Origin of the sequence: Nostoc sphaeroides (genome assembly GCF_003443655.1) — a bacterium.
GTDB classification, from domain to species: Bacteria; Cyanobacteriota; Cyanobacteriia; order Cyanobacteriales; family Nostocaceae; genus Nostoc; species Nostoc sphaeroides.
In genome coordinates this window covers 1,499,285-1,556,955 of record NZ_CP031941.1, presented here as the reverse complement: position 1 = coordinate 1,556,955, position 57,671 = coordinate 1,499,285, and the positions used below count along the sequence as shown (strand labels likewise).

47 protein-coding genes and 2 pseudogenes (2 of these 49 running past the window's edge) are annotated in these 57,671 nt (G+C 41.0%); 28 read left to right on the top strand and 21 right to left on the bottom strand.

The features are described from left to right. Window positions 1–1,467, bottom strand: partial view of an alpha-amylase family glycosyl hydrolase gene (locus D1367_RS07190; protein ID WP_118165185.1) — the 5' portion only. The gene continues 192 nt to the left of window position 1, outside the view; 1,467 of the gene's 1,659 nt are visible here — the first part of the coding sequence; it begins with the start codon at window positions 1,465–1,467; the stop codon falls past the left edge of the window. A 464-nt stretch (window positions 1,468–1,931) separates the two neighbouring features. Further along, window positions 1,932–2,309, bottom strand: a complete 378-nt coding sequence (locus D1367_RS07185; RefSeq protein ID WP_118165183.1) for a DUF1823 family protein — start codon at window positions 2,307–2,309, stop codon at window positions 1,932–1,934. 220 nt (window positions 2,310–2,529) lie between these two features. Between D1367_RS07185 and D1367_RS32700 the strand changes: the two genes are divergently transcribed. After that, on the top strand, window positions 2,530–2,652 hold the full coding sequence (locus D1367_RS32700) for a hypothetical protein (protein ID WP_267255544.1): 123 nt from the start codon (window positions 2,530–2,532) through the stop codon (window positions 2,650–2,652). 839 nt (window positions 2,653–3,491) lie between these two features. Here the strand turns inward: D1367_RS32700 and D1367_RS07180 are convergent. From D1367_RS07180 to D1367_RS07170, 3 genes are all read right to left on the bottom strand, one after another. Further along, window positions 3,492–5,096 carry a serine/threonine-protein kinase gene (locus D1367_RS07180; protein ID WP_118165181.1) on the bottom strand — a complete coding sequence of 535 codons (1,605 nt, stop codon included), beginning with the start codon at window positions 5,094–5,096 and terminating at the stop codon, window positions 3,492–3,494. A 491-nt stretch (window positions 5,097–5,587) separates the two neighbouring features. Beyond that, entirely contained in the window at window positions 5,588–6,418 is an 831-nt protein-coding gene (locus D1367_RS07175) for a squalene/phytoene synthase family protein (protein WP_118165178.1), read from the bottom strand. A 661-nt stretch (window positions 6,419–7,079) separates the two neighbouring features. Further along, on the bottom strand, window positions 7,080–7,280 hold the full coding sequence (locus D1367_RS07170) for a Rieske (2Fe-2S) protein (protein ID WP_147337340.1): 201 nt from the start codon (window positions 7,278–7,280) through the stop codon (window positions 7,080–7,082). A gap of 230 nt (window positions 7,281–7,510) precedes the next feature. Here D1367_RS07170 and D1367_RS07165 point away from each other — a divergent pair, with 230 nt between their 5' ends. Both D1367_RS07165 and D1367_RS07160 read left to right on the top strand, forming a co-directional pair. Beyond that, window positions 7,511–9,949 carry a glycoside hydrolase family 31 protein gene (locus D1367_RS07165; protein ID WP_118165173.1) on the top strand — a complete coding sequence of 813 codons (2,439 nt, stop codon included), beginning with the start codon at window positions 7,511–7,513 and terminating at the stop codon, window positions 9,947–9,949. Between the two features lie 316 nt (window positions 9,950–10,265). Further along, window positions 10,266–14,633 carry a PAS domain S-box protein gene (locus D1367_RS07160; RefSeq protein WP_118165171.1) on the top strand — a complete coding sequence of 1,456 codons (4,368 nt, stop codon included), beginning with the start codon at window positions 10,266–10,268 and terminating at the stop codon, window positions 14,631–14,633. A gap of 536 nt (window positions 14,634–15,169) precedes the next feature. Here D1367_RS07160 and D1367_RS07155 read toward each other — a convergent pair. Both D1367_RS07155 and holA read right to left on the bottom strand, forming a co-directional pair. Continuing rightward, window positions 15,170–15,652, bottom strand: a complete 483-nt coding sequence (locus D1367_RS07155; RefSeq protein ID WP_118165168.1) for a DUF4168 domain-containing protein — start codon at window positions 15,650–15,652, stop codon at window positions 15,170–15,172. A 109-nt stretch (window positions 15,653–15,761) separates the two neighbouring features. Next, the gene (gene holA / locus D1367_RS07150; RefSeq protein ID WP_118165165.1) at window positions 15,762–16,751 is read right to left on the bottom strand and encodes a DNA polymerase III subunit delta; all 990 of its coding nucleotides are present in this window, start codon (window positions 16,749–16,751) and stop codon (window positions 15,762–15,764) included. 359 nt (window positions 16,752–17,110) lie between these two features. Here holA and D1367_RS07145 point away from each other — a divergent pair, with 359 nt between their 5' ends. The 3 genes from D1367_RS07145 (at window position 17,111) to D1367_RS07135 (ending at window position 19,069) form a co-directional block, all read left to right on the top strand. Then, the gene (locus D1367_RS07145; protein WP_118165162.1) at window positions 17,111–17,899 is read left to right on the top strand and encodes a DUF1868 domain-containing protein; all 789 of its coding nucleotides are present in this window, start codon (window positions 17,111–17,113) and stop codon (window positions 17,897–17,899) included. Window positions 17,900–18,371: 472 nt separating this feature from the next. Continuing rightward, window positions 18,372–18,623: a hypothetical protein gene (locus D1367_RS07140; RefSeq protein ID WP_118165159.1), complete on the top strand. Its 252-nt coding sequence runs from the start codon at window positions 18,372–18,374 to the stop codon at window positions 18,621–18,623. Next, a complete protein-coding gene (locus D1367_RS07135) occupies window positions 18,620–19,069 on the top strand; it encodes a type II toxin-antitoxin system VapC family toxin (RefSeq protein ID WP_118165157.1) in 450 nt (149 codons plus the stop codon). Before D1367_RS07140 ends, D1367_RS07135 begins: the two co-directional genes overlap by 4 nt. 106 nt (window positions 19,070–19,175) lie before the next feature. Here the strand turns inward: D1367_RS07135 and D1367_RS07130 are convergent, their stop codons facing one another. After that, the gene (locus D1367_RS07130) at window positions 19,176–19,955 is read right to left on the bottom strand and encodes an RDD family protein (RefSeq protein WP_118165155.1); all 780 of its coding nucleotides are present in this window, start codon (window positions 19,953–19,955) and stop codon (window positions 19,176–19,178) included. Between the two features lie 20 nt (window positions 19,956–19,975). Further along, complete coding sequence (locus D1367_RS07125) at window positions 19,976–20,824, bottom strand: DUF975 domain-containing protein (protein ID WP_118165152.1); 849 nt, start codon at window positions 20,822–20,824, stop codon at window positions 19,976–19,978. Window positions 20,825–20,904: 80 nt separating this feature from the next. On the opposite strand from D1367_RS07125, the gene D1367_RS07120 reads away from it, so the two are divergent. The 10 genes from D1367_RS07120 to D1367_RS07075 all read left to right on the top strand — a co-directional run bounded on the left by D1367_RS07120 (window position 20,905) and on the right by D1367_RS07075 (window position 31,854). Further along, window positions 20,905–21,858 (top strand): stage II sporulation protein M, encoded by a 954-nt coding sequence (locus D1367_RS07120; RefSeq protein ID WP_118165150.1) that lies wholly within the window; start codon window positions 20,905–20,907, stop codon window positions 21,856–21,858. A 201-nt stretch (window positions 21,859–22,059) separates the two neighbouring features. Then, the gene (pstS, locus tag D1367_RS07115) at window positions 22,060–23,103 is read left to right on the top strand and encodes a phosphate ABC transporter substrate-binding protein PstS (RefSeq protein WP_118165148.1); all 1,044 of its coding nucleotides are present in this window, start codon (window positions 22,060–22,062) and stop codon (window positions 23,101–23,103) included. A 156-nt stretch (window positions 23,104–23,259) separates the two neighbouring features. Continuing rightward, window positions 23,260–24,261: a phosphate ABC transporter permease subunit PstC gene (gene pstC, locus D1367_RS07110; protein ID WP_118165145.1), complete on the top strand. Its 1,002-nt coding sequence runs from the start codon at window positions 23,260–23,262 to the stop codon at window positions 24,259–24,261. Between the two features lie 63 nt (window positions 24,262–24,324). Beyond that, on the top strand, window positions 24,325–25,206 hold the full coding sequence (gene pstA / locus D1367_RS07105) for a phosphate ABC transporter permease PstA (RefSeq protein WP_118165143.1): 882 nt from the start codon (window positions 24,325–24,327) through the stop codon (window positions 25,204–25,206). A 156-nt stretch (window positions 25,207–25,362) separates the two neighbouring features. Then, the gene (pstB, locus tag D1367_RS07100; protein ID WP_118165140.1) at window positions 25,363–26,142 is read left to right on the top strand and encodes a phosphate ABC transporter ATP-binding protein PstB; all 780 of its coding nucleotides are present in this window, start codon (window positions 25,363–25,365) and stop codon (window positions 26,140–26,142) included. Window positions 26,143–26,582: 440 nt separating this feature from the next. Next, window positions 26,583–27,362: a phosphate ABC transporter ATP-binding protein gene (locus D1367_RS07095; protein ID WP_118165138.1), complete on the top strand. Its 780-nt coding sequence runs from the start codon at window positions 26,583–26,585 to the stop codon at window positions 27,360–27,362. Between the two features lie 185 nt (window positions 27,363–27,547). Continuing rightward, window positions 27,548–28,825 carry an IS1/IS1595 family N-terminal zinc-binding domain-containing protein gene (locus D1367_RS07090; protein ID WP_118165136.1) on the top strand — a complete coding sequence of 426 codons (1,278 nt, stop codon included), beginning with the start codon at window positions 27,548–27,550 and terminating at the stop codon, window positions 28,823–28,825. 81 nt (window positions 28,826–28,906) lie between these two features. Next, entirely contained in the window at window positions 28,907–29,611 is a 705-nt protein-coding gene (locus D1367_RS07085) for an SDR family oxidoreductase (protein WP_118165134.1), read from the top strand. A gap of 106 nt (window positions 29,612–29,717) precedes the next feature. Beyond that, on the top strand, window positions 29,718–30,803 hold the full coding sequence (hppD, locus tag D1367_RS07080) for a 4-hydroxyphenylpyruvate dioxygenase (protein ID WP_118165131.1): 1,086 nt from the start codon (window positions 29,718–29,720) through the stop codon (window positions 30,801–30,803). Window positions 30,804–31,161: 358 nt separating this feature from the next. Further along, complete coding sequence (locus D1367_RS07075) at window positions 31,162–31,854, top strand: HAD family hydrolase (protein ID WP_118165129.1); 693 nt, start codon at window positions 31,162–31,164, stop codon at window positions 31,852–31,854. Between the two features lie 134 nt (window positions 31,855–31,988). On the opposite strand, the gene D1367_RS07070 is transcribed toward D1367_RS07075, so the two are convergent. Then, window positions 31,989–32,615, bottom strand: coding sequence for a CPP1-like family protein (locus tag D1367_RS07070; protein ID WP_118165127.1), 627 nt, complete (start codon window positions 32,613–32,615; stop codon window positions 31,989–31,991). Between the two features lie 643 nt (window positions 32,616–33,258). On the opposite strand from D1367_RS07070, the gene D1367_RS07065 reads away from it, so the two are divergent. Then, entirely contained in the window at window positions 33,259–33,978 is a 720-nt protein-coding gene (locus D1367_RS07065) for a response regulator transcription factor (RefSeq protein ID WP_094348795.1), read from the top strand. 1,115 nt (window positions 33,979–35,093) lie between these two features. Here D1367_RS07065 and D1367_RS07060 read toward each other — a convergent pair. Then, window positions 35,094–35,285, bottom strand: a pseudogene (locus D1367_RS07060) (DUF2811 domain-containing protein); the annotation flags it as partial. A 492-nt stretch (window positions 35,286–35,777) separates the two neighbouring features. On the opposite strand from D1367_RS07060, the gene D1367_RS07055 reads away from it, so the two are divergent. Next, window positions 35,778–37,034: an MDR family MFS transporter gene (locus D1367_RS07055; RefSeq protein ID WP_228674607.1), complete on the top strand. Its 1,257-nt coding sequence runs from the start codon at window positions 35,778–35,780 to the stop codon at window positions 37,032–37,034. 30 nt (window positions 37,035–37,064) lie between these two features. Here D1367_RS07055 and hisIE read toward each other — a convergent pair whose 3' ends face one another. Together hisIE and D1367_RS07045 are read right to left on the bottom strand one after the other, a co-directional pair. Then, window positions 37,065–37,715 carry a bifunctional phosphoribosyl-AMP cyclohydrolase/phosphoribosyl-ATP diphosphatase HisIE gene (hisIE, locus tag D1367_RS07050; RefSeq protein WP_118165121.1) on the bottom strand — a complete coding sequence of 217 codons (651 nt, stop codon included), beginning with the start codon at window positions 37,713–37,715 and terminating at the stop codon, window positions 37,065–37,067. Window positions 37,716–37,816: 101 nt separating this feature from the next. After that, window positions 37,817–38,005, bottom strand: coding sequence for a ChaB family protein (locus D1367_RS07045; RefSeq protein ID WP_100899632.1), 189 nt, complete (start codon window positions 38,003–38,005; stop codon window positions 37,817–37,819). A 217-nt stretch (window positions 38,006–38,222) separates the two neighbouring features. On the opposite strand from D1367_RS07045, the gene hemL reads away from it, so the two are divergent. Next, window positions 38,223–39,521 carry a glutamate-1-semialdehyde 2,1-aminomutase gene (hemL, locus tag D1367_RS07040; RefSeq protein WP_118165119.1) on the top strand — a complete coding sequence of 433 codons (1,299 nt, stop codon included), beginning with the start codon at window positions 38,223–38,225 and terminating at the stop codon, window positions 39,519–39,521. A 289-nt stretch (window positions 39,522–39,810) separates the two neighbouring features. Here the strand turns inward: hemL and D1367_RS07035 are convergent, their stop codons facing one another. Next, the gene (locus D1367_RS07035) at window positions 39,811–40,629 is read right to left on the bottom strand and encodes a fasciclin domain-containing protein (protein WP_118165117.1); all 819 of its coding nucleotides are present in this window, start codon (window positions 40,627–40,629) and stop codon (window positions 39,811–39,813) included. A 636-nt stretch (window positions 40,630–41,265) separates the two neighbouring features. Between D1367_RS07035 and D1367_RS07030 the strand changes: the two genes are divergently transcribed. Further along, entirely contained in the window at window positions 41,266–41,796 is a 531-nt protein-coding gene (locus D1367_RS07030) for a pentapeptide repeat-containing protein (RefSeq protein WP_118165114.1), read from the top strand. A gap of 306 nt (window positions 41,797–42,102) precedes the next feature. On the opposite strand, the gene D1367_RS30570 is transcribed toward D1367_RS07030, so the two are convergent. Then, the gene (locus tag D1367_RS30570) at window positions 42,103–42,273 is read right to left on the bottom strand and encodes a hypothetical protein (protein ID WP_181985093.1); all 171 of its coding nucleotides are present in this window, start codon (window positions 42,271–42,273) and stop codon (window positions 42,103–42,105) included. Between the two features lie 355 nt (window positions 42,274–42,628). On the opposite strand from D1367_RS30570, the gene D1367_RS07025 reads away from it, so the two are divergent. After that, window positions 42,629–43,393: a hypothetical protein gene (locus tag D1367_RS07025; RefSeq protein ID WP_118165111.1), complete on the top strand. Its 765-nt coding sequence runs from the start codon at window positions 42,629–42,631 to the stop codon at window positions 43,391–43,393. Between the two features lie 99 nt (window positions 43,394–43,492). On the opposite strand, the gene D1367_RS07020 is transcribed toward D1367_RS07025, so the two are convergent. Then, complete coding sequence (locus D1367_RS07020; RefSeq protein ID WP_118171188.1) at window positions 43,493–45,616, bottom strand: tetratricopeptide repeat protein; 2,124 nt, start codon at window positions 45,614–45,616, stop codon at window positions 43,493–43,495. Window positions 45,617–46,054: 438 nt separating this feature from the next. Here D1367_RS07020 and D1367_RS07015 point away from each other — a divergent pair, with 438 nt between their 5' ends. Next, window positions 46,055–46,315: a hypothetical protein gene (locus tag D1367_RS07015; RefSeq protein ID WP_118165108.1), complete on the top strand. Its 261-nt coding sequence runs from the start codon at window positions 46,055–46,057 to the stop codon at window positions 46,313–46,315. Window positions 46,316–46,416: 101 nt separating this feature from the next. Here D1367_RS07015 and D1367_RS07010 read toward each other — a convergent pair whose 3' ends face one another. Together D1367_RS07010 and D1367_RS07005 are read right to left on the bottom strand one after the other, a co-directional pair. Further along, window positions 46,417–48,204: a GmrSD restriction endonuclease domain-containing protein gene (locus D1367_RS07010; RefSeq protein ID WP_118165105.1), complete on the bottom strand. Its 1,788-nt coding sequence runs from the start codon at window positions 48,202–48,204 to the stop codon at window positions 46,417–46,419. A 108-nt stretch (window positions 48,205–48,312) separates the two neighbouring features. Continuing rightward, window positions 48,313–49,296, bottom strand: coding sequence for a 1-aminocyclopropane-1-carboxylate deaminase/D-cysteine desulfhydrase (locus D1367_RS07005; protein WP_118165102.1), 984 nt, complete (start codon window positions 49,294–49,296; stop codon window positions 48,313–48,315). 220 nt (window positions 49,297–49,516) lie between these two features. Between D1367_RS07005 and D1367_RS07000 the strand changes: the two genes are divergently transcribed. Continuing rightward, on the top strand, window positions 49,517–51,247 hold the full coding sequence (locus D1367_RS07000) for a diflavin flavoprotein (RefSeq protein ID WP_118165099.1): 1,731 nt from the start codon (window positions 49,517–49,519) through the stop codon (window positions 51,245–51,247). Between the two features lie 73 nt (window positions 51,248–51,320). Continuing rightward, window positions 51,321–51,833 (top strand): phosphate-starvation-inducible PsiE family protein, encoded by a 513-nt coding sequence (locus D1367_RS06995; RefSeq protein ID WP_118165096.1) that lies wholly within the window; start codon window positions 51,321–51,323, stop codon window positions 51,831–51,833. Between the two features lie 45 nt (window positions 51,834–51,878). Here the strand turns inward: D1367_RS06995 and D1367_RS30565 are convergent, their stop codons facing one another. After that, entirely contained in the window at window positions 51,879–52,031 is a 153-nt protein-coding gene (locus D1367_RS30565) for a hypothetical protein (protein ID WP_181985092.1), read from the bottom strand. Window positions 52,032–52,049: 18 nt separating this feature from the next. Here D1367_RS30565 and D1367_RS06990 point away from each other — a divergent pair, with 18 nt between their 5' ends. Both D1367_RS06990 and D1367_RS32695 read left to right on the top strand, forming a co-directional pair. Then, a complete protein-coding gene (locus D1367_RS06990; protein ID WP_118165092.1) occupies window positions 52,050–53,783 on the top strand; it encodes a diflavin flavoprotein in 1,734 nt (577 codons plus the stop codon). A gap of 137 nt (window positions 53,784–53,920) precedes the next feature. Next, complete coding sequence (locus D1367_RS32695; RefSeq protein WP_267255545.1) at window positions 53,921–54,043, top strand: hypothetical protein; 123 nt, start codon at window positions 53,921–53,923, stop codon at window positions 54,041–54,043. 120 nt (window positions 54,044–54,163) lie between these two features. On the opposite strand, the gene D1367_RS06985 is transcribed toward D1367_RS32695, so the two are convergent. Then, entirely contained in the window at window positions 54,164–55,036 is an 873-nt protein-coding gene (locus D1367_RS06985; protein ID WP_118165089.1) for a DUF4397 domain-containing protein, read from the bottom strand. A gap of 735 nt (window positions 55,037–55,771) precedes the next feature. Between D1367_RS06985 and D1367_RS06980 the strand changes: the two genes are divergently transcribed. Both D1367_RS06980 and D1367_RS06975 read left to right on the top strand, forming a co-directional pair. Beyond that, complete coding sequence (locus tag D1367_RS06980) at window positions 55,772–56,779, top strand: ABC transporter ATP-binding protein (RefSeq protein ID WP_118165086.1); 1,008 nt, start codon at window positions 55,772–55,774, stop codon at window positions 56,777–56,779. After that, entirely contained in the window at window positions 56,780–57,592 is an 813-nt protein-coding gene (locus tag D1367_RS06975; RefSeq protein ID WP_118165082.1) for an ABC transporter permease, read from the top strand. Window positions 57,593–57,641: 49 nt separating this feature from the next. Here D1367_RS06975 and D1367_RS06970 read toward each other — a convergent pair. Beyond that, window positions 57,642–57,671, bottom strand: a pseudogene (locus D1367_RS06970) (four helix bundle protein); it runs 345 nt beyond the window's last position.

The window sequence follows — 57,671 nt, the reverse complement described above, 5'->3', positions numbered from 1 at the left end:
CCAACGAGTATAAGCTAATACTTTTGCTTCGGGATTTTCGTGGATAAAATCAATATTTTCTGTGTAAAGGGCATGATTGCTTTTACGCAGGTTGGTTAAGCCTTTGTATGATTCAAATAAACTACGATTTAAATCATTACCTAACAGCGTCCAATCGATTTTCGATGATTCAGGTTGTTTAGGTTTGTACTCACCAAATTCCTCTCCCATCCAAATCAAAGGTACGCCAACAGCAGTCATTAGGATGGCTACTCCTAATTTAGCCCGCCTAAAGGCTTCTTCGTTAAAAATCTCACGGTTCCCCAGTTCTACCATGATATGGTTATGGTCGTGGTTGGTGAGGTAATTTACTACATTGGTAGCACCTAAGAAGCCTTGGCGCTTGCAGTCAATGACATCTTTTAGACGCTCTAAATCAAATGTATCACCGCAGATATGTTCTAGAATGCAGTGATAGAAACTGTCATGCCAGCAACCGTCCATTGGCCCATCTACATTGGTAATGCTGGTAGTTTCAGGAATGTGTTCGGCAACGTTGTAAAAAGGCTTCATGCTAGCAGTTTTTTTGGCTTCCTGAACAATCCAATGCATGAAATCGTAGTTAGCAATTTGCCGCGCCGCATCATAGCGAATCCCATCAAGATGATATTCTGATATCCAAAAACGGATTGCCTCACCAGTAAATTTCCACGCTGGATGAATATCTAATTTTTCGTCATAATGTTCATAATTAAACTCAGGCCCCCAGTTATTATCAGGGTCACGAGGTTCGTGATGATACCAATAATCGTGGTCAATTTGTGTTAACGGAGCAGATGCTTCTGAGTGGTTATAAATTCCGTCTAGAATTACACGAATACCTCTACCATGACACTCATCAATCAAATTTTTTAACTCAGCAGTAGAACCATAACTAGATTCTGTTGCAAAGAAGTGGCGCGGGTTGTAACCCCAACTATAATCACCAGGATATTCTTTAAGTGGCATCAACTCAATAGCGTTGATTCCCAGTTCGCATAGATAATCTAACTTTTCAATGACGTGTTTGTACTTGCCTCGTGCATAAGGGTCATCCTCACCACCAGAAAAGTCACCAACATGCAATTCATAAATTACCAATTCGTGGTCAGCAGGTAAAGGTTTATCATCATGTTGCCAAACGTATGTATCGGTAATTCTTTCACCATCTTTGACCCTGATAACACCATCATCTTTTCCACTCTGTTCATCTATATCAGTTGCCTGAGGGTCTGTAACATCAACCCATTGTTCTGGTTCAAAAAACCATGAATTTGACTGGACGCGAAATTTATATTTATAAACTCCGTCTTCTAGTTCAACACTTGTACGAAAATAACCATCATCACCTTTCTCCATTGGAATTTCTTGCCAATCAGAAAAAGAACCAATTAATGCAGCTCCTTTGTTGTAAGGTGCAAATAAATTAAATTCAATTGGCTTTGCCATAGAACTGTTTGTAATATCAAGGGTTGATATAAGTATTCTCGGATACTCAATTGAATTTACAAATCGCTCTAAAGAAATAATTATATAACTAGCGCTTCTATCTTGAGGATGAATTGATAAATACTTTATAAAAATAACTACTTTTTGATTATTTATGACTTTTTTGAGAATTTATTTTTTCATTAATATCCAGATTATATTTAGTACACTTACTGCCTATAATACTAAAATTTAAAGGTTTTTATTAAGTTCTTAATTAGCAGATATTAAGTAAAACTAAAATAGCTATTGCTAAATATCTGCTGTATTCAATACTGCGTAGGTTTTAGCTAAAAAATAAAAATGTGTAGGTTGGGTTGAGGAACGAAACCCAACATTTCCAGGGCTTTGTTGGGTTTCACTAAAGTTCAACCCAACCTACAAATCTTCTTAACCGAACCGAGCAGTATTGCTGCTGTATTAGATTACTCAATTTTGCCGTTAGTTTGTTGCAGATAACTTAACAACCAACCTACTGCTGTCGCCCTGCGAGTTTGTCGAGGCCCAAATTCCCCAATTTTGTAACCTTTGAAACCCAATTTTTCTTTGAGCAATTGTTTATTTTCAACAGGAATGGAACGAGTCAACTTGACTGTTGCGGGGCGAGATTCAATGAAATTTGGTGGTTGTGGGTACTCACCCTGCCATTCTGGCGCAACTAGGCTAGTGTCCCATTGTGCAGTTGAGAAATCATAGCGATAGCCTAAATAATGCCATAGCAACTGGTTGACTGTGGCATCATCAAGTTTATCGTCAAGAATTGCCCAAATTGTTTCTGTATTGAGTGGTGGCAGGTTAGACATAAGCGATTCAAAATTCCAAGTTGAAAAACTGACTACTGATTAATTAAATTCACAGTTAGTAGGTATTGAAAAATACTTTATCACTACTCTGCGACACTCCCAAAGATCGGGATAATTTTATTTTTATTTACATCTGCTGCAAGATTTATCCGCCACAAGCATTAGACAAACTACTAAAGTGACCCTGAATAAGGAGATTTGCTAAGTCTGGAGGAAAATTATGGAAATAGGGGATATGTTCAGAAATATAGTCGGTGGCAAGCAGAAAAAACGTCATGAAGAATGGGATAATCGCCAGTACAAACATCGTGGCGATGATGATGACGACCGAGCGAGAGTATAGACATCGCAACAATAGACGTGTCCGTAAATTTATAACCCAGTTTGTACAAGGGTTTTAAAGCTTGCTTATGTGTCTTCGCTCAACGTAAGTAAGTCGGTGAGAATAAATCAAACTAGATTAAGTAATGTAAAAAATCTTGAAACTAGTTCGTAGTGAGGACTTTAGTCCTATTATGAGGACTAAAGTCCTCTCTACGAGACGCACTCGCGTTCACTACAAACCTTGAATTATTCACGCCGCTCTACTTAGCAATCAGTTTTTGAGATAGTTTGAACCAAGAGCTAGAACAAACAGAAATTGCACTGCATAGCCAGCAGCAAGAGCAAACGCTCTATGAAATCTACAGCGATGCACCTACTTACCCTATTGTTTATTGTAAATAATCATTTGTTATTTGTAACATATAAAAGTTCTTAATATTTTATTAAGAATTGCCACCTATCTGCGTATTTTTGCTAGAGAATAGAATATTTATTAACATTTGTAAGAGCGATTACTATTGTTCAACCCAACTATAATAACAATCCTGAATTATTCGTGAAAAAAAAGATCCCCGACAACTTTTATGAAGTCGGGGATCTGCGGGTTGGGTTGCAATTCTCACAAATTAAATAGAATTGTTATATCATATCTATTTAGTCAATTCTGAATAAATCTGAGTTTTATCGATAAGAATAAGCGCTGATTTATCTAAGTTAATGAGAAAATAGAAGCCTTGTGAGCTTTATAAAACAATACATTTGAGTTTAAGACTTGATCCTGCCTAAGGCTCCTTAAAAAAGAGAGAACTAGTCTGGGAGGCAGAGCAAGCGAGTAACTCTCAAATTTCAACTTTCAACTCACAACAAGCCTCGTTTACCATTGGGGCGGATAGTCATCCAATTTGTTTTTGCTAGTGCAAGCTGCTCATCAGAAATTTTGGCACTGGTGAGATTAGCACCACACAGATTAGCTCCTCGGAGGTTAGCATTACTGAGATAAGCATTGCTGAGGTCTGCGCCTCGCAGGTCTGCCCCTTCTAAATCAGCATGGTTAAAGTATGCTTTGCTCAAATTAGCATCCTTGAGATTTGCTCGAGTGAGACTGGCTCTGCCGAAGTCACTATTGTGAAGATTAGCCCCCTGGAGATTGGTTTTTTGCAATTGAGTGGAATTGAAATTTGTTTGGGATAAGTCAGCACCTTGCAGATTCAGCAAACTTAAATTGTGTAGAGCAAAATCTCGTCTTCCCTTCTGATAGGCAGTTAATAAACTTTGGGTATCTAATTTACGCTCAACTTTAGAAGTTTTAACTTGTGAACCATTACTGTTGCTGTTAGCTAAAGTCGCTGATTTGGCTATCCCAGAACCCTGGTGTAATCCACCGGCTTCTGCTGCTGCTTTGGCTCGTCTAGCGCGAATTGCTGCCGCTACCTGTGCCACTCCTGTACTGGTAGCAGCAGAAGAGTTATTAGATAAAACAGCAGAATTTTCCAGGTGGTTGTGTGTTCGCCCTTTAGACCCAGTATCTGATTTAATTAGTAAACCCTTTGCTAAACTTTCTAAGTATGGTTCTATTTCCAATGCTCTGAGAACTTCTGTCGCTGACTGATAGCGATTACGTACAGACACCTCTAACATTTTTCGTAATACATTGCTCAAGTGATCACTCACTTGCACAAGTTGCTCCCACATCATCTCGCCAGTGTTGGGATTGTAATCTAAATCTTTAGGAGTTTTGCTAGTCAGTAAATAAATGCATGTCACCCCCACTGCATAGATATCACTGGCGTAGACTGGACGCATAGCCATTTGCTCTGGAGGTGCAAAACCAGGAGTACCAATGGCATAAGCAGTTAATGCTGTCTGTCCTGATTGATTTACCCCACCTTGGCTGATTTGGTTTTTGACGGCACCAAAGTCGATGAGTACCATTCTGGCATCTTGAGTGCGGCGAATTAAGTTGGCTGGCTTAATATCACGGTGGATCACCTTTTGATCGTGGATGTATTGCAGTAGTGGCAGAATCTCGCTCAAAAATTGCTTGACTCCAGTTTCGCTTAAGATGCCGTTAAGTTTGATCTCTTCCTGCAAGGTATCACCACTGATGTATTCTTGAACTAAGTAGAATTGTTCATGATCTTCAAAGTAGTCTAGCAATCTTGGTATTTGGGGATGATTGCCAATCTTACCTAAAGTTTTGGCTTCTCGTTCAAAGAGTTCTCTGGCCATCTGTAAAACGTGTGGGGCGCTTCCTGATGGGCGTAATTGTTTGATTACACAACTCGGTTCTCCTGGTAAGCCTTGATCGTTGGCTAAGAAGGTTGCTCCAAAGCCACCCTGACCTAACGGTTTGATTACTTGATAGCGATCGCGCAACAGTAGTTGCGAGCCACAAGAGCGGCACCTTTGGCTATATACCAAATTTTCTGGATTAGGACAGATGGGATTTAAGCAGTAGCTCATGCACTGTCAACTCGCTGCACGAATAATCACGGTGAGTTGTTATACTCTCTTTCAATTATTTAGATATTAATCAACTCTTGCCAGGTAATTTTTGCTGGAAATGCTTTGAAGATTTTCTAAAGTTTAGCTAATATTACGTAAATTACTTACTAAAATAGATATTTATTATACTTAATATATTAAATACTGCTTAAATTACTTTATACCATATACTCATTGGTTATTACACGTAGCGTGATGCTCTACCGACTCACTAACGTAATTCAAAATTGTGAAAGTCAGCTTTAATCTCGGTTTTTGCATGATTGTATCTGTAGTCTTATTTTCGAGAACTGGTATTTAAAGCTATTGGAGGGCAGTGTCTAATGCCAGTTAATCTACTTGGAGCGATAGCGCGGCGCTAATGCTGCGCTATCGGCCTACAGCCCTTCTCTTAAAGGAGACGCTTTTCGCGTTCGGGCATCCTACAGTGTGCAGTCGTTAAGAGACTATTAGCTGGCTTTCATATTCACACTAATCAGTTGTTCGATAAGTGCAAAAACATCACTGCGGCTGAGTTTCTCTTTACCATTAGCAAGAGCGTCAAGAGTGCCATTAGCTAAGGTTAAGGGAATTTGACAAAAATCTAAGGCGGGGCCCGTAGGAAGTTCTTTGGTGTAAGCTTCTGCCAGAATTAAATTGCGCCGCGCATACTCTTGCATATTTGCTGCACTCCAACCCTCTGGGAAAAAGTCTACTCCACGCCCTAAATCATCAGTATGGTTACGCAGGATATTAACTGCTTGTAAACCCCGGCCAAACGCGATCGCTTGGGTACGGTTAGTTTGCGTTCCATCGTACCAAGTCCATAAGTCCGATAGTAACAATCCCACTGCACCTGCAACCCCAAAGGTATAACGATCCAAATCAGATTCTGTATAAATTTTCCAGTTTCTTTCTGCCCAGTAAGCCATCCGGTCTGCCATTGCAGCAGTGGCATCCCAAATTCGAGGTGCAATAGTCTCTGGTGCTAGCAGCGACCATTCTCTAACCCTCACAGTGACTTCTTCTAAGGTATTCTCATACCCACTAAATCCTGCAAAGAAAGCATCTACCGCGAAGCCATCAACCCCTGCCTGTAATGTCAGGCTAATCGTTCTTAACAGCTTTGCTTTAGTAGCGTTATCTAATTCGGGATGATCTTCAATTTCATCAATAGCACGCATACACAAATATGCTGATGCTACTGCTTCTTGCAATCCTGGCGGTAAAAGACTAATTGGTATATAAAAAGTTCGGCTAGTTTCTTTGAGGATTTGCAATGCATCTCTACGTAAATTCATGTTTTCACTCCCCGATTGATTTTTGCACCACATGAAGTTTGCAGTTTTTTGATGATACTGGATATAGTTTTGACTAAACTTTAAAAACTATAGACTATAAGATACGCTAGTATTTCATCTAAAAATTAATAGTTTTTGGTGTTGCAATTAACAAAACTCTCAAATTTATCAAAGTCTAATTTAGTATATAGGGTTTTGGTCGCAAAAATCTGTAATGTGCCGTTTGATATAGCTATCATCAAGTTTTAGTATAAATATAAAGAATTATGCTAATATTTAGTTGATTAACGCGAAATTTTTCCATGAGCAAACATCCATTATCTGGATTTAAAAGTGTTTTAAGTCTGCGTTAATTTGACTAACAAATTATAACTATTGTATATATAAAGACAATCTTAGGAGAACCTGGTAATGGATGACAGTAAGTGTACGCACCTTTAGATGCGAACGGCGGCTTGTCGGAGGCTTAGGGTAAGTTAAATTACACATAAAGGCTTGCGATCGCTGGGTTGGGCTACGTCCACGCTTGATCGATTAGAGTGGGAACCTGCTTACTGTTTAAGGTGACATAAAGTGACCATAACGGAGAACAATAAGTTCCCGTATATTTACGAGATTGACAATAAAAAAGTGGGCAATCCCAGGTCTTTTCTGAGGAATTCTAAGCGACGATACAGTTGAGGTGAGTACAGATTGCCGAATGTTCGTGCAGTGTGCCGTTTTCATCTCGGTAAGCTGCGACTTTTGTCAAACCACGTAGCACCACTGCACCTGTACCGGGAGCAACTTTTTCAACGGAATCAATATCGCCTCCTCCTGTGCTATCGGCATCATCGCACGAATTCCAGGGGGGCGATTTCAATTGATGATTGCAACACATCCTTGGGTAAAGACGCGATGAATCGCGTCTCTACAAATGGTCTATTTGTCGCATTCTTATTTTCAAATTGGTATTACTGCATTACGAAAACTACTCTATGCTAAAAAATATCTGCTAATCTTTCACTCAACCTCTAGCGAAAGAAAGAGTTTGAGCCTGAGTATCTCTGTAATCATGAATGCGGACAAGTGTTTACCTGCTGAATAACTGATATGCCGCAATATTTCGGAAAACTACCCACTACTAACCAACCTTGGACAACTCTTAGCAATGTAAAAGCTGTAACGTGGGACAATAATATTATTAATTTTGACTGTGGCGACTCACGCTTTACTATCAGCGTCCTTGCGCCCAATTTAATCCGTGTGCGTTTTGCACCAACTGGAGAATTTATGCCCCGGCGTTCTTGGGCAGTAACGCTGGATGATGCAGAATGGGCAATAATACCTTTTACGGTGCAGGAAACTGAAGCAACGGTAGAAATTGAAACAGCGCAGATTCGTGTGTGCGTCCAGCGAGAAAAGTGCCGCATTGCTTGTTTTGACAAAGATAATCGCCCTTTTGCTCAAGATGCAGAGATGGGTATAGGTTGGCGGATGGGCGCAGTTGCAGGATGGAAGGAAATTGCAGCCGATGAACATTTCTATGGTTTTGGTGAACGCACAGGCTTTCTGGATAAACTCAGCGAAGTAAAAACCAACTGGACAACGGATGCTTTAGATTATGATGCCCTGACTGATGAAATGTACCAAGCAATTCCATTTTTTATGGCTTTGCGCCCAGAGTTAGGCTATGGCATCTTTTTCAATACCTCTTTTTGGAGTCAGTTCGATATCGGTGCTGAACAACCAGGTATTTGGAAGATGGAAACTCGTGGTGGGGAATTGGATTATTACATTATCTATGGCCCCGAACCTGCCCAAATCCTGGAGACTTACACTCAATTAACTGGAAGAATGCCATTACCGCCGAAATGGGCGCTAGGTTATCATCAATGTCGCTGGAGTTACGAATCAGAAACCGTTGTGCGGGAACTGGCGCAAGAATTTCGTCAGCGTCGCATTCCCTGTGATGTTATTCACTTGGATATTGACTATATGCGGGGTTATCGGGTGTTTACCTGGAGTCCCCAGCGCTTCCCCAACCCGGCAAAACTCATTAGTGATTTAGCACAGGATGGTTTCAAAACAGTTACAATCATTGACCCTGGTGTGAAGTATGAACCAGAAGGAAATTATCATGTTTTTGACCAAGGATTAAAAAACGACTATTTTGTGCGGAAAGCAAATGGCGAGTTATTCCACGGCTACGTTTGGCCTGAGAAAGCTGTTTTTCCTGACTTTTTACGTCCTGATGTGTCTAACTGGTGGGCTGATTTACACAAAAGCTTAACTGATGTTGGTGTGGCAGGAATTTGGAATGATATGAACGAACCCGCCATAAACGATCGCCCTTTCGGCGATGATGGGGAAAAGATTTGGTTTCCGTTAGATGCACCGCAGGGGGGAGATGAGGGAGCAGGGGGAGCAGGGGGAGCAGGGGAAGCAGGGGGAGAGGAGAAACAATCCAAAATCGTCCGACTGAGCGAAGTCGAAGTCCAAAATTCAGAATCTAAAATTGATGTGACTCATACAGAAGTGCATAATTTGTATGGGCTGATGATGGCTAAAGCTTGTTATGAAGGGTTGGAACGGCATCGAAGTTCACAGCGATCATTTGTGTTGACGCGATCGGGTTACGCTGGTGTGCAACGCTGGTCTTCTGTGTGGATGGGGGATAACCAATCGTTGTGGGAGCATTTAGAAATGTCTCTGCCGATGCTTTGCAATATGGGACTTTCGGGTGTGGGGTTTGTGGGTTGCGATATTGGCGGGTTTGCTGGTAACGCTACAGCTGAATTATTCGCTCGGTGGATGCAGGTAGGAATGCTCTACCCATTGATGCGCGGTCACTCGGCAATGTCTACTGCTCGTCATGAACCTTGGGTATTTGGCGATCGCGTTGAAAATATCTGTCGAGAATATATTAATCTACGCTACCAGCTACTTCCCTACATTTATAGTCTTTTCTGGGAAGCGGCAACAACAGGCGCACCGATTTTAAGACCATTATTGTACCACTTCCCTAACGATCCGAAAACCTATAGCCTCTACGATCAAGTATTGCTAGGCGCGTCGCTGATGGCTGCACCAATTTACCGCCCTGGAGTTGAGCATCGATCTGTCTATTTGCCCCTTGGCACTTGGTATGATTGGTGGAGTGGCGATCGCTATGAAGGCCCGATTCACATTCTTGCTCATGCACCACTTGAAAGAATGCCACTGTATGTCCGTGGCGGTGCGATCGTTCCTATGCAACCTGTCAGGCAATACGTTGATCAAGCGCCACTCGATGAAATCCGATTACGGATTTGGCCTGGTAATAACGAATATCAGCTATTTGAAGATGATGGACAGACAAACGAGTATCAAGATCAAAAGTTTTCACAATCAAGTATCAGCGTATTTACTGAATCTAATCAAACAGTAGTTGAAATTGGAGCGAGAGTGGGAGAATGGACACCTCCAGCGCGCGAAGTGATTGTAGAACTTGTTGGTGTTGGAGAGCAACGTTTCCCAGATGATGGTAAGCGACATACTCTGCAATTTTGAAATACGAATTGGGGATTGGGCATTGGGCATTGGGCATTGGGCATTGGGATTAGATATTAAAAATTAGCGATTAGGTATTAGGAAGGATTTTTTCTATCTAGTTCCCAGTCCCCAGTCCCCAGTCCCCAGTCCCCAGTCCCCAGCCCCCAGTTCAACCACCTTTATTTCCTACTCTAAATTTTGCAAGAAAAAATATGCATAGAGGTAGATGAAAACCAAGTTAATGGGTAACCTAAAATACAAAGGATATAAATGGTTAAACCCTAAGAAATACGTAAATTTACTACGTTAGATAGATGCGGTTAGAGAACTATCAATGTTAAATGTTAACCGCTTGCGGCTGCAAGATATATTTAAAATCCCGACAAATTCACTTGTGGCAAAAGTCGCAAGTGCGATCGCTGTTTTTGTTGGCAGCTTGGTACTAGTTGGTTGGTGTCTTGGCATTGAAGTTCTCAAGCGCGGCTTTGCTGGTAGTCCTGCCACAATGAAAGCCAATACAGCGCTGTGTTTTGTGCTGTGTGGTATGTCGCTATGGCTATTTTTAACAGCAGGGGAACAGGGTGTAGAGGAAAACAATTCAAAATTATTTCCCCACTTCCCTACTCTTCTAATTTCTAGAGTCTGTGCAATAACTGTCACCACAATAGCTGCGCTTACACTCTGTGAATATGTGTTTGGCTGGAATCTCCACATTGACGAGCTACTGTTTCGTGATTTGTCTACTGGTATAGCGACATTGCATCCGGGGCGAATGGGCGTGAACACAGGACTGAACTTTATGCTCCTTAGCGTCGCCCTACAGATTTTGATTCATCCAAAAAACCACCGCAGTTATTGGTATGCTCAGATTATCACTCTGATCGCTACTTTAATTTCCTTTCAGGCCCTCATGGGCTATGCCTATAAAGTGAAAGTTCTCTACGGACTTGCCCCTTATACAACATCAATGGCGTTACATACTGCGGTGTTGTTCAGCTTACTAAGTATAGGCATTCTGTGGGCGCGGTCAGAACAGGGGTTAATGAGAGTAGTTACAAGTGATAGTTACGGCGGATTACTTGCACGTCGTTTATTAATTGCTGCGATCGCAGTCCCTTCTATATTGGGGTGGGTAATTGTTGAAGGCCAACGGGCAGGACAATACGATCCGGCTTTTGCAGTATCGGTATTTGCGATCGTCGTGATTGTGATTTTTACTATTTTGATTTGGGAAAGTGCCAGGGTTGTAGAACGCCTCAGCCATCAACGCGATTTTGCACAGCTTGCACTCAGAACCTACGAAGCTAAACTGGGAAGTTTTGTAGATTCTAACGTCATCGGCATTCTATTTGGCGATGTGTATGGGGGTATCCAACAGGCAAACGATGAATTCTTGAGGATGATTGGTTACACACAGGAGGATTTGTTAGCAGGGAGGTTAAGTTGGCACAATATCACACCACCAGAATATTTATACTTAGATGAGCGAGGTGTCGCAGAAGCCAAGGCAAATACAAACGCTGCTTGTACGCCTTACGAGAAAGAATATATTCGCAAAGATGGTAGCCGCATCCCGGTTTTAGTTGGTTACGTGCTGCTAGGAGAAAACCGCGACGAGTCAGTAGCATTTATCCTTGACTTGACCGAACGCAAGCAAGCAGAAGCAGAGCAACAAAAATTAGTATCGCTGGTAGAAAATAGCTCTGACTTTATCGGCATCGCTACCCTTGAGGGTCAATTACTCTACATAAATGATGCAGGTCAAAAGCTGGTAGGGGTTTCCAGCCTTGATGAAGTTAGGCAAAAGGTAGTATTAGATTACTTCATGCCCAAAGACAAAGCCTATTTTCAACAATATATACTGCCGACTGTGCTATTAGAAGGGCGCTGGCAAGGAGAATTCTGCTTTTGCCATCTCCAAACAGGTCAACCAATACCAGTTGATTACAATATCTTCACTGTTACAGACAACAAGACAGGTCAGCCAATTGCTTTAGCAACTGTGACTCGCAACATCAGCGAACAAAAAGTCGCTAAGGAAAAAATATTACAACTAAACAAGGATCTACAGCGTCGTATTACTGAATTACAAACTCTGTTAGAAGTAATTCCCATTGGAATTGGCATTGCCGAAGATCCAGAATGCCAAAATATCAAGGTTAACCCTGCTTTTGGCAATCAGTTGGGAATATCGTCAGATATAAATGCCTCACTCAGCGCTCCTTTAGACGAAAAACCGACAAGCTTTAAAGTTTACCGCGAGGGAAAGGAAGTGGCAGCAGAGGAACTCCCGATGCAATACTCTGCAACTCATGGTGTCGAAGTTCTGGGTTGTGAACTCGATGTTGTCCATGAAAATGGAAAAATTGTCAACCTGTTGGAGTACGTTGCACCTTTGTTTGACGAAGAAGGTAAAACTAGAGGAAGCGTTGGTGCATTTTTAGATATTACGGAGCGCAAGCAGGCAGAGGAAGCACTTCTAAATCAGCAAAAATGGCTAGAGAATGTCTTAAATCTGATGCCAAGACCCTTGCTGTTTATCGAACCAGGAACAGCGCGGGTAACTTTTGCCAATCGCTCTGCTAACGAATTAGCTGGGGGCGAATTTCCCAAAGGTGTACCAGCCGCAGAGTATCACACAGTCTACCACTATACAGATGCGGCTGGCGATCGCATCCCCAATGAACAAATGCCAGGAGTGCGGGTTGCCCTTGGCGAACGCCTAAATGGATTGGAGGTAGACTGGCACACTCCCGGCGGTGTACGCTCTCTATTGGTATTTGCTGATACCTTGCCAGCAATGCACGGTCATCCGGCTACTTGTATCTTGGTGTTCCAAGAGATTAGCAACCTCAAGCAGGCAGAAAAGGCCCTCTCGCTAGGTTACAAAAGGCTAAACCTACTATTTGACACAGCCAACGATTTACTATCAAGTCAAGAACCAGTACTACTAATCGATAGCGTCTACCGAAAACTAAGAGAGCAAATTGGAATAGAAGTTTATTTGAACTATTTGGTTGAGGATAACTCTCAAGTAATGCGGTTGGGGTCTTACAGTGGTATTTCCCAAGAGATGGCAAAGAAAATGGAGTGGTTGGCAGTTGGTGAAGGGGTTTCTGGTGGTGTCGCGCAGAAACGCCATCCCGATTCTATAGAGAATGTCCAACAATCCACTGACCCGCACACAGAATTGATTCGCTCTTTAGGCATTACTGCCTATTATGCATACCCATTGATCGCCCAAGGACGCTTGTTAGGTACTCTTTCTTTTGGCAGCCGCACTCGGTTAGGCTTCACCGACAATCAAAAGGGGATGATGCAAGCAGTGTGCGACCAAATAGCGATCGCAATGGAACGAGCTAGTTTAATTGCTTCTTTGCAACAACAAACTGAGCAGTTGCAAGAGGCTAACCGCATGAAGGATGAGTTTCTAGGAATATTATCCCACGAATTGCGATCGCCTCTCAATGCCATCCTTGGCTGGGCGCAATTACTGCAACGAAGCAAGCTTAATGAAACCCTAATTGCTAGGGCTACGGAGACAATTGAACGCAATGCAAAGGCGCAAACCCAGCTAATTGAAGACCTGCTGGATATATCGCGGATGATGAGAGGCAAGTTACGCCTTAATGTGCATACTTGTAATTTGGTTCCAATTATTGATTCTGCCATCGAGGCTGTTAGCCTAGCCGCCCAATCCAAGGAAATAGATTTAAAATTTTCCCTTATTCCTTCAAAAGAAACGCGAAATGCGCCACCGGGGATACTCCCCGTGGTCACTTTCGCGCCAAATTCAGATTTGGCATTAGGAATTAATCACGAAAATCTAGAATCAAGAGAAGCAGAATCCCAAAGCATGTTGGGCGAAAATTCTCAATTCTTAGTATCCGGTGATTTCGAGCGCTTGCAGCAAATAATTTGGAATCTGCTATCCAATGCCATCAAATTCACACCCACAGGAGGACGGGTAGAGGTGCAATTGTCTGTAGTCACTGGTCAAGAAAAACAACAGACAACGGATAAATATGCCCAGATTCAGGTAATTGACACAGGTATTGGTATCAGCCCTGATTTTCTTCCTTGCGTTTTTGATCGCTTTCGTCAAGCTGATAGTTCTAACACTAGAACCTATGGTGGATTAGGGTTAGGATTAGCGATCGCGCGTAATTTAGTAGAATTACATGGCGGTACTATTCACGCAAATAGTCCAGGAAAAGGACAAGGGGCGACGTTTACAGTCAAGCTACCACTTCTGAAAAGTCCGCCCCTCTACCCCTTTGCCCCTCCACCCCTCTCTCCCTCTACTCCTCTCTCCCTCTCCCTACTTGGTGTGCGCGTGCTGGTTGTAGATAACCAAGCCGATACCCGTGATTTCATCACCACAATCCTCGAACAGTACCAAGCCGAAGTTCAGGCTGTAGCATCAGTTCTAGATGCATTGCAGGTAATTACACAGTGGAAACCAGATGTTTTAGTTAGCGATATCGGTATGCCCGGTGAGGATGGTTATTCGTTGATCCGCAAAGTGCGATCGCAACCACCAGAACTAGGGGGGAACATTCCAGCCGCAGCCCTAACAGCTTATACCAGGGCAGAGGATCGGATGCGAGCTATACAAGAAGGTTATCAACTACATTTACCTAAACCTATCGAGGCTGCTGAGTTAGCGACAGTAGTTGCCAGACTTGCTGGACGGGCTTAGAGAAAATAGGGAATGGGATGTATTTCAGGAAGCCTCACGAACTCTTCAAAACTAGGCTTTGGCAAGCTTTTACTTTTTTTTCGGCTTTAAAATTGGTATAATAAGCAGTTTTTTCTTTGCAATTTAGCGTAGTTCGTAGTAAGGACTTTAGTCCTTGATTTGAGGGATAAATCGCTCACTACAAACCCTTCATCACTAGTGGTCTGTCCCATTAATTTTGCGGGGTTGTAAAGACGCGAAATTTCGCGTCTCTACAGGGTTTTGGTAACAAACTAATCAATCAGAACTTATGAGACAGACCAATAGTACAGTATGGCTTAAATAAACATACCATTGCAAATGGCGCAAAAGCTTGGAATACACTTCTTTTGAATACGTGAATGCGTGACTTACGCCTTGCGGTACTACTATTGACAAACAAGTATTTCATAAATCAATGTTTGCAGACTTTTATAAAAAATCAATACTAGCCCTCTCTTTCATGCGGGGGTAGTTACTTTTAAGGTGTTACTCTCTGATTTTTATGCAAGTTTTAACTACGGAGAGTCAGGAGTTTTTTGCAGGCGTAATAAGCTATTGTAAACCTGCCGTTTTAAGATATTATTGTTTTGTAGTTCTATAGTAATCTTGTTGAACTGATCAATACTCAAACCGTTATCTTGGACAATTTTTTGAGAGCGGGTACAGTAATTTACTGCGATATCCTGAGCCTTTCTAGGAAGACCATTTATACTGTTAGAATCGTTACAAACAATCTTGGGAATTTCTCCATCACCAATAAGTTTTTTAATTTCTTCAAAGGCATTTTGACGGGCTGGCTCCATTGCTAGCACAGCTTGAGCATAGCTGTCGATTTGAGTATTGTTAGCTATTGGTGTTGCAGTTTGACCATAAGCTTTTGAACTCAATGAGAAAGGGTTGGAAATTAGACCCACAGTAGCGATCGCGCCGAAAAAGAATGATTGCGAAAGGATTCGCTTTCGGCTAGATCGGGAAAATAAATCAGAAATTTTCTTCATATAGTGTGTGACACAAAACTACATCAGGGATATTATAAGAACGTTGAATTATTTTCGGAGTTGGAAGTTCCAGCAACTGCTCAATACATCAAGCTTTTATATTTGATTGTCAATTCCTTCGGCATACTTGACAAAGTTCGATGATTTTAGTCTGGAGTGTTGGTATTTCTGATGCTCCTTGCTTGAGACTCACTTCTAATTCCAATAGTAGGGGTAAGCAAGAGATTAACTGTTGCACAGAAAGAAGTTTGATTTCTTGCTGTAAGAAGTAGAGCCGTTTGGGATTACCGATATCAGCAGCAATAGCGATCGCTTGTTGATTGCGTTCCCCACTTTCTATCATAATCTTCACCCACAGCCATGTACGAAATTGTCCAATCAGCGTGGCAACTATCCGTAATCCCGGCTCGGAAGCATTGCTCAAATCTGCCAGTGTCGTCAAAGCTTTAGGTGTATCTCCTGTTCTGATTGCTGCCGCTAATTGTAAACTATTTTGGGTAGTATTTCTGACTAACTTCGTAACCGTATCTGTGTCTAAAGGCTTGTTGCTACCTTGGGCATATAGCCGCAGTTTCTCTAACTCATTGTAGAGTAATCGTGTATCATTTCCTACAGATTCTGCCAACAACTGGGCAGTATTGGCAGTTAGTTTTACACCCACAGTATGAGCTGCTTGATTAACAGATTGCACCAGCAATTCGGTTTTCCAAGGGGGAATGAGGGGAAATTCTCGGAATTCGGTAGCAAATTGTTTTAACAATTTTGTGGATTTGAGGCGTTCATCTGGCTTGTTGCGGCTGGTGAGCAATAAAAATGAGTTTTCGGGAATGACTTTTAGCGATCGCACCAGTTCTGCCAACACATTCTCTGGACAGTGCTGGCACAAAGTAGTATTTATCAGCCATACCAAGCGCCCACCAGCCCCAAAAGTGGGTGTCATGACCTGATTTAACCCCTGGATAGCAGCATCAGCTTGATCAGGGGTAAATGCAGTGTAATTAAAACTAATCCATTGGGGATCAAGGACGCGATCGCGCAGCATAGCGATCGCCTTTTCCATAGCAAAATCATCCTCACCCCAGTAAACATAAATTGGCATAGACTAACCTCGTATATTAGGGAATGGGGAATGGGGCATGGGGCATTGGGCATTGGTGAAGAGTTAAAGTAATTCGTAATTCGTAATTCGTAATTCGTAATTAAGTTTTGTAATGGGGATTTAACCCCAACACAAAACTTGCCGGTTTTAGAACCGGGGGACTTAAACCCACGGAACTAGTTAATATTTATAACTCCTAACTCCCCACTCCTAACTCCTAACTCCTAACTCCCCACTCCCCACTCCCCACTCCCCACTCCCCACTCCCCACTCCCAAAATTAAATACTTTTAAAATCATTCTCTTAATCAAGGTAATTTTCCCTAAAATCTATCAAGTGAGAGCATGAGGCTATGAAGATTGGACGACAACTATCAAACTTACTTAAATCGGTTAGCACGGCTGACGCTGCCAGAAGCCTACAGATCCCAAGTCCAGCATATCCAGGAATCTTCTAAATTTCAGCCACATTCTGGGTTGAGACAAGCAGCGTCCTTTCCTGGCTATACGCTAATTACCCCGCCAGCAGGAGAAGAATCGCCAAATTCTGCTTTCTATGACAAATTACAGACTTACCAACAGGAACTTTTGCAGTTGCCTGTAAGCCGTGATTTGATTGTGCCTCTACCTCCTGCTAGCTTCCACATGACTTTAGCAGATTTAATTTGGGACAATGCTTACCTTGACGCTTGCGAAAAAAATCCCAAATTTGACCAGGAGTTACACTCTTGTTTAGCCGAAACCTTTCAGCAATATCAACAATTGATGACAAACAGGAGTCATCCGATTAAATGGCAAATGCTGGGACTGATACTGATGCCAAGAGCTGTAGCCGTTTGTTTAGTGCCCCAAGATCAACGTTGTTACGAGGAAATTATTAAATTTCGCCGAACAATTTATCAAAATCCCAAGTTAATTGCTTTGGGTATTGAGCAGCATTATCACTTCACAGCCCATGTTACATTAGCCTATTTTGGGGAGGTTTCATCTGACTTAGACCGCACAAGTTTCAGCACAATGCTTTCTGAATTGAATGATCAATGGCTGTTGAATTTACCAGAGTTTTTGATCAATCGCGTCGAATTGCGAAAGTTTGACAACATGACACGCTATTATCGTGAACCAGACTGGCCGATTTTAGATTTTTAAGTCATTAGTTAGTAGTTAGTAGTCAGTAGTTTCGACTCACTGACTACTCATTATTAGTTATCAAACAAAATTCAGATTGGCGAAATTCTCCAACCACTTTAGATAAATTTATTAAAATGCCGTCTGTCTAAAACCGATTTAGTAATTCGTAATTATTCAAACGAAATGCAATGCGATCGCCCTTATACCAATTCACCAAAATCCTGATACATATAGATTTATCGTATAAGTTAATCTATGGGAATGTTGGGATTTTTGAAATAATTGGGATATACCCCAATACAGTTCAGTTAAGGATAATTGTAGGTTGGGTTGAACTTTAGTGTTACCCAACAAATTCTGATAAATGTTGGGTTTCGTTCCTCAACCCAACCTACGCAGTTTAAGGTTTTTGGCTCTAACCCAACCGTATTGGGATATACCCAAGAGTAAAGACGCTAAAATTTACAGATGTTGACAACGGGTTAGATTGATGAGTCCGTCACTCGAAAAAATTTTAAGCGAGATTGAGCAACTGACTCCACAAGAGCAATTGACCGTAATGGGGCATTTGGTAGAGCGGATAAAAAAGCATATTAACCAAGCCCAACCAAAACGTAAGTGGAACGATTTGAAGGGTATGGCTCCCTATCCGCTATTGGGTGAGGATGCTCAGGAATGGGTTTCGCGGACTCGACAAGAAGGAGATGAGCATCGAGAACGGTTGTTGCGAGGAGAGGAATGAAGATTAGTGATGCATTAGCAAATGTTTCTCGCTTGTTTCTCGATACAGCACCCGTAATTTATTTTGTAGAACGCAATCCGCAGTTTGTGGATTTAGTCGATCCAATTTTTGAGCGATTGTCAACTGATATTACAGCAGTAGCATCTGGGATAACGTTATCAGAGTGCTTGGTAGGTGCTATACGTCTGGGGTTAGCTGACTTAGAGCAAGCTTTTGTCGATGTGTTGCAACAAGAACAAGTGGTTTTTGTGGAGATTAATGCTGCTATTGCGCGAGAAGCTGCGAGAATTCGGGTGCGCTACAACCTTCAGTTACCCGATGCATTGCAGGTGGCGGCGGCAATAATTGCTGGTTGTGAAGCGTTTTTGACCAATGATGCAGCTTTGAAGCGGGTGATGGAGTTAAGGGTTTTGGTGGTGTGTGAGTTGGAAAGCGAGAACCCGTAATTACGCGCTAGTTGTAGACATACATAGCAGAGAAAATAAGCTCAAAGATAAATTGTCTTTTGGGTAAACCTAATTTTTTACCAATGCTCTAAATAAAATTTTTAGCCTAAAATTCCGGTTGTTGATAAACAAGATAAACAGCTTCTAAAAACACATCAGGTGTAACAGCTTCTGGGAAGTTTTCTAAATTAATAATAGCTTTAACTTGCTCGGCTAACTTTAGAGATAGTGATGCTCTTGCCTTTAACGACATTGCACCACGTCTTTGTAAATACTCACGAATCACAGCAAAATCATCTGGCATCAATTGCGATAAATCAGCAATTTCGATTAACTGCTCATGAAATCCTTTTGCCTGTTCTGAAATTGTCAATGTCGCGGATGCAGTGGATGTTTGGGCTTGAATTACAATTGTGCCAGCAGCTAAATCACCTAAACGCTTTTCTCGACGACTCAACATAATTAAAAAAGCGCCAATAAACAAAGTTTCATCAAAGGGTCGCAGTAAAGCACGTAGCGTTGCTTGTTGTAGCCCGATGAGTCTACCATCATCTCGAACCACGCGAATTTTAGCAACCCGTTTACCAGGGGTTTGCCCAAACCATAAAGTTTCAAAAATTACAAAGTATCCTACGTAAAGAATAAAACTGACAAGGAATGCGATCGCTATCAACCATAAAGTCACTCCGGTACCGAAAATATCTACCCAAAAATCTCCTAACTGGACTGAAACGATAGACCAAACTGTGAAAAATCCCACCCAAATCACAGCCAAAACGTGATAGTCAATGAGCAAAGCCCAAGCACGATTTCCGATTCCAGCCAGAGTAAATTCTAGTTCTACGCTTTCTGGAGTATTAAATTTAACATTATTGAACAGGTGCATAGTCGTCTTGATACTGTGGTTTAAATTTCGCGATCGCGTAACTGCAAGCCTAACCCTTCACGACGACTCCGCATGTCATAGTAAATAACAGCTTTAATTGCTTGCCAAAATGGCAAAATTATTGCACCAGTACTAAAACTTAACGCAAGGATAAACACAGCCAAAATCGGAGCAAAAATAGCAGAATTATTATTTATTAAGGGCAAGAAAATACCCTGAATCACAGCAGAAAGAATCTGAAGAACAATTTGAGCAGGTATTGTGATCAAAAAGGCTACAAATGAGATAAATAAAATCCGCCAGACGTGACCTTGAGTCAATTCCCAGCTACGGCTAATAGTTGATGTACCATCAACATTGTCTTCAATGGCAAGGGGCACATCTACTAAATAGAATCGCGTCAGAAGCCATAAAACTACCACAATTGCCGCAATACTCACCACAATGGTAAGGAGAACAATGAGAATATAAGTAGCTGGATTTCCTTGCTGCCCTAACCCTACAAACGCTGATAACAAACCAAACAAGACAAATAAAACTACAACACCTAAACCAATTCCCATACCGATCAGAAACATTAACAGCATTGTGACTAAAAACTGCCACAATCGAGAATTGACGTAACGCTGACCTGACGAAATACTTTCGGGTTGATTGACCAACTCGCCAAAGGCCAAACGAGAAATCAGCGCTGAAAGGGCATAAAACTTAGCCCATCCATAAACTGGAACCAGTACCCATACGTAAGCTTTCAGTGCTAGTAAAAAATAATCTTTCAGATGAGAACGATACAACCGCACAGCAGCACTCACTACATTCCCAACACTTAAGGGTTGTATCTGACCGGGAGATCCAAAGCTTTCAGACATAATGGTAAATTTCCCTTGAAACTACGGAGATGAATTTGAGGTTATCTTAAGCTAAGTTAAACTCAGTGTTCCCAAAATTCATGAATATTCAACGTTGGATTGCGCGACGAGAACCAAATTGGCAGCGTCTGGATGCCCTATTAAGGCAGATAGAAAAAAAAGGGTTAAAGTCCTTAAGGGCAGCAGAAATTAGAGAGTTAGCGAGTTTGTATCGTTCAGTAGCGGCAGATTTGGCCCGGGCCCGCACTCAGCAAATCGGCAACACTTTGATACAAAGTTTACAATCTTTAACAACTCGTGCCTATACGCAGATTTACCAAGGTTCGCGGCGACAGGAATGGCAGGCAATTCTAAAATTTTACCAATGGGGATTACCCTCTGTAGTTCAGAAAACATTTGCATATATTGCTGCTGCAACGGCGCTGTTTCTAATAGGGGCATTAGTGGCTTGGTGGTATTCTTGGCAAAACCCTAGCTTTATGCCTTTGATCGTACCTGAAAGTTTGATTACCAAGGTGCGAGATGAGCATAAATTATGGATGGGGTCAATTGTCGGCGTTGAACCTCTGGCATCCAGCAGTATCATGATCAATAACCTATCGGTGTCCTTTGGTGCTGTCGCCGGTGGCATGACTGCTGGGCTATACACAGTCTATTTGATGGTTTTTAATGGCTTATTGATTGGTGCTGTTGGCACTTTAGTGGGCCAAAATAATCTGGCTTATCCTTTTTGGGCGTTTGTGTTTCCACATGGTTCTTTGGAATTACCCGCCATCTTTTTTGCTGGCGGTGCAGGATTTTTATTAGCAAGAGCAATTTTATTTCCTGGTAAATATCGGCGTGGGGATGCACTGAAATTTTACGGTTCTCAGGCGGTGCAGCTAGTATTTGGGATTGTACCAATGTTGGTTATTGCTGGTGCGATCGAAGGTTTCTTTTCGCCTAATCCCAGCGTACCTGATGCAATTAAATATTTGGCAGGAATGGGATTGTTTGTACTTTTGGTGCTGTATTCTAGCCGCAAGAAAACTTGAAATAATTTAAATGCCGATGAATTTGCAAATTGCAAAAGTAAATTATTATTAGCAAATAAAAATATTGGTGATAAAAAGCAAAACTTAAACCTATGTTAACTTTTATTTCATTCAATGTTAAATTAACTTTAACCAAAATAAATGTAACTTGATTAAGGCTGGAATTACAGCAGGAAAGTATTCCTTTATGTCAGAGGTTATATGATTTTTTCGACCACCATCTTGAATCGTGTCGTCGCTACTTCAGTGGTGACAACTTCTGTTGCACTTAGTCCATTTTTTGGTGCGATCGCACAAGCTCAAACTCTCAATGGTGCAGGAGCAACTTTTCCGGCTCCGCTTTACGAACGCTATGCTCGTGAAGTGAAAAAGAAGTATCCAGACTTGAAAATTAACTACCAAGCAATAGGTAGCGGCGGCGGTATTCGTCAAGTCACTGCTGGAACCGTTGACTTTGGTGGTAGTGATGCTGCAATGAAAGATGATGAAATCGCTAAAGTCAAGAACGGTGTAATCTTAGTACCCACAGCAGGCGGTGCTGTTTCTGTTGTTTACAATCTTCCGGGCGTTAATGATCTTAAATTGTCCCGCGCTACACTACCAGCAATTTTCTCAGGTCAAATTACCAAATGGGATGACGCAAAAATTAAAGCTGATAATCCAGGTGTCAATTTACCAAATCAAACAATTAAATTTGCTGTTCGCGCTGATAGTAGCGGTACAACTTTTATTTTCACCAATCACTTAAGTGCCATTAGCGGTTATTTTAAAGGCAGAGTTGGAGCTAACACTGCTCCAAAATGGAATCTGCCAAACGTCCTCAAAGGCAAAGGCAACCCAGGCGTAGCTGCTTTGGTATCTCGCACTCCCGGTTCTATTGGTTATGTAGAATATAGCTACGCTGTCCAAAATAACCTGAAATCAGCACTGGTACAAAATAAGAGAGGAGAATTTGTTGCTCCTTCTTTACAATCTGCAAATGCAGCTTTAGCAACTGTAACTTTCCCAAACAACTACCGCGTTTTTATAGGAGATCCAGGACAAGGTTATCCGATCGTCGGTCTTACTTGGATGATGGTTTACAAACAGTATGCTAATGCTTCTAAAGCTGATGCTATAAAAAAATGGATTAATTGGGTATTGAAAGACGGTCAACAGTATAACGATGACCTTAACTACACCAGAATTCCATCTGATGTGGCAAATCGGGTACTTCAGACAGTAAATAGCTCTGTCAAGCCTTAATTTGTAATCTTTTAGGACTTATGCATAAGAGATCCCCCAACCCCCTTAAAAAGGGGGCTAAGAGTCTCTTAAAACAGTGAACAATCAACAGTTATCAGTGAACAGTTAACTGATATCACTTTACTAGTAATAAAAAATCTCTTTAATTGATTTATAATGGCAAATTCATCGGAACCAGCCGACAGAAATTCATCAGATGATTTAAATCAAGGTGATGAAGATTTTAATCTAACAGCTATTGGCGGCACAAATTTATGGTTTGACCAAGGTTTTACACGGCTAGTATACTTTTTTGCCGCGATTACAGTTGCAGTGCTATTTTTGATGAGTTGGGTAATTTCACACGAAGCTCTACCAGCCATTAAGCAGTTTGGATTGGGGTTTTTGTGGAGCCAAGATTGGGATACAGGTAATCAGCTTTTTGGTGCATTACCCTATATTTATGGAACTTTGGTAAGTAGTGCGATCGCTATTTTATTCGCTGTCCCAATTGGCATAGCAGTAGCCCTAGTTACGAGTGAAAATTTCTTACCTCCATCGCTCCGAACTACCCTAGCATTTGTTGTTGAATTAATTGCAGCTATTCCTAGTGTCATTATTGGTTTGTGGGCAATTTTTGTTTTTATTCCAGTTCTAGAACCTCTACAAAAATGGCTAGCTAGCACTTTTAAATGGATACCACTATTTAATACAGAAGACCCTTCTGGGACTAATATTTTGACTGCTGGAATTATTCTAGCCATCATGATTTTGCCCACAATGGCAGCAATTACTCGTGATGTTTTAATGGCTATCCCTAAAGAATTACGTAGCGCATCTATGGCTTTGGGTGGTACTCGTTGGGAAACAATTTTTCGGGTTTTGCTACCAGCTGGATTTTCTGGAATAGTGAGTGCAGCAATGCTCGCCTTGGGACGTGCTTTGGGTGAAACAATGGCTGTCACTATGGTAATTGGTAACTCTGCTCAAATCAGTGCTTCTTTACTCAATCCAGGTTATACAATTCCCTCTGTATTAGCTAATGAATTTGCCGAAGCTGAACCGGGTTTGCATATAGGCGCTTTAAGTTATTTGGCGTTGATTTTGTTTGGGTTAACTCTAGCTGTAAATATTGGCGCTGTCCTCTTGGTTAAATGGGTTGGCAGGAAAAATAAATAGGCATATTTGAATACAAATACCTTGATGTAATAAGACGTTTATCAATCAAAATTCATAAAAAACATGAGTGGTTATATCCAGTCAGAAACTGATGAATCTCTGGCGAGAGAATTATGCAGTCCTCTGGCAACAGAGCGAGTAATATTTACATATACAATGAATGCGATCGCCTTTGGTTTTACAGGTCTAGCACTAATTCCTTTATTATCAATTTTGTGGGAAATCTTCGTTCGGGGAATATCTGGGCTGAAATCAGAAATGTTTATCAAAGCAGTTATTGATAATGGCTTTGGTAATGCCATCTTAGGAACCATAATCATGGTGGTAATTGGTGCTATTTTAAGCATTCCCACAGGGGTAATGACAGGAATTTTCTTAGCAGAATTTGGTCAAACCAACTCAATTGCTAGTATTGTTCGTTTTATCAGCAGTATTCTAACAGGCGTGCCTTCAATAGTTGTAGGCGTATTTGCTTACGGTGTAATAGTTTTGGTAACTAAAGGATTTAGTGCGATCGCAGGCGGTTTTGCTTTAGCCGTGATTATGCTACCTGTAATTATACTGACAACAGAAGAATCCTTAAAACTGATTCCCACATCTCAACGTCTAGCCTCTGCTGCTTTAGGCGGAACTCGCTTCCAAACTACCCTTCGCATTGTTGTCACTGCTGCAATTCCTGGAATTACTACAGGCATTTTATTAGCTGTAGCTCGTGCTGCTGGTGAAACAGCACCCTTAATTTTTACCGCTTTATTTAGTCTAGATTGGTCAGAAGGATTATTAAGTCCAACAGCTTCTTTACCAGTATTAATTTTTAACCTCTACAACGACCCCGACCCGCAAAAAAGCCAATTAGTCTGGACTACTTCTATAGTTCTACTTGGCTTAATTTTGTGTGTCAGTATTATCTCTCGCTTAGTTATTAGACAGAGAAGACTAAAGTAAAATAAATAATCTTTTGGATTATTTTGCATCTTGGCAAAGTATGATATTAAAATGGTAACCCGCCAGGTTCAAGCCTTGTTTTATGTGTCTTAATTACGAATTACATTAGCGTAGCGTTAGCGAGTCTTCGAGCGTCATTACGAATTACCAATTAGCATGAGTAACTTAATTCCAGCTATCAAAGTTAAAAATATTAGCTTTTACTATGGCACAACAAAAGCGATCGAAAAAGTGTCAATAGATATTTATCAAAAGAAAGTAACCGCAATTATTGGCCCTAGTGGTTGTGGTAAATCTACCTTCATCAAAATTCTGAATCGCATTAGCGAATTAGAAGGGCCTGTGAAAGTTGAAGGAGATGTAGAATTTTTTGGTCAAAATATTTATGCTCCCCGTGTCAACATCAATCGGTTACGCCGCCAAATTGGTATGGTGTTCCAAAAACCCAATCCTTTCCCGATAAGCATTTACGAAAATGTTGCCTACGGTATGAGGATAGCAGGCAGGTATTCAAAAGTAGAATTAGATGAAATTGTCGAATCTGCACTTCACAGCGCTGCTCTTTGGGATGAAGTGAAAGATAAGTTGGATAAATCAGCATTAGGGCTTTCTGGTGGTCAACAACAAAGATTATGTATTGCCCGTGCTTTAGCAGTCAAGCCAAAAGTTCTGCTGATGGATGAGCCTTGCTCGGCTCTTGACCCCATCGCTACCATGAAAGTTGAAGAACTACTCCATAGTTTGCAGTCTGAATTGACAATTGCGATCGTTACCCATAACATGCAGCAAGCCACTCGCGTCTCTGATTTTACGGCTTTCTTTAGCACCGATGAAAGTCGGATTGGTCAAATGGTTGAATTTGGCGCTACAGAGCAAATCTTTAACAACCCACTAGACCCCCGTACCCGCGACTACATTTCAGGACGTTTCGGTTAAGGCAAGCCCCAGCGTAAGTAGAGCGGCGTAAATAATTTGCATGTTTGTAGTGAACGCGAGTGCGTCTCTATGTGTATTCGATTAGAGCGCAATCTGCTGTATTAGATAAACTAGCTCCTCACTACCATGAGGTGTATATGATATTAATATTTCTTTCATTTATACATAGCTATTTTAAGTCGAACCAGCCCCAATCCTTTTTAATTGGAAAAGATGGCACATAAATCAATGTACCAAAGGTAGTATAAAAAGTCTGTAAAAGATTATTTTTGGAGCATAGTCTTAAATATAAATATTTACTAACAGTTTATCTGCTGGATGACTACTGTATAACTACGTAATTTCAATGAATATCTCCTTTTGGGAGTAACATAGTGAAACAGCGCTGCTGATTTGTACTACTTTACTTCGTCAACTTTTATTTCAGACGTTTTGGGGATATGAGTAAACTAATTCCAGCCATCAGAGTCAAAAACTTCAGCTTCTCTTACGACGGTCAAAAGATAGTTGAAGGCGTGTCAATGGATATTTACCAAAACCAAGTCACGGCAATTATTGGTTCTAGTGGTTGTGGCAAGTCTACTTTTCTTAAATCATTAAATCGCATGAGTGAATTAGAAGGAGATGTGAAAGTTGAAGGAAAAATAGAATTTTTTGGACAGAGTATTTATGAGCGTCGTGTCAACATCAATCGCTTACGTCGCCAAGTTAGTATGGTTTTTCCCAAACCAAATCTTTTTCCCATGAGCGTTTACGATAATGTCGCTTATGGGGTGAAATTAGTTGGATGGCATCCGAAAGTAGAATTAGATGGAATCGTTGAATCTGCCATCAAAGCTGCCGAACTTTGGGATGAAGTAAAAAATAAGCTGCACAAATCTGCTTTAGAGCTTTCTGGCGGCCAACAACAAAGACTATGTATTGCGCGTGCTTTAGCAGTCAAACCGAATGTTCTCTTAATGGATGAACCTTGTTCAGGTCTTGATCCTGTCGGTAGTATGAAAGTTGAGCATCTGATTCATAACTTGCGCTCTGAGGTGACAATTGTGATGGTTACTCACAATATGCAGCAAGTTACTCGCCTATCTGATTTTACAGCTTTCTTTTGCAGTAATGAAAATCGCATTACTCAAATGGTTGAATTTGGTACTACAAATAAAATCTTTACTAACCCCGTGGATTATCGCACCCGTGACTATGTTTTCGCCCGCGTTAGTTGAAGTTTTTGTAAAATTCTGGCTATTTAGAGAACTACCACATATTGCAAGCGTAAATTAGGGGTTAAACTTAATTTCCGCTTGTTTTAAGTTTTTATTGTGTTGGGCAATCTGAAGTGATGTTGACAACAGTTTTTATACTGTATATTTAGAGGCAAGTATCTCCTCTAGACCACCTGAATCACAAAATGAAATGTCCTCGGTGCGAATCTACTTTATATCGGAAAAATGGTCGTCGGAATGACAAGCAGAATTACCTCTGCAAAAATTGTGGTAAACAATTTCTTGAGCCTCCATTCCCTCGTTCTCTGGAAGGTGAGTTGCTTGCTAACAGCAATGGACATACTAAAGTATCTACGGACGCAACTAGAGAAGTTGCTTTAGTAAAAGACTTGCCAGAAGAAAAAATCACACAGAAGAGTCTTGGCTCTCTTACATTAGCTGAAGAACTGCTGCAAACTATATTATCACCTGATTGGCTAGAATCTGCTGCCTTCAGCCAATTTATCCAAAAATTTCAACAAAAAACTGAAATTAAACATCAATTAGAAACAGGAATCTCACTTCTGCTTTTAGATGCAGAAAACTTAAAATTAGATGTTAATTCTGAATTTTTTTTAGCCAGTGTCTGTAAATATCCTCTCCAAGTTAAAATTGCATTTGCTAACTGGAGAAATCCAAGTACTGGCAAGCAAGATGTTGAACTATATAATCGTGGCTATCAACTTGTCCATGTGCCTGGAGGTAAAGACAGTGCTGATGCAAAAATGATCGCACTTGGTGCTTGTGTCTTACGCTCTTATCCAACAGTTAAAGAAATTTTGGTCTGTTCTGGCGATGGAATTTTGATCCACCTGTGTAACGAACTCCAAAATCAGGGGTTAATCGTTCACTGGGTACGTAGACAAGGACAAAATTTGCAAATAGAAAACCGTAATACTGGCAAATTAACTCATTATTTCTTACCAATGGCAACAGAAGTTCCATCTTTGGAACAAGTGGTTGAGAAAATTCAAGATTTAATCAAAACTGAACAGGAATCAATCAATGTTCGATTAAACAGTTTAGTAGCTGTTGCAACTTTATTTCAAGAAAGATGTGATATCAATATTAAACATCATTCAAAGCAACCAGAAATTGAGGAACTAATCCCTGTTATAGATAACTCATCTGCACAATCTATTCAAAAAGAAGAAAAAGAAGTTTCTGCTGAAATTCCTAATGGAGAAACATTAGATAAATTACTATTAAAAATTATTCAAGATATACAAATTAAATCTCCTGATACTAAATTATCGGTGTCCAAGCTAGGTTCAGAGCTACAGAAAATCACCGGAGAATCTCCTAATTCAATTCTTAAAAAATTAAAGTTAGGTTCCAATTTTACCAAATATTTAAAATCATCTCCTACATTTACATTAAAGGCGAGTGGCAAGGAATATGAGGTAATACCGCTATGTAAGTAAATACTTTCTGGATGTCTACGTACAACTTGAGTCTATAATTCAGTATTATGTAAAAAGATGTAAAGAAATGTAAATATTATAATGCAGGATAAAGTCGTTGTTGTTGTCGGTGCTACTGGTGGTATTGGTTCAGCGTTAACACACAAACTTGCTCCTACTGGAGTTCGGTTGGTACTGGCTGCGAGAGATGTGGTTCGTTTAACAACACTGGCAAATGATTTACCAGGGCAAGTTTTGACCGTTCCCACCGATATTACTGACCCCCAACAAGTAAATATTTTGATAGAAAAGACGATCGCTGAGTTTGGTCAAATCGATATTTTAGTGAATGCCGCCGGTGCTGGTATACTCAAGCCTTACAACAGCCTGGAACCTGCTGATTTAGACAAGATGTTAGATGTCAACTTAAAAGGCAGCTTTTACACCACTCAAGCGGCTGCTGAAGAGATGCAAAAGCGCAAGTCTGGTCACATCTGTAACGTGGTAGGAATTCTGGGTAAGCATTCGATGGGAATGGCAGCGGCTTATTCTGCTTCTAAGTTTGGTGTTGTCGGCTTCAGCAAATGCATGGCAGAAGAACTCAAGCGTTTTGGTATCAAGTTCACGCTATTCTACTTTGGTGGGGTAGATTCTCCTTTCTGGGATAACGTCAGTCTAAAAGTAGACCGGAAAAAAATGCTTAGTCCTGAAACTGCTGCCAATGCGATTTTCTTTGCCCTTTCTGCCGAACCGCAAGCTGTACCAATGGAAATTAATATTCAACCTGATAGTCATTTGTTCTTTTAAAGTGGCAGTAGGCCTAGATAATTCTTGCTTAGGAAGGACGTGAAAATGTAGCAAAAATGGCAGTATTTACAGATATATAAGCTGTTATGCTAAATTTTCAGTATCTATGAAAATTGATCACGTTCATTTCTATGTAGACGACGCCAAAGTATGGCGGGATTGGTTTGTCCACCATCTTGGTTTTCAAGCAGTAGCCGATCGCAGTATTTCATTTCACACTTGTACAGAAGTAGTAAAAAGTGGTTCTGTCTGCTTTTTTCTATCTTCACCACTGTTACCCACAAGTCCAGTAGCTGAATTTCTGCGTCAATATCCCCCTGGTGTGGCAGATGTTGCTTTTGCTGTCGAAGATGTAGAAAGCGCGATCGCACTAGCTCAAAAACATGGTGCTACAATCTTACAACCCACCCAGGAACGCCAGGTGGGTACAGAATTCCTCAAGTGTGGCAAAATTGCCGCCTGGGGTGGACTGACTCATACGTTGATCGAAAAGTCATTGGTCATTTGTCCGTCGTCATTTGTAACTAACACAAATGACAATGGACAAATAACAACGGACAACACTTTTACCGCCATAGATCACATAGTGCTAAACGTGGCAGTTGGTGAATTGGATCGTGCTGTGGCTTGGTACGAAAAAATCCTAGATTTTCAACCCCAGCAGGCTTTTAAAATTAAAACTAATCGCTCTGCTTTACACAGTCAAGTGATGGTTTCGCGCAACGGTAGCGTCCAATTGCCAATTAATGAACCAGCTTCCAAAAATTCCCAAATTCAGGAATTTTTAGATGTTAATCGGGGGCCGGGAATTCAACATATTGCCTTGCGGACGACTAATCTTGTGAGTGCGATCGCTAAATTTCGTGCCAGTGGTTTATCCTTACTCTCAGTTCCCCAAACCTATTACACGCAATTAAAACAGCGTCCAGGACTTACACTATCACTTTTAGAACTGGAAGCGATCGCTCAACAGGAAATTTTGGTGGATTGGCAAGAATATACTCCTTTAGTGGGACGAAATACCGCGCCTTTATTACTACAAATTTTTACCCAGCCAATATTTGAACAGCCGACATTTTTCTTTGAGTTTATAGAACGCCGTTTCCAAGCTCAAGGTTTTGGCGAAGGTAACTTTCGCGCCTTATTTGAAGCTATTGAAAGCGAACAAATCAAACGCGGTACGCTGCAATGATGCCTTTTATTGATCGAGCGTAAAACCCCGTCCCGCAAGTGGCGTGGGGATGTAAGGGAGCCAGAGTCTCTGGTACAATACGAATACCTATCTGAGACATGACATTTTATCAGTCGTCTTTAGACGACTTTCGCTATTAGACTCAGAATTCATTCTGAGGCGGGCTAGATGAGAATGAATGCCACTATCTATAAAGAGTAGTTTTGCTTGGGTGTGTTAGCCTTTGGCGTAACGCACCAAGATTCTTAACTTCTAATTTTCGATGCCTGCACCCATATAAAAATAAGCTAGACTTGATACCCTGAAAAAATAGCCATACATCTGAGATAATTGTAATAAAAATTAACTTTTACCGCCGATGCTAAGACTGATTACTGACTTCGACGGACCAATTATTGATGTTTCCGAACGGTACTACCGTGTTTATCAATTCTGTTTAGAGAAAACCCGTCGCCCAGATCAAGTAGTGCAAGAACTTCCAAAAGCGGAATTTTGGCAGTTAAAGCGATCGCGTGTTCCCGAAAAACAAATCGCCTTCAATTCTGGGTTAGATGAAGCCCAAGCCCAAGAATTTGCCCAACTGCGGCGGCAAACTGTACATACAGAACCTTATTTCAACTATGATACTCTCGCACCCGGTGCTGTGGATGCACTGTTAAAAATTCAACAAGCTGGAATTGATTTAGCAGTTATGACCATGCGCCGAGTTCGGGAACTAGATTATGCCTTCAAAAAACACGATTTAGGAAGATTTTTCCCAGAAAATCGTTGTTATTGCTTGAGTAACGACTATGTTAAAACTCGTGATATTGAAGATAAACCTTTATTAATGGCTAGGGCATTAAAAGAACTGCCCCCGGCGGCTGATAGCTGGATGGTGGGAGATACAGAAGCCGACATCACCGCAGCTAAAAATTATGGGGTTAAGGTGATGGCTGTGGAATGTGGCATCCGCGATCGCACCCAATTGGAACTTTACCACCCCGACTTAATCGTTAAGGATTTCAGTGCTGCTGTAGATTTAGTCTTAAAACCTAAACAGCTTGTCTAAAAAGGCTTTCTCGCTGCAACAGATTGAATTAAAATAGGAGTCAAAATAAGTATTTTGACTCCTGACTCTGAAATTTTGAGAAGAACACACATAAACCATGTCTTCTTTATGGAAACTTCCTTACGGATATTGATTTACCGTAGAAAGCTACTAACCAACCACAACAATATAAACGTTAGTACAGTAGAAAACTGATTCGATGACAAATTCAGGAATGATATTTGTGGTGAAAGCCAGCTAGCAACTAGTCCCCCAGCGATTAAGCCAATTATTAAACTGACTAGGGTGAACAAAACTGCTCGGCCAAATTTACTTTCCTTGCGATTGAGAAAGTAAATACTAGCGCCTACCCCAACCACCAATGCCAACTGCAAAACCTGATCGCCTCCCTCCGGGTAAAACACACTGATAGAACTCAAACCGAGAAACCAAGCTCCCGGCAAGAATATATCAGCAGGCGTTGGTTGATCCAGCATCCGTTGCAGCCATGCAGGTGACTGCTCACGAGGGGTTGGACTTTCTTTAGGAGGCGATTGCACTCGCAACTCTGGAAACCGAATACGCTCAGGGACTTTAATTTTACCTTCTTGGCGCATCCGTAAGCGATCCATTAAAATCGCATCGTAAGCAGCTTCAATTACTTGTAAATGCTTGGCATCGCTACTATGTTGCTCGAATAGGCGATTACGAGCATCCTGAATTTCATCGAAGCTAGCCTCTTCTGATACCCCAAGTTTTTCGTAGGGATTTTGATCGCTCATGGGAGTTTGTTACTTCAGCCTCAGTCAGCGGCAGTCTTTTGTCGAATAAAAAACAGCTTTAGGTTTAGTTTTAATCGAAACTAAAGTTTAGACCTATTTTATGCCCTAACAGGATAGTAGCACGGGTTAGTTTAATCGACTTTGTAATTTTAACTATAGCAACTTTAACATATTGCTATAACTCCGTGTATACCCTCATGTCGTTGTCTAGTTCTGGCTCTAATCTAGAATTTGAACGGAGAGTACCTAAAACACATAGTTTTTATGAAAATATCAACTTTACTGTTTCAAATTTGGCAACTTACTGTGCCCTAATAGAATTTTTTTAATTATACTGAATAATCGCTTGTGGTATATATCCGCATATCGATTTAGAATTGAGACGTTTTAAGTTACCACCTAACTGGGATCAAGAACGTGTCTTGGTGTTAAGAACTGTTGCGGCTATGAGAGCGCTTATATACTGTGCCTAACAGAAATTTAGCGTTCTCGTCACCCACAATCCTGATTAGAGTATTTACTTTTGAATAATCAGGAATCTTATACCGTAGCCATGTAGATTCTTAGTTAGTCCCAAAGTGGCAACTGCGTTTTTACGCAAACCTTTTGTTAATCTTACGAATTTTTGTGCAAAGAAATGGTCATGGCTCCTGCCAAGATTCTTGTAGTTGACGACGATCCTGCGGTTCGGAATTTAATCCAACGCTTTCTGATTAAGCAGAACTATCAGGTGGAGGCTGCCGAAGATGGAAAAACAGCCTTAAATCTATTTGAGCAATTTAACCCTGATTTGGTGATTCTAGATGTGAATCTACCAGATGTCACAGGGTTTAACCTCTGCCAAGAGATGCAAAGTCGTAATGGTGTGTTTGTTTTGATGTTGACTAGCCGTGCTGACGAAGCTGACAAAATTCGCGGCTTTGCTAAAGGTGCTGACGATTATCTCACCAAGCCTTTTGGGCTAGGAGAGTTAGAAGTCAGAGTCGGAGCGATTTTGAGGCGTCAACGAGTGATAACTACTGCCGAGCAGAAACGCTTGGTATTTGAAAAACTTATGATTGACCCAGTGCGACGGGAGGTAGCGCTTAATAATCAAGCAGTACCTTTAACCGCTCTGGAATTTGATTTGTTGCATTTTTTAGCCAGTCATCCAGGTCGAGTTTGGCGGCGTGCGGAGCTAATCCAAGAGGTATGGGACTATGAATATGTCGGCGATCAACGGGTTGTAGATGTCCATATCGGGCAAATTCGCAAGAAGATTGAAATTGATGCTAGTCAGCCAGCATTAATTCAAACTGTACGTGGCGTAGGGTATAAGTTTGAATCTCCTGCTCACCCCCAGCACTTGGAAGCTAAGTCCTGAGTTAACAGTCTAGAGTTTTTTAACTCTTGACTGTTAACTCTTGGGGGAGGGATTAGTAAATAAATTTCTTTGGCTTTAGTAAAAGACAAATTTAGGCAGTCAAAATAGGTAAATATTGCTCAAATACACACCAGGTAGTTATTTGAGGTATTTGTTTATGCGTTTAAGACAGTGGACACGGGAGAGAGTCCACTGGAAAATATTTCTTTGCATCTGACTGTTTCGGTAGACATAAGTCAATACGGTTCAGTTAGGGCTAAAACTCTTTGTCAAAGTCAATTTTTTTAACGAACCGCCAAGAACGCCAAGGACGCAGAGAGAGGAAAGAAGAGCTTAACTGAACCGTATTGAGACATAAGTAGTCAGACAGAATTAATTACACAATGTCATTGCGAATGGAGCGAAGCGGAATGAAGCAATCGCAAGGGCTGGGATTGCTTCGCTTCTCTTCGAGACGCTAACGCGAACGCTCGCAATGACTGTAAATATTTTTGTCCGACTACTTAAGGCAATACGCTTGGGTTATCGCCAAAAATCTTAAACTGTGTAGGTTGGGTTGAGGAACGAAACCCAATATTTCCGTGGCTTTGTTGGGTTGCGCTTTGCTTAACCCAAGCTACTAGCGTGGCAAGCTTAATTTATTGGGTTGAGTAATTCTGTTCATGAGTGGATTTTGGTTTTCGTGAGTTTTTGAAAATAAAACCTTTATACAACAAGTAATAACGGTCAGCTAATATATTCAAGTCTTCGCTCAATTCTAAATTTTGCGCTATTACCAACTAGTACAGCGCGGCGTAAATAAACAGACCATTCAAAATCAACGGAACGCTTACTCTGTCTTAATTTTGAATGCGTGAATTTTGAATGCGTGAATTTTGAATTCCGCCTTGCGGTACTAGTAGTTTTAGCAACAGGAGAAACTATTGGAACCTCTTTAAGGATCAGAATCTACTTTATTGTAATATTACCCCGATATGAGCGATCGCTTTAAATCAAAATCCCATTGATGGGGCACGGTTTGCCGTGCCCGTATTAGGGCTTCATACCAATACCTATGGGGTATCTAGTAAATTAGCTGTTGCTGGTGAGTCGGTACAGGGCATTTCTACTGAAGAGTGGTGGAACAAAGTTTCCAGATAGACTCGGGCAGCGCGGCGATCGCTATCTCCATTTTGGAGTAAAAACAATGATAGCGCCGCCGTCAATACTCTGTTTTCATCCCAATCAGGATGGGCTTCTAAGTAGTTTTTTAAGGATTCGTGGAGTGTTTCGGGAATTTCTGTAAAGATGCTAACCGTTGCTTTCATGAGATTTTCCTCCTATGAGGATAATCAAGAGGGACAAGTTGCTTGCGGTGAAACGGCTTAGTTAAGGCTGCCTCACACGCTCTTTCGCCAGCCCGCCAATCTACGCTTACATCTGGTGGTAATATATTTTACACATTTGATGCCAACGGTTGAACGGATTACAAAAGCAAGCCGAATCATTGTGCGCCAAGAGGGGGTGGGTTTGTCAATGCTGCGAAATGTTAAAAACGAGTGTATAAAAAATAAATGCGAACGGAATAATCAGCATTTAAAGCTCTTTTTCGTTACATAACTTTATAAAAACTCAGTCCTTTAAGTTCCTTCCCACTGTTTATCAACAATCCCCAACAAGAGAGTAAGAAGCCCATTAGCTCGTAGATAACCTGTGGAAAACTGTTAAAATCCCTGTGGAAACCCTGTGGAATGAGTGAGGAAAATAGCAGCCAATGATAAGAATTACAAAAATGTCACGGAACCATGACATTTAAAATCATGAAATTAGCTTCGCAATCGCAGTTATCATCGTGGCTGCCCTCGATACATCGCCAGGTATGGATTTTTGCAATTGGTAGATTTCTGTCGGAAGTTGGTACTGGCTGTACGCTGTTTTACGCCCCCATCTTTTTTGTCAATCAAGTTGGTTTATCTGCAACCAGTGTTGGGGTAGCCTTGGGTAGCGCTTCGATTTCCGGCGTTGTAGGGCGGATTGTAGGTGGTTCTTTGGCTGATTCTGAACGCTGGGGACGCCGCCGCACTTTGTTGCTAGCCACGGCGATTTTAGCAATTGGTTCTCTGGTTTTAGCTACAACCAGTGATTTTACGATTTTGGTAATCGGTAGCTTGATTAGCGGTTTGGGGATAGGTTTCTATTGGCCGGCGGCTGAAGTTGTTGTTGCTGACGCCAGCCAGATTGACAATCGCCGCGAAACTTTTGCGATCGCTCGCCTAGCTGATAATCTTGGGTTAGCGATCGGAATTATGCTGGCTGGGTTTTTGATCTCGATCATTGGGAGTTATCGATGGCTATTTGTAATTGATGCCATCTCTTTTTTAGTGTTTTTTGGGGTTGTCTATGTAGGAATTAGTGAAACTGAACAGCAGCAGATAGAGGAATCTGAAAAGACAGAACTTTTTGCTTCTTGGATAGCAGTATTAAGCGATCGCCGTTTCCTGGTCTACATAGCAGTTAATATATTCTTTACAATTTATATTTCTCAAATCCACAGCACCCTGCCGCTTTTCTTCAAAAACTTTGTTATAAAAAGTACTACAGAAGGATTTGCTCAAACTACGATTAGCGTTCTATTTGCTTGGCATCTGGTGTTCGCCATCATCTGTCAGTTGCCTGTCACTAGCATCTTAAAACGTTGCTCTCACACACTCGCGCTTACTGTTTCCGCTATTTTCTGGGCAATTGGTTTTGGCCTGATTTGGATAAGCGGCACTGCCCCATCTCATCATCTGGTTTGGGCAATATTGGCATTAGGAGTATTTGCTGTGGCGATTGTCTCCTATACCCCATCTGCTGCTTCTTTAGTGACGGAGTTAGCCCCGGAAAATCAACGCGGCGTTTATTTTTCCATCAACGCTTTGTGCTGGGCTGTTGGCTCATTTATTGGTCATCCCTTGGGTGGATGGGCATTAGATCAACCACAAATTATTACCAATAGTTACTGGTTATGCTTCATCTTGAGTGTAGCGATCGCTGTAGCAATTTTACAATACCTGAATCGAATTTTGGCTGAGTAGGGGCGCACAGATGTGCGCTTATTTTTCCCTCTATTGACGACGTTCTTGCAACTTACGATATACAGATTTTAAATCAACTTGATGGTGAGCTAAGGCAACCAAAGTATGATATAGCAAATCAGCCACTTCACCTGCGATCGCATCTGCTTCATCATCCTTAAAGGCCATTACTACCTCAGCAGTTTCCTCACCGATCTTTTTCAAAATTTTGTTATCGCCACCTGCGAATAATTTACAGGTATAAGAACTTTCTGTCGGATTATCGCGGCGATCGCATATTATTTGAAACAATTGTGACAATGTATCCCCTGGTGGTGGGGCAATTTTCCCTTCTATTTGATGAAAGCAACTGCGTTCTCCAGTGTGGCAGGCAATATCTCCTAATTGCTCTACACCTACGAGCAGCGCATCACTATCACAGTCATAACGGATACTTTGCACTTTTTGAATATGTCCAGAAGTCGCACCCTTGTGCCACAATTCTTGCCGGGAACGACTCCAAAACCAAGTTTCTTCAGTTTCTAAAGTTTTTTGTAACGACTCCTGATTCATCCACGCCATCATCAGGACAGTACCATCCAAATAATCTTGGACAATTGCAGGCACTAGACCCCGTTCATCGTAGCGAATTTCCTCAACAGGGATGGCGTTATGCAGTGAGTGCGAATCGTTAGAAGACATACCAGCTAGTTTGCTCTAATGAGAATAAATCATGGATTCACGATACCATTCTCAATAGGGCAACTGGCATGTTTTTTTGAATTGAACTATTTTATCTAGCTCTAAACAAGAACATTCCGTTCCATAGCAGACTGCATCTTTACAGCACTCAGTGCCACTTTGTGAGCTTTTGAGGCTTCACCATACCAATGGATCGCCGAATTAAAAGCTGCTCGGTAAAGATCCTGGTATGCTTCAGATAATCGAGTTTGAATATCTAGAGGTAAGTCTTTATTGGAGTTGTATAACATATTATTATTTTTTGTTTCAGCTATTTATATAGGACAATACACTTCAGTTAAGGATTTTTGGTACTGATTTGAAACCTGTAGAGACGCGAAATTTCGCGTCTTTACCAAGATTTTTGGGCTTAACTGAACGGTATTGTTATATAGGATAGAAATTCTAAGTAGTTTTTGAAACTATCCTAAGATAGAGCTTTTTATTGCCCACTGTTAGGAGAGAACCTTGGTAAATACCACAATTAAAACAACAAAATCACAAGAAGTTTTCGCGGCTGCTCAAAACCTCATGCCTGGAGGAGTCAGTTCTCCAGTTCGTGCCTTTAAATCTGTGGGCGGACAACCCATCGTTTTTGATCGTGTTAAAGGCGCATATATTTGGGATGTAGATGGCAACCAATATATAGACTATGTAGGCACTTGGGGCCCAGCTATTTGCGGTCATGCTCATCCAGAAGTAATTGCAGCTTTGCATGAAGCTTTAGAAAAAGGTACTAGTTTCGGCGCTCCTTCAGTTCTAGAAAATGTTTTGGCAGAAATGGTCATCGATGCCGTTCCTAGCATCGAAATGGTTAGATTTGTCAACTCTGGAACTGAAGCTTGCATGGGAGTTTTGCGACTGATGCGGGCTTTCACAAAACGAGATAAAATCATCAAGTTTGAAGGCTGCTACCACGGACACGCCGATACGTTTCTAGTGAAGGCGGGTTCTGGAGTTGCCACACTTGGCTTGCCAGACTCACCAGGAGTTCCGAAAGCGGCAACTAGCACTACTTTAACCGCGCCTTTTAATGACTTAGAATCCGTCAAAGCCTTGTTTGAAGAAAACCGCGACGAGATTGCTGGTGTCATTCTTGAGCCAGTTGTCGGCAATGCTGGATTTATTGCACCTGATGCTGGCTTTTTAGAAGGATTACGAGAACTGACTCACGAACATGGAGCATTATTGGTATTTGACGAAGTGATGACAGGCTTCCGTATTGCTTACGGTGGCGCTCAGGAAAAATTTGGCGTGACACCCGATTTAACAACCTTGGGTAAAGTTATTGGTGGTGGTTTGCCAGTAGGAGCTTATGGCGGTCGCCGAGATATTATGTCAATGGTTGCCCCTGCCGGCCCCGTATATCAAGCTGGGACTCTTTCTGGTAATCCTTTGGCGATGACTGCTGGTATTAAGACTTTAGAATTGCTGCAAAAGCCAGGTACTTACGAGTATCTTGACCGGATTACTAAAAAGCTAGCAGATGGTTTGCTGCAAATTGCTAAAGAAACTGGTCATGGGGTATGCGGTGGTCAAATCAGCGCCATGTTTGGCTTATTCTTTACCTCTGGCCCAGTTCATAACTATGAAGATGCCAAAAAGTCTGATACAGCCAAATTCGGACGCTTCCATCGGGGGATGTTAGAGCGTGGTGTTTACTTAGCACCCTCTCAATTTGAAGCTGGGTTTACGTCTTTTGCTCACACTGAAGAAGATATTGAGCAGACTTTAGCAGTTGCACGGGATGTAATGTCTAGCCTTTGACAGTTTGCGACCTAAAGGTGCGTAGTTTATCAGCTTTGAATTGAGGGGTAAACAAGTTCGTAGTAAGGACTTTAGTCCTTGTTTTTTAAGCACTAAAGTCCTTACTACAAACTTTTCATTACTAACTTGACAGACTACTAATCGTCTATCCCATTAAATATAATGGGTGAACTCATTCTTAACTTTTCTTCCTTTGCGCTCTTTGCGTCCTTTGCGGTTCGTTCTTTTATCCCTCAAAATTAATGGGACAGACCACTAATCTGCTACAGGTTGTACTTGTACCTAAAAACTACAAGTCAGGAGGCAAAATCACCTGATCAATTGCGTGGATAACACCGTTAGAGCCTGTGATATCTGCCTGTGTCACTTTAGCATCATTGACAGTTACACCGGTCGCAGGATCAACTTTAACGTTGATTGCGCCACCTTCAAGGCTTTTAACTTCGCCAGACTTCAAATCAGTGGACAATACCTTACCAGGTACTACATGGTAAGTTAGAATCTTGAGCAATACTTCTTTGTTGGCTGGATTTAACAATTCTTGCAAAGCATCTTGTGGTAACTTAGCAAAAGCTGCATCAGTAGGTGCAAAAATGGTTAAGTTGTCTTTGCCTTGTAAAGCTCCGGTTAATCCTGCGGCTTTCAAAGCCCTAGTTAAGGTTGTAAAGGAAGCGTTTGACTCTGCCAACCCTAATAAGTTTTGACCTTGAGTACCTGTTGTTCCTGGTGCTGATGGAGTTGTAGGAAGTGTCTCAGTGGGTTGAGTTCCTGGGGTAGTGGGTGTTGGTTCACTAGGTGTAACGCTACCACCACGGTTATAGGGCGGCTCGTTGAAAATACTTGGTCTGGGATTTGTTACACTACCTTTCTGTGCTACTTGCTTGCGTTTGGTATTGCCCTTTTCTATTTCGGAAGCAGCTTCAACAGGTGTGTATTGAGCGTTTACTTGAAGACGTTGACCCTTGTTATAGGGGGCTTCGTTAAAAATACTGGGGTTAGGATTTAGTGCCTCTTTAGCTTCAGATGGTAAAGTAATAACCAGGCTCAAACTGCTAAATCCTGCTATGCCTGCCAATGTGATCAGCAATTTGCTGTAATTTGTCTTCATAAATTTTGTTTGTCTTTTTGTCCACACATTACATAAAGATTTATAACATTTTGCTATACACAAAATCTAACCTTAGAGGGAAGAAAAATTTTTCCCTAGAAGAGTTTGTTCGGGTCAGGTAAAATATCAAACTTCGGCTCACGCTGAGAATTATGAAATATATTTAGCACATATTTTATGTAATGAGTATATTTTTTTCCTCACACCAAAAAGAGTTAAAAAGGCTCAGTAGCTATAACACCACAATTGAGTATAGCGATCGCTTTGCACTAATGCTTAAGTTTTTAAATCCCTCAACATCCCTCCCAAGTATGAAAGTAACTCACAACTCTAGGTAGTAGCGCCAGTAGTTGAGGATGGCTAGTTTAGATAGAGGTAATTCGATACAGCGATTCTGGGTTGAGTCCAATACAGACCTAACCCCCAGCCCCTTCCCTATAAGGGAAAGAGAGTAGGATTCAAAGCTTTTTTCCTAAAAGAAGAGAGGTCAGAGTGTATTGCATACAAACGAGAAACGCTATATTCACTCCGGTTTGATTCACCACACCAATCCTCAGTGGCGCGTGCTAGGGATTTACTGCCTCTGTGAGTAAGCTGGATAGCTTTAATTAAACGTTCCTTAGCACAGTGACAGATATGAAAGCAGATCAACTTCTGAAAAACTATGCCGCAGGTGTTAGAGACTTTACTGGTGTCAACTTGAGCGAGGCAAACTTAAGGGAAGCCAATCTCAGTGGCATTATTTTAGATAAAGCAATTTTAGATGGAGCTAATCTAAGTCACGCTAATTTAGCCCAAGCCAGTTTGATTGAAGCAGACTTAAATGGAGCAGATTTGAGCAATGCTGACCTCAGTGGTAGCAACTTAAGCAAAGCTATCTTGGATGGAGCTATTTTGGATGGAGCAGCAATGGAAGGAGCTAATTTGAGTCAGGCTGATTTGACGGTTGCTAAACTGATTGAAACTAACTTGAGTGAAGCGGATTTGCAGGAAGCTAATTTGATGGCGGCGAATTTAGATGGAGCCGATTTGAGTGGTGCAGACTTAACTGTAGCCGACTTATCCCAAGCAAATCTCGCTCAAGCAGATTTGAACCAGACTAATTTGAGCGGAGCAAATTTCGATGGAGCCAATATAGAAGGAACAATCCTGGATGAGAATGTGTGACCACTCGCTTCTCTACGAGACTCTGCGCGAACGCTCGAATTCAAAAGTCAAAAGTCAAAAGTCAAAAAAGGGATACAGCAGTCCTAAATTTATTTATGGGGTTCAAAATTATTGAATGAGTGAATGCATGATTTTTGACTTCCCCAAATGCGAATTTATCGAAAAAGCTTCATGTTCAAAACCTCGCCCGAAGTCAAGCGAAAAAATCCTTGTATTCTCTTGGTAGGTTGAAACCCTCTGCCCGTTGTGTCAGGCTTAGTTTAATTGCGAATTGCTCTCTTCGTAGCGGGGCGTTCGCTTTTAGCGTCAGTTGCCCATTGCGAACTTGTGCCGAGCGACTTGTGCCGAGCGACTTGTGCCGAGCGACTTGTGCCGAGCGACTTGTGCCGAGCGAAGCCGAGGTAAGCCGAGGTAAGCCGAGGTAAGCCGAGGTAAGCCGAGGTAAGTTGAGGTATTGCGAATTGATTTCATAACCATTTTCAATTCAGTGAGGTACAGGTATACAGACAGACCTAACCCACGAGCAAGCTTCCCGTTTCGGGAAGGGGGAAAATTCAAAGTCTCTCTCCTTGTAGGAGAGAGAAATAGAACTGAGGTTTTCCAGATGACCTGAATTGTCAGAATGGTTTATCAGGCATTAGTCGCCATTGGGCAAAAATCTGCGATTAAATCAGTCTATGTAGGGTTGCATTCTGGAAGTTGACAAGTAAAATAGGAAACACTGCTTATCGGCTTGGTACTCTTGGGAAAAAAACCATGTAGTTAAAAGCACGTTAGGCTAATATGCGATGGGTGAAAAATCTTAGACCTATTGCCTAAAGCTAATAGCCCCATGTTAACAACACTTCCAGATACTTCTGCCAACTTGGCGATCGCTTTGTTAATTAACTATAGTTTTGATCTCAGTGGCTATACTGCCAATGAGCTAGTTGAGCGTTGGCAAACGCAATACCCGCTTAATTGGCTACACTTGGCAGTGATTGAGGCACTATATCAAGGTCGTTATAAAGCTGTTTCTGTGCAGCAAATTTTAGTATTTTGGCAGCGCCGGGATCAGGCTACATATCATTTCAACATGGAATTTGAACGGATGATTTGTAGCAAATTTCCCCAAAGTTTAACTTCATCGCCTGCGCCAGCCCTACCGCCAGCGAAGAAAAACCCCACTGTAGAGAAAGTCACGAGTCCTCAATTACCACCGGCTAAGATTCGCAACGGCTATCAACACAGCAATACTGCAACTCTACAACTGAAAAGTTACGAAGAAAAAACTTCTTTAAATGATGAAGAAAGCAAGCAGGAAGCTAGGGAGAATAAAACTGTCCTGAAGTCTCCCCTTTCTGGAAAATTTGCCTCTTCAACAACACTTCAGTTATCGTCTGCTGTCAGCCAAAGGCAAGCTTCACAAGAAAATCCACCGCCTTTACCATCACCAATTCCTCACCAACGACAGCCAAAACTGCTCCCACCTGCTGCCATTCATGCCCCAATCGGGCAATTTACTCCAGAAAAAAGCGATCGCTCTGAGTCTTTTACATCTAAACTCAAAGCGATGTCTGGGGAACAGAATCCGCCAATTGGGGGGAGTAGGGAGTAGGGAGTAGGGAGTAGGGAAGTAGGGAGTAGGGAGCAGGGGGAGCAGGGGGAGCAGGGGGAGCAGGGGTGGAATAAGTAATGCCCAATCCCTTTGAAATCGCTACTGTGCAACTAACTGCTTAAAGCGCTCATCGTCGGCAATTTCATCAAAATCGAGGTCGGTTGCTGCGTCTTCTTTATACCTGGGATTAAGTTCAATTGCTTGTTGTAGAGTTAACAGACATCGGTCAACTTGTCTTTGTAGTGCGTAACAGGCTGCTTTGTTGTAATGGGCACTGGCATAATCTGGGTTAATTTCTAAGGCTTTGTTAAAACTAGCGATCGCTTCATCATCGCGCCCCAATCTTACCAACGTATAACCGCGTTTATCCCAGATTTTGGTATAATTGGGTTGGAATTCCAGTGCTTTATCAAAAGATGCTATTGCCTCTTCGTATTGTTCCAATGCTACTAGGGAAAGGCCGCGATTCAACCAAGCAACACCATCATCAGGCTTGATTTGTGTAGCTTTATCAAATGAGTCAAAGGCTTGCTGATGCTGTTGTAAGTTACCAAAAGCAACGCCCTGATCGCACCAAGCTTGATGATAATCTGGTTGAATCGCAATAGCTTTATTGTATGATGCGATCGCATCTTTGTAGCGTTTCAATCTCCCTAGAGTTAGACCTCGTTTTAACCAAGCCACAGGTTCATCAGCTTGAATTTTAACCGCTTGGTTGTAAGCTGCGATCGCATCTTCATAGCGCTTTTGGGAAAATAGCTCATCTCCCTGTTTTACATATTCATCAGCAGTAAATTCTGGTTGTTGTGGCTGTTCTTGTATTTCTTCTTCAACTTCAGAATTTACAACCTCTGGGATGGATGCAGCTTTAATCTCAACGTCAACTTCAGAATTTACCGCCTCTAAGATAGATTCAGGTGTAATTTCAGTTAGTTCTTGAAGGATGAGATCCTTTCTTTCTTGGGCATCCAATTGTAACTCAGATAGTTGAGAAACAAACTCAGTTTCTAATCTTTCTAACTTCTCCAAAATGAGAATCTTTTGTTGTTGAGCATTCCATTGTAAATCTGAGAATTGTGAAGTAAACTCAGAACCAGATTTTTCTAAATTCTCAATGATTAGCTCTTTGCGTGTTTGAGCATCTACTTGTAATTCAGATAGTTGAGCGGCGAATTCTGATTGTAATGTTGCTAAACTCTCAACAATTTTGTTTTTTTGTTCTTGAGCATCTACCTGTAATTCAGATAATTGAAATTTCAATTCCTTATCTAATATTCCTAAATTCTCAAGTATTATATCTTTTTGTTGTTGAGCATCTACCTGTAATTTAGATAATTCTTCCGCAAATTCTGACTGCAATTTTGTTAAAGTTTCAATAGCTATATCCTTTTGCTTTTGAGCATCAGACTGCCATCTTGAAAGTTGAGATGTGAACTCAGACGTTGATACTTCTAAATCAGCAACGGCTAGTTCTTGCTGTTGTTCCACACCTAACTTTAAATTAGATAGTTCCTCTGCGATGACAGATGCTACTTTTCCTAGATTATCTAGCGCTATATCTCTTTGTTGTTGAGCATCAAACTCTAACTTAGATAGCCCAGAAGCAAATTCTGACTCTAAAGTTTGTATATTCTCTTGAGATTTTTTCAGTTCAGTTTCTAATCTAGTTAATACCTGTGCTTTAGCTAAATCTAGTTCAGATGTAAGGTTAGATAAATATTTTTTTTGTTCGTTTTTAATCTGTTGTTGTAAACTAGCCGTTTCCTCTTCTAATTCATAATTTATTTTTTTAGCTTCTTGAATAAGATTTTCAGCCTCTTGTTTAACGGTGGCTAGCTGATTTTGCAATTTTTCCATTCCCTGTAATTGTTGCATAGCTCTATCAACAATTTCACGGATTACCACCCGTCGCAGGAGCCAAAATAAAGCAATGATTGCGACTGGAAATAGACTTAATATAACTAGCCAGACATTGAGTAAGATAGTTGTCCGGCTAAAAGCGCTATTAAAATCAGATTGGACTTGCTGTTGAATTCGCTTTTCCGCTCGTAGCCGTGCTAATTCTTGACGCTCCTGATTCGATAACACCACAGCAGGAGTTAGTGCTGGGGAAGGTGATGGTGCAGATTGTCCACTGGTAATTGTAGGGGACAGCAGTAAGGGTAAAAAGACAATAGTGCTTTTTACAATTAAAGCGAAAACAGCTTGATTTTTGCTCTTCATAACAACCATCTCAGTCTGTTGGTCAGTTTTTGAAGCGGCGTGCCTCTCTCCAATCTATAACAGAATTAAGTAGTGAAATGTTATAGAGGCAGTGGAAAATGCTGAATAATCCTTAACTAATCTGTTCCCTCGCCCTTACTGTACGTACAACTTCACTTGTGGAGCGCAGTCAAATTTTCAACATTTTTTAGAGATAGTATTATAACATTACTAGGTAAAAATCAAGCACCATAAACAATAATTTATCAACTTGTGAAAGACAGATTACAGGATAATCGGTGCTTTCTGAGGCTATTCATCGAACTAAGCTTGGACTTTGTTTCTACAGATAGCAGTATGCAAAGTGTCAGATGTGCGTACTTCGCACTAACATTAGATTATCTAGGGTAAGCAAATAAATTACTTGTCCTACAATTAACTTAACAAAGGCGGTAGAAAATGGGTCGGTTAAATCCTTATACACTGCAATTGCAGATTACCCGAATGTTTGAGCAAGGGCAATCATTTTTTGCCATAACCAAGGTACAGGAATGGTTGAAAGAACGCAAACACAATCCAGAAGATTATGACATTCTTTTTCATAAAAAACCTGCGCCTCCTGGTTCTAAAGAAGTGATGGTGGTGGAAATTGAATTGCGCCGCAAAGATGGGCAACCTGTAGATCCTTGGTTGCAAGAACAAGCAAATCTCCATGCCTGATTTTAAGAACTAGCAATTTTCAATTTAAATTCATATTATCGTAACAGAATTTATCAAAATATAGCGTTCTCAATTGCGGAACGCTATATGTTATCTTTTATTTAGGGATATATATTATTTGTGCGATCGCCCATATCAAAAACATTAAATTCAATCCCTTCTAACTTTCGCCTCAAAGCCTGTAATAAGAGGTTTATTCTTTCTTCAATAAACATTGTTAGGGCGTTTTCAGGAAGTGCATCGGCTCTTGACCATTCAAGAATAATTGTCGGTATAAGATGAGAGCGTAGGACTGCCTCTAAACCAGGCTCGTCATATTCTTTGAGATAATCTAATGGATTTTTATCGCTAATTTTCAAATTAGTTATTTGAGACAGATAGGCAATATTCATCAAGCTATCACATTCTATTGAACTAGCAATACCACTTTGCTTAATAAAGTTAACTGGAAATATATGATGCAAGTTAGGCTTATCTGTTAGCAGATAATAAACATCAGACAAAATATCTCTATGAGGTTTTGCCCAATCTTGCGGCTTGTGGTTTGCATAAAGTGATAGCACTGCTCTGGATAAGCGACCTCTATAACTGTAGAAAGATTTTCTTATAGAATTCTTATCAATATCAAATTTATTGAATGAGTAAGTACTATTAGCCTTTTGTTGATTAACAAAGTCTATATGTTGCCAGAGGTGAGTAGTGTTTGTTAGTAATTCTGCATTATGAAAACTATAATACCAAAAATACTTATTTAAAAAACTATAATCTGGTTTATCATTACGATAAAAGTATGCTGTAATAGTCAGGTATAAATATCGGTAAGGGATTAATCTTCCACCTTTAATATGCAAAATATTATCAAAAAAATCAAAAGTTTTAGCAACGGCTATTTTAAAATTAGACCATACAGCTTCAATATGTTCTGTTTTTAGCTTATTAAGATATATATCAGTAATATTTTGTATTCCAGCTTCGGGAAATTCAAGTTTTACTACTACAGCTAGCATCTGGAGCAATGTCCAATTATCAATATTGGCGTATTGGCTACTAAAAATGCTTTTTTTAAATTGATCAAATAATTCACGAAGATAGAACCCAGAGATATTATTTGTCTTATTTTCAGAACGAAAAGTCTTAGCAACTACAATATCAAAGATATCCAAGGGTTTGCCAGCTTGATTAATCCGCTCAAATATTTGGCACACTTCTGCAACTTCAATACCTCGTAACTCAATAAAGGAAATTTTGTAATTAGCCAAAACTTCCCTAATTCTCCTAAATTGTTGCATGTAAGGATGATCGAATTGTCCATTAACACTTACATAAATATTTCTTTCTATTTCCCCACGGTCTTTAATTATATCTATTAAGCTGACAATTAGTTTATCTTGATAACGTTGTTTTTTTACAATATTTGCTTTTAGCTGACCATCTCTATCATCGATTTCGTCCCAAAACAAAAACCTTTTTGCATAGCTTGTGTCATCAGTTGCATCAGTAAGTTCAATAGTCAAATCTATATATAGTGTTGGATCAAAGTTTTCGTTATTAGCAATTTTACCCTTACCCCCATGTATTGATGTTAATAAAGAAGTTGTTCTTTGTTGTCCATCTAAAATATACTGATACTCATTAGAGTAAAAACTGTCAGCAAATTTTATACCACCTATTTCTCTATGACTTTCTAGCTTTGTATTAGTTTTCCAAATTAGAATACTTCCTAAAGGATAAAATTTATAAATACTATCCCAAAGTTTTTTAACATTCTCTTTCTCCCAGACAACATCTCTTTGAAAGGTTGGAATTTGATATTTATTTGATAGAAGATTTTCCAAATAGAGAGCAATACTCTGATCATCTGCCTTAATGCGTTCAGTAGATGTAAACATTGAGTTAACCTTGCCTAAGTTTGAGTAAATATCAAGATTGGTGTGTGAATTTTACTTGTTTTAGTAAAATTCCATACAAGGTTAACTGATATTTAATTAAGTGGCAACTCAAATTTTAGAAAACCTCTGCAACCTTTCTTCCATGCCAACGTTGCCCTGCAAGCCGCCTGTGTGTATCAGCAACAAGCGATCGCCTTTACTAAAAAATCCCTGCTTTAGTAAATCCATCACTCCGTAAAACATTTTGGCGGTATATACGTAATCAAGAGGTACGCCATGTTCTTCTGTGAATTGCTGGCTGAAAAATAGCAGATCGTTGTTCACCTTTGCATAGCCGCCGAAGTGATAATCACACACCAATTCCCAGGAAGCGGGAGAATTATATGGCGAGGGTAAATCAGAGGCGAGGTAATTTGTCAACAAACTTTCGACTTCTTGGGCGAGAAATGCCCCATTTTTTAGAACGGGAAAAGCGATCGCTCTTTGTCCTTTATGCAACGAAAGCGCAATACCTGCAAGTGTGGTGGCTGTACCGCAGGCTACGCATATATGATCAAATGCGTAGGCGTAGCCAGCACTTCGGCTGCGCTCAGTGACCGCCGTAGGCATCGCCCGATCAATTATCTCTGTACACCCGCGCACACCATTTAAATTACTCCCGCCTTCGGGAATGATAAACACCTCGCCGAAACGTTGTTGCAGATATTCCTCTAAGGCTGGTGTGTTGCGCTGTCGATACATCTCGCGGTTCAGATACACAAGTTGCATACCCTGTTGTACAGCAAAACTCAGCGTAGGATTCAACGGTAGCCTCTCCTCGCCACGAATTACGCCGATGGTACGAAAACCGAAAAGATTACCAGCCGCCGCAGTTGCATAGATGTGATTGGAATAAGCACCGCCAAAGGTTAGCAGCGTCGTAAAATTTTTCTGCTTGGCTTCCAAAAGATTGTATTTCAGCTTAAACCACTTGTTGCCGTTAACCCACGGATGCATGAGATCGAGGCGCAGTACATACAGATCAACACCAGCGTGGCGGGCAATTTCACTGGTGATTTGTTCTATGGGAGGGGGAAAAAATATTAACGACATGCATAAACATTCTAACTTAGAATTTACATTCTCTCACGTTCATTATTGAACAGAAAAGTAATGATAAACATTCAGAAGTTCAATGGTAACTCCATCCAAATAAAGAATAAATCTTTCTGATGATTAGCTTTAGAAATTGGCATTTTACTAATTGAGTTTTTCAGGTAAATATAAGAAACATAACACTCGCTCCAGATAATATTCTTTTTGGAGAAAAGAAATGGTTGCACTCACACAGCTTACTCAAGTTATTCCCAATCCAGGACGTTTGACGATTGAAACTGTTGAAATTGCTCCTCAAACGACTGCTATTCGTTGTCTTGACTGGGATCGAGAACGTTTTGATATCGAGTTTGGTTTACGGAATGGTACAACCTATAATTCTTTTTTAATTCAGGGAGAAAAAGTTGCTTTAGTTGACACCTCTCATCGCAAGTTTGAGGAATTATATCTTGAGGTAGTGGCAGGATTAATTGATCCGGCTAAAATAGATTACTTAATTGTCAGCCACACGGAACCAGACCACAGTGGTTTAGTGAAAGATATTTTGCAATTAGCTCCCTCAATTACTGTAGTTGGTGCAAAGGTGGCTATTCAATTTTTAGAAAATATGGTTCACCAGCCTTTTAAATCAATGCAGGTGAAAAGTGGAGAGCGATTAGATTTAGGCAACGGACACGAGTTAGAATTTATCTCTGCACCTAATTTACATTGGCCTGACACAATTTTGACTTATGACCACAAAACTGGCACTCTCTACACTTGCGATGTGTTTGGTATGCACTACTGTGATGACCACACCTATGATGAAAATATTACTTTAATAGAGGAAGATTTTCACTATTACTATGATTGTCTCATGGGCCCCAATGCCCGATCTGTTTTGGCAGCTTTAAAGCGGATTGAAAAGTTAGATATAAGAACAGTTGCCACGGGACACGGGCCTTTATTACAACACTATATTTCCGAATGGCTTGGACGCTATCAAAACTGGAGTTTAGAACAAGCAAAAACAGAGACATTAGTGGCTCTATTTTATGTTGAAGATTACGGGCATAGCGAGCATTTAGTCCGTTCAATAGCGCATGGATGCGCGAAAACAGGGGTGGCAGTAGAATTAGTAGACTTCAATAGTGCCGAGCCTCAAGAAGTTCGAGAATTAGTTGCACAAGCTTCTGGTTTAGTAATTGCAATGCCAGCCCAATCTTCGGTGATGGCTCAAGCGGCTTTAAGTACAATTTTAGCTGCTGTTAACAAGAAGCAGACAATTGGTTTATTAGAGTCAGGAGGTGGAGAAGATGAACCTGTTTATCCTTTACGTAATAAGTTTCAAGAACTGGGATTAACTGAAGCTTTTCCTCCTATCTTAGTTAAGGAAATTCCTACTCAAGCAACGGAACAGCTTTGTGATGAAGCGGGGACAGATTTGGGTCAATGGTTAACCCGCGATCGCACCATTAAACAAATCAAATCTATCAATACTGAGCTAGAAAAAGCTTTAGGGCGGATTAGTACAGGATTGTATATTATCACCGCCAAAAAAGGAGAAATTCAGAGCGCGATGTTTGCTTCTTGGGTGACACAAGCGAGTCTTGAGCCTTTAGGAGTAGCGATCGCAGTATCCAAAGATCGGGCAATTGAATCCTTGATGCACGTTGGCGATCGCTTTGTTTTAAATGTTTTAGAAGAGGGTAAATATCAAGGATTAATGAAACATTTCCTGAAGCGTTTTGCTCCTGGTGCAGATAGATTTGCTGGAGTGAAAACATATCCAGCGAAAAATGAATCGCCGGTTTTAGCTGAAGCTTTGGCTTACATGGAATGTGAAATTACTAGCCGCATGGATTGTGGCGATCATTGGGTAATTTATAGCACAGTCCAAACTGGAAGAGTTGCTAATTTACATGCACTTACTGCCGCCCATCATCGCAAAATTGGTAATCATTACTAAATTGGGCATTGGTCATTCTCCTTGTCTCCCCATAGACGCGATGAATCGCGTCTCTACAAACTCCCACAAAATTATGTATAAATCTGTTGAAAATACCCCGATTACAATGTACGAAATCAATCGTGGGCGTGTTGTGCGAACCTTGGAATTTATTCAAGATGTGATTGTGATTTGTTTGTGCATTGGTTTATTTAGCTTCATGGTGCTCCAGGTGAGAGATATGTTTCTCTCCTTGCTTCCACCTTTAGATTTTCATGCTGTTACTGCCGATATTCTCTTTTTACTTATCTTGGTTGAGTTATTTCGACTGCTGATTATTTACCTACAGGAACATCGAGTGTCTATTGGGGTAGCTGTTGAAGTTTCCATCGTTTCTGCTTTGCGAGAAGTCATTGTTAAAGGTGTTCTAGAAACAAGTTGGAGTCAAGTTTTAGCAACTTGTGCGTTTTTATTAGTGCTGGGAATACTATTGTTCCTCCGAGTTTGGCTACCCCCTACCTTTGAAGGTATCGATCCCGAACAAGAAGTATCTAAACGCTATAGAAGTCGAGCCAAGTCTGAATTAACACAAACCAATGGTCATTAAAAATAGGGAGTGGGGAGTTAGGAGTTAGGAGTTAGGAGTTAGGAGTTAGGAGTTAGGAGTTAGGAATTGGGGAGATGAGGGAGACAAGGATAATAAGTAATGCCCAATTCCCAATGCCCAATGCCCAATTCTCAATGCCCAATGCCCATTCCCCATTCCCCATTCCCAATTCCCAATTCCCAATTCCCAATTCCCCATTATTAACCAGAGGTTATTATGTCTGCAAATACTTTAACTACCAGCCATTCAAGAGATGTACAAGTTGCTGAAATTGGTAAAAATACTCTGATTTTCCGATCGCGGACTTGGGACAGATTAAAATTTGAGGTGGAGTATTCCCGCCAACGGGGAACTACAGCGAATTCTTATCTGATTCAAGCTGATAAAAAGGCTTTAATTGACCCTCCTGGCGAATCTTTTACCGAAATTTACCTTCAGCAACTTGCACAACATCTAGACTTCACTACCCTAGATTACATTGTTCTCGGTCATGTCAACCCCAACCGCAGCGCAACTCTGCAAGTATTACTCTCTCAGGTTCCTCAAGCTACTATAATTTGTTCTCGCCCCGCCGCCAATGCTCTCAAAACCGCTTTTCCCCAATTGGAGTCACGTATTCAAGCGGTGCGGGGGGATATTTTAGATTTAGGACAAGGACATTATCTATCATTTGTCACCGTACCAACTCCCCGGTGGGCGGATGGACTTTGTACTTATGATTCTGCAACAAAAATTCTCTACACAGATAAACTTTTTGGCGCTCATATTTGCGAAGATACTTTGTTTGATGAAGATTGGAAGGGGTTAGATGGGGAACGTCGTTACTATTTTGAATGTCTCCATGCACCCCAAGCTAAACAAGTTGAAGTAGCTTTAGATAAATTGTCAGCTTTGGGAGCCAGATGTTATGCCCCAGCACACGGCCCGGTTGTTCGTTACAGCCTCAGCCGTTTTACTTATGATTACCGTCAATGGTGCCAAGGGCAAAAATCTCAAGAGTTGAGTGTCGCTTTGCTTTATGCTTCTGCTTATGGAAATACAGCAATTATGGCGAATGCGATCGCTCAAGGTTTGATCCAAAATGGAGTTAATGTAGAATCAATCAACTGTGAACTAGCAGACTCAGCAGAGATTAACCGCATTGTAGAAACTTGCGATGGCTTAATTATCGGTTCACCCACTTTAGGCGGACATGCACCAACTCAAATTCAAACTGCTTTAGGAATAGTTCTCTCGGTGGCGGCTAAAACTAAGTTAGCAGGGGTGTTTGGTTCCTACGGCTGGAGTGGCGAGGCGATAGATTTAATAGAAAGCAAGCTCAAAGATGCAAATTATCAACTAGGATTTGAAACAATTCGAGTACGTTTCAGCCCTACTCCTGAGATTCTTCAGCAGTGTCAAGAAGCAGGTGCTTTCTTTGCCCAAAACTTGAAGAAAACTAAAAAACTGCGTTCTTCCCGTCAGGTTGTGACAGAAGCCCATGTAGATCGTACTGAACAAGCTGTGGGGCGGATCATTGGTTCTCTGTGTGTTGTAACAACTCGTGATGAAGAAACTCACAAAGGGGTTTTAACTTCTTGGATATCTCAAGCCACTTTTAACCCGCCAGGAATTATGATTGCGATCGCTAACGAGCAAAATGCAGATTTAATGCATCATCCTGGTGATAAATTTGTGCTGAATATCCTTAAAGAAGGAAGAAATGTCCGACGGTATTTTTCTCGTCACAGCACTTTAGGCGATAATCCTTTTGCGAATCTTGACACAAAAACTGCTCTTAATGGTTGTTTGATTCTGAATGAAGCATTAGCCTATTTAGAATGTACAGTGCAAAATCAACTTGAATGTGGCGATCGATGGTTAATTTATGCCGTCATCGATCACGGTGAAGTCTTGGAAAATGAAGGTGTCACAGCTTTAGAACATCGGAAATCTGGTAGTTATTATTAACCTGACTTTTTACGGTATTTGGAAAACCTCTAAGATTGATTTGAAGAATATCAGCTAATTTTGTGATTCCAGTATAGCGGTTATCGATTGGATGAGAACACCAAAGTCCTTGCTGTCAAATCATTCCAGCATTTTTTTTGTATCTCACTGAACTGCACACCGCTATATCTGCTGATATTTTGTTAGCACTCAACCCCAAACAAGCAGTAATTAGAGTAACTGCAACGGCGATGTGGTCAGTTGGTTGGCAGTCACATTAATAACTACTGAAGCGGGTCTGATTGAATCAGCCGCTTCCGCTTCAATAGTTATACAGTTTTTTCAAAAATTAAATAAGATTGATTCCTATGGCTAAAAATGCCTCACTAAGTTGATATTACTTACTGCACAATCTGATAACAGCCATTGGCATTAGGAGGCGCTGTTTGTGTTGAGGCAGTTGTGAGTAGCAGTGAGTTAGGTGCTTGGCCTAAGCCATTACCTGTAGCAATTACATCAAAAATGACTCCTTCGGGGACTTGTTGATTCGCAACTTCTACTGTGATTGGTGGGTTGAAGGCATTATTGATCAATGGGTCAAATTGGTCAGGTAGAACTGGATTGAAGTTATATGTACCAGCCGTAAGTTCTGGGTAAGGAATAGCAGTTTTGGGTGTTAGGTCTGTGATACGAGTTTCATCCACATTTGGGCTAGAGGATTTGCTAATACGGAAATCTATAACAGCGCTAGTTTCCGAAAAGCGATACCAACGTCCTTTAAATTTACCTGGATTAGGCTGTGTTAAATCCTCTGGAATCACAAAGGGTGATTGATTAAATAATGGTTGACCTGGGGGGCCTTGTAGTGTTCCTGTTACCGCTACTGTATAAGCACTATTAGGCGCTCCTGTAAAGTTTCTATGAGCAATTGTACTGCTAGTACCAGAGCGCACAAAAAGTACATTAATATTTCCTGGTCTTACATTTACATATTTACTAGCTTGACGAAAATCTACATTCTCCAAAACTTTGTCACCGTTGACAATCACATCAACTGGTGATGCAGTAGGAACCGCAGCGTTAATAACTCTTAATTTGGCAGGGCATCTATAAGGGTTTAGAAGAGAATCTAGTAGGCTTAGGCTTCCAGTGGGCAATTTTTGTGAAGGCTCTGTAGATAGTTGAGAATAGGCTAAACCTTTGTATGGATAACTAGTCAAACTAATTAAAGATAATGTCAAAGCGCCTAAGAATAATCGTCTTGTTAGAAACATATCTTCCTCCTATCGAGAGACAAAAATAACAAATGATCAAGCTTTGTTTTGCATAAAAAATGATGCGATAATCATCACAAAAATTTTTTATGTATGGGGATATACATGCAGGTTTTGTCAACGTAAAAGACAACGGGCGCACAATAACGTTCGCCTCAAGACATTAGACTTGGGCAGAATATTATTGCAGCAGCACATATAGTGGCTGGCTTCAAGTGTCCAACGTGACAAATGCTTTGGTGGAGGCTGCTTGAAGTTTATTGATAGCGCACTTCATGGTTCTAATATTTCACGATTTTTAGGACAATGCAAGGACAGTTAAGACAGTTAATAGATGTCATTTAACCATTCAATAATATATTAGTTGCTTGATAACTAATTTATATGTGTAGCTATATATGTAGGTAGTTGACATAGTGAGCAGTATTTACTTCTGCACCCCAAACCGCCGCATCATCATGATCAATTCAGTCCACTTAAGTGGACTTCAGCTATCAGCCCTGAACTTCAGTTCTGGGCGGGATTGCCTGTGTGTGTGACAGTTTCACTCTGACAAAGCCTTACAACGAGAAAGTCTTTAATTTTTCCCCTAACCCTTGTAACGAAGCTTGCTCGCTGGTTAAGCTTTTCAGGAACTTTACCCATTATCGGCGAATCTTAGTGCCAATCCCCCATACCCAATATCGTGATCTAAGATTATTGGGTATTCTATAAATTGCGATCGCCACTATACCGATGATCGAAGTTGAACATCTAAGTAAAATATACGGTTCCACCCCAGCGATTACTGATGTCACTTTTAGCGTTGAACCTGGGGAGATTTTAGGTTTGTTGGGCCCCAATGGCGCAGGTAAAACCACAACCATGAGGATTTTGGCTGGCTATTTACCGGCAACAAATGGAAATGCCCGAATTGCTGGTTATGATGTCCATGAAAATTCCCTAGCTGTACGCCAACGCATTGGTTATTTACCGGAAACACCGCCGTTATATCCAGACATGACGGTGGAAGGATTTTTGCATTTTGTCGCCCGAATTAAGGGAGTATCAGCAGGCGATCGCCCCAACAAGGTAACAGCCGCTATCGAACGCTGCAATTTAGAAGATAAGCGGCGGGTGATTATTCGCAAGCTCTCTAAAGGATACCGCCAAAGAGTAGGAATTGCTCAAGCGATCGTCCACGATCCACCAGCGATCATTTTAGATGAACCCACCGTTGGACTCGATCCCAGACAAATAATTGAGGTGCGGAATTTAATTAAAAGCCTTGCTGGTACTCACACAATTATTCTTTCGACCCACATTCTGCCAGAAGTGAGCATGACTTGTAGCCGCGTCGCCATCATCAATCGCGGTAAAGTTGTGGCAACTAATACACCAGAAAACTTAATGACTCAGTTGACAGGTGGCTCCGGGTATGAATTGGAAATAGAAGGAGAAGCTGCCCTAGCAAAACAGGTATTGCAAAAAGTCGCGGGTGTGAGTCTGATAGAATCAATTCCGACAACCGGAATGCACAGTCAAACCCAGGAAAACCGCGCTTACCTGCGGGTAATATCGCAACCGGGAAAAGAACCAGGAAAAGATATTGCTACAACATTAGTGCGGGCAGGATTTGGTTTACATGAACTGAAGCGAGTTAACGCTACTTTAGAAGATGTATTCTTGCAACTGACCACAGAAGAGAAAAATTTCGATACTGAGGTAGACTTAGCAGCAGACAACGAAGGAGAAGCAGCGTAAATGGGTATAGTGCTGAGTAATATTATTGCCATTTATCGCCGAGAGTTACAGAGTTATTTTGTATCACCTTTGGCTTATGCGATCGCAGGCATATTTTGGTTAATCGCGGGGTTATTCTTCGTGATGATTTTGCTAGGGCCAGATGGCATTTTGGTAGGAGTCGCAGCAATAGATGCACAAGGGCAACAACTCGGAGTGCCAGTACCGCCGATAGATGTCCCCTACGAATTTGTCCGAGCATTTTTAGATCGTATGGGTTGGCTATTGTTGTTTATCTTGCCGATTCTGTCGATGGGACTCTATGCCGAAGAACGTAAGCGCGGCACTTTAGAACTATTAGCCACCTCACCAATTACCAATTGGGCAGTAGCTTTAGGTAAGTTATTAGGCGTGCTAACATTTTTTACCACGATGGTTGTACCCATGCTAGTGTTTGAAGCGATCGCCATCAGTGGATCAAATCCACCAATGGCACTTTCAATTCCCTTACTGGGTCATTTTGGATTAATCTTGCTAGCAGCAGCAATTTTATCTGTAGGAATGTTTATTTCTTCATTAACAGACAGTACAATTCTGTCTGCCGTTTTCACCTTTGCAGTAATTTTATTATTGTTATTGATTGATTTAATCGCCAAAATTGTCCCTGGCCCCTTGGGCGAAGCTATAGGGTATCTGTCATTGCTGAAACATTACAACACCTTAATTCAAGGCATTTTTGATACCAGCGCCTTAATTTTATTCGCCAGTTACATTTTTTTGGGCATCTTTCTCACAGCTCAATCAATTGATGCACTCCGCTTTCAAAGGCAATAGTCATTTGTCATTTGTCATTTGTCATTGGTCATTTGTCATTGGTCATTTGTCATTTGTCATGTGTAACATTGCCAATTGA

Excerpts from the sequence above, each read along its gene's own strand:
- D1367_RS07185 (WP_118165183.1), bottom strand. The coding sequence starts at position 2,309 with ATGTCTAACCTGCCACCACTCAATACAGAAACAATTTGGGCAATTCTT.
- D1367_RS32700 (WP_267255544.1), top strand. The coding sequence starts at position 2,530 with ATGGAAATAGGGGATATGTTCAGAAATATAGTCGGTGGCAAGCAGAAA.
- D1367_RS07180 (WP_118165181.1), bottom strand. The coding sequence starts at position 5,096 with ATGAGCTACTGCTTAAATCCCATCTGTCCTAATCCAGAAAATTTGGTA.
- D1367_RS07175 (WP_118165178.1), bottom strand. The coding sequence starts at position 6,418 with ATGAATTTACGTAGAGATGCATTGCAAATCCTCAAAGAAACTAGCCGA.
- D1367_RS07165 (WP_118165173.1), top strand. The coding sequence starts at position 7,511 with ATGCCGCAATATTTCGGAAAACTACCCACTACTAACCAACCTTGGACA.
- D1367_RS07160 (WP_118165171.1), top strand. The coding sequence starts at position 10,266 with ATGTTAAATGTTAACCGCTTGCGGCTGCAAGATATATTTAAAATCCCG.
- D1367_RS07155 (WP_118165168.1), bottom strand. The coding sequence starts at position 15,652 with ATGAAGAAAATTTCTGATTTATTTTCCCGATCTAGCCGAAAGCGAATC.
- holA (WP_118165165.1), bottom strand. The coding sequence starts at position 16,751 with ATGCCAATTTATGTTTACTGGGGTGAGGATGATTTTGCTATGGAAAAG.
- D1367_RS07140 (WP_118165159.1), top strand. The coding sequence starts at position 18,372 with ATGAGTCCGTCACTCGAAAAAATTTTAAGCGAGATTGAGCAACTGACT.
- D1367_RS07135 (WP_118165157.1), top strand. The coding sequence starts at position 18,620 with ATGAAGATTAGTGATGCATTAGCAAATGTTTCTCGCTTGTTTCTCGAT.
- D1367_RS07130 (WP_118165155.1), bottom strand. The coding sequence starts at position 19,955 with ATGCACCTGTTCAATAATGTTAAATTTAATACTCCAGAAAGCGTAGAA.
- D1367_RS07125 (WP_118165152.1), bottom strand. The coding sequence starts at position 20,824 with ATGTCTGAAAGCTTTGGATCTCCCGGTCAGATACAACCCTTAAGTGTT.
- D1367_RS07120 (WP_118165150.1), top strand. The coding sequence starts at position 20,905 with ATGAATATTCAACGTTGGATTGCGCGACGAGAACCAAATTGGCAGCGT.
- pstS (WP_118165148.1), top strand. The coding sequence starts at position 22,060 with ATGATTTTTTCGACCACCATCTTGAATCGTGTCGTCGCTACTTCAGTG.
- pstC (WP_118165145.1), top strand. The coding sequence starts at position 23,260 with ATGGCAAATTCATCGGAACCAGCCGACAGAAATTCATCAGATGATTTA.
- pstA (WP_118165143.1), top strand. The coding sequence starts at position 24,325 with ATGAGTGGTTATATCCAGTCAGAAACTGATGAATCTCTGGCGAGAGAA.
- pstB (WP_118165140.1), top strand. The coding sequence starts at position 25,363 with ATGAGTAACTTAATTCCAGCTATCAAAGTTAAAAATATTAGCTTTTAC.
- D1367_RS07095 (WP_118165138.1), top strand. The coding sequence starts at position 26,583 with ATGAGTAAACTAATTCCAGCCATCAGAGTCAAAAACTTCAGCTTCTCT.
- D1367_RS07090 (WP_118165136.1), top strand. The coding sequence starts at position 27,548 with ATGAAATGTCCTCGGTGCGAATCTACTTTATATCGGAAAAATGGTCGT.
- D1367_RS07085 (WP_118165134.1), top strand. The coding sequence starts at position 28,907 with ATGCAGGATAAAGTCGTTGTTGTTGTCGGTGCTACTGGTGGTATTGGT.
- hppD (WP_118165131.1), top strand. The coding sequence starts at position 29,718 with ATGAAAATTGATCACGTTCATTTCTATGTAGACGACGCCAAAGTATGG.
- D1367_RS07075 (WP_118165129.1), top strand. The coding sequence starts at position 31,162 with ATGCTAAGACTGATTACTGACTTCGACGGACCAATTATTGATGTTTCC.
- D1367_RS07070 (WP_118165127.1), bottom strand. The coding sequence starts at position 32,615 with ATGAGCGATCAAAATCCCTACGAAAAACTTGGGGTATCAGAAGAGGCT.
- D1367_RS07065 (WP_094348795.1), top strand. The coding sequence starts at position 33,259 with ATGGCTCCTGCCAAGATTCTTGTAGTTGACGACGATCCTGCGGTTCGG.
- D1367_RS07055 (WP_228674607.1), top strand. The coding sequence starts at position 35,778 with ATGAAATTAGCTTCGCAATCGCAGTTATCATCGTGGCTGCCCTCGATA.
- hisIE (WP_118165121.1), bottom strand. The coding sequence starts at position 37,715 with ATGTCTTCTAACGATTCGCACTCACTGCATAACGCCATCCCTGTTGAG.
- D1367_RS07045 (WP_100899632.1), bottom strand. The coding sequence starts at position 38,005 with ATGTTATACAACTCCAATAAAGACTTACCTCTAGATATTCAAACTCGA.
- D1367_RS07035 (WP_118165117.1), bottom strand. The coding sequence starts at position 40,629 with ATGAAGACAAATTACAGCAAATTGCTGATCACATTGGCAGGCATAGCA.
- D1367_RS07030 (WP_118165114.1), top strand. The coding sequence starts at position 41,266 with ATGAAAGCAGATCAACTTCTGAAAAACTATGCCGCAGGTGTTAGAGAC.
- D1367_RS30570 (WP_181985093.1), bottom strand. The coding sequence starts at position 42,273 with ATGGTTATGAAATCAATTCGCAATACCTCAACTTACCTCGGCTTACCT.
- D1367_RS07025 (WP_118165111.1), top strand. The coding sequence starts at position 42,629 with ATGTTAACAACACTTCCAGATACTTCTGCCAACTTGGCGATCGCTTTG.
- D1367_RS07020 (WP_118171188.1), bottom strand. The coding sequence starts at position 45,616 with ATGAAGAGCAAAAATCAAGCTGTTTTCGCTTTAATTGTAAAAAGCACT.
- D1367_RS07015 (WP_118165108.1), top strand. The coding sequence starts at position 46,055 with ATGGGTCGGTTAAATCCTTATACACTGCAATTGCAGATTACCCGAATG.
- D1367_RS07010 (WP_118165105.1), bottom strand. The coding sequence starts at position 48,204 with ATGTTTACATCTACTGAACGCATTAAGGCAGATGATCAGAGTATTGCT.
- D1367_RS07005 (WP_118165102.1), bottom strand. The coding sequence starts at position 49,296 with ATGTCGTTAATATTTTTTCCCCCTCCCATAGAACAAATCACCAGTGAA.
- D1367_RS07000 (WP_118165099.1), top strand. The coding sequence starts at position 49,517 with ATGGTTGCACTCACACAGCTTACTCAAGTTATTCCCAATCCAGGACGT.
- D1367_RS06995 (WP_118165096.1), top strand. The coding sequence starts at position 51,321 with ATGTATAAATCTGTTGAAAATACCCCGATTACAATGTACGAAATCAAT.
- D1367_RS30565 (WP_181985092.1), bottom strand. The coding sequence starts at position 52,031 with ATGGGGAATTGGGAATTGGGAATTGGGAATTGGGAATGGGGAATGGGG.
- D1367_RS06990 (WP_118165092.1), top strand. The coding sequence starts at position 52,050 with ATGTCTGCAAATACTTTAACTACCAGCCATTCAAGAGATGTACAAGTT.
- D1367_RS06985 (WP_118165089.1), bottom strand. The coding sequence starts at position 55,036 with ATGTTTCTAACAAGACGATTATTCTTAGGCGCTTTGACATTATCTTTA.
- D1367_RS06980 (WP_118165086.1), top strand. The coding sequence starts at position 55,772 with ATGATCGAAGTTGAACATCTAAGTAAAATATACGGTTCCACCCCAGCG.
- D1367_RS06975 (WP_118165082.1), top strand. The coding sequence starts at position 56,780 with ATGGGTATAGTGCTGAGTAATATTATTGCCATTTATCGCCGAGAGTTA.